The organism is Achromobacter sp. JD-1 (assembly GCF_038594925.1).
GTDB classification, from domain to species: Bacteria; Pseudomonadota; Gammaproteobacteria; order Burkholderiales; family Burkholderiaceae_B; genus Achromobacter; species Achromobacter spanius_C.
This window is the reverse complement of record NZ_JBCGCS010000002.1, coordinates 1-57,671: the sequence shown is the minus strand read 5'-3', so window position 1 is coordinate 57,671 and position 57,671 is coordinate 1. Positions and strand designations below refer to the sequence as shown.

The 57,671-nt window shown below is 64.7% G+C and carries 49 protein-coding genes (1 of these 49 running past the window's edge); 34 read left to right on the top strand and 15 right to left on the bottom strand.

From position 1 onward, the window contains the following. Positions 1-97, top strand: partial view of a DUF3579 domain-containing protein gene (locus WBR68_RS03350; RefSeq protein WP_013392635.1) — the 3' portion only. 194 nt of this gene lie to the left of the window's left edge; the window shows 97 of its 291 coding nt (coding positions 195-291); the start codon falls outside the window, past its left edge; it ends in the stop codon at positions 95-97. Between the two features lie 143 nt (positions 98-240). Here WBR68_RS03350 and WBR68_RS03345 read toward each other — a convergent pair whose 3' ends face one another. Further along, positions 241-960, bottom strand: coding sequence for a GntR family transcriptional regulator (locus WBR68_RS03345; RefSeq protein ID WP_050445922.1), 720 nt, complete (start codon positions 958-960; stop codon positions 241-243). A 248-nt stretch (positions 961-1,208) separates the two neighbouring features. Between WBR68_RS03345 and WBR68_RS03340 the strand changes: the two genes are divergently transcribed. The 8 genes from WBR68_RS03340 to WBR68_RS03305 all read left to right on the top strand — a co-directional run bounded on the left by WBR68_RS03340 (position 1,209) and on the right by WBR68_RS03305 (position 10,337). Next, a complete protein-coding gene (locus WBR68_RS03340; RefSeq protein WP_050445921.1) occupies positions 1,209-1,946 on the top strand; it encodes an aspartate/glutamate racemase family protein in 738 nt (245 codons plus the stop codon). Positions 1,947-2,041: 95 nt separating this feature from the next. After that, a complete protein-coding gene (locus tag WBR68_RS03335) occupies positions 2,042-3,619 on the top strand; it encodes an ABC transporter substrate-binding protein (protein WP_230693516.1) in 1,578 nt (525 codons plus the stop codon). 80 nt (positions 3,620-3,699) lie between these two features. Continuing rightward, complete coding sequence (locus WBR68_RS03330) at positions 3,700-4,692, top strand: ABC transporter permease (RefSeq protein ID WP_050445919.1); 993 nt, start codon at positions 3,700-3,702, stop codon at positions 4,690-4,692. Further along, the gene (locus tag WBR68_RS03325; protein WP_230693515.1) at positions 4,682-5,623 is read left to right on the top strand and encodes an ABC transporter permease; all 942 of its coding nucleotides are present in this window, start codon (positions 4,682-4,684) and stop codon (positions 5,621-5,623) included. Before WBR68_RS03330 ends, WBR68_RS03325 begins: the two co-directional genes overlap by 11 nt. A 26-nt stretch (positions 5,624-5,649) precedes the next feature. Then, positions 5,650-6,843, top strand: a complete 1,194-nt coding sequence (locus tag WBR68_RS03320; protein ID WP_230693514.1) for an amidohydrolase family protein — start codon at positions 5,650-5,652, stop codon at positions 6,841-6,843. Continuing rightward, positions 6,843-8,342, top strand: a complete 1,500-nt coding sequence (locus tag WBR68_RS03315; RefSeq protein ID WP_230693677.1) for an amidohydrolase family protein — start codon at positions 6,843-6,845, stop codon at positions 8,340-8,342. Before WBR68_RS03320 ends, WBR68_RS03315 begins: the two co-directional genes overlap by 1 nt. Then, positions 8,339-9,364: an ABC transporter ATP-binding protein gene (locus WBR68_RS03310; RefSeq protein WP_050445915.1), complete on the top strand. Its 1,026-nt coding sequence runs from the start codon at positions 8,339-8,341 to the stop codon at positions 9,362-9,364. The genes WBR68_RS03315 and WBR68_RS03310 overlap by 4 nt, the downstream gene beginning before the upstream one ends. Then, positions 9,354-10,337, top strand: a complete 984-nt coding sequence (locus tag WBR68_RS03305; protein WP_230693513.1) for an ABC transporter ATP-binding protein — start codon at positions 9,354-9,356, stop codon at positions 10,335-10,337. Before WBR68_RS03310 ends, WBR68_RS03305 begins: the two co-directional genes overlap by 11 nt. A gap of 45 nt (positions 10,338-10,382) precedes the next feature. Here the strand turns inward: WBR68_RS03305 and WBR68_RS03300 are convergent, their stop codons facing one another. The 3 genes from WBR68_RS03300 to WBR68_RS03290 form a co-directional block, all read right to left on the bottom strand. Continuing rightward, positions 10,383-11,660, bottom strand: a complete 1,278-nt coding sequence (locus tag WBR68_RS03300) for a TRAP transporter large permease (RefSeq protein WP_050445913.1) — start codon at positions 11,658-11,660, stop codon at positions 10,383-10,385. Between the two features lie 35 nt (positions 11,661-11,695). Next, a complete protein-coding gene (locus tag WBR68_RS03295; protein ID WP_230693512.1) occupies positions 11,696-12,196 on the bottom strand; it encodes a TRAP transporter small permease in 501 nt (166 codons plus the stop codon). Positions 12,197-12,298: 102 nt separating this feature from the next. Beyond that, positions 12,299-13,273 (bottom strand): TRAP transporter substrate-binding protein, encoded by a 975-nt coding sequence (locus WBR68_RS03290; RefSeq protein WP_050445912.1) that lies wholly within the window; start codon positions 13,271-13,273, stop codon positions 12,299-12,301. A 101-nt stretch (positions 13,274-13,374) separates the two neighbouring features. Between WBR68_RS03290 and WBR68_RS03285 the strand changes: the two genes are divergently transcribed. From WBR68_RS03285 to WBR68_RS03245, 9 genes are all read left to right on the top strand, one after another. Beyond that, positions 13,375-15,912 carry an ABC transporter permease gene (locus tag WBR68_RS03285; protein WP_230693511.1) on the top strand — a complete coding sequence of 846 codons (2,538 nt, stop codon included), beginning with the start codon at positions 13,375-13,377 and terminating at the stop codon, positions 15,910-15,912. Beyond that, positions 15,912-16,334 (top strand): group II truncated hemoglobin, encoded by a 423-nt coding sequence (locus tag WBR68_RS03280; protein WP_083447600.1) that lies wholly within the window; start codon positions 15,912-15,914, stop codon positions 16,332-16,334. Before WBR68_RS03285 ends, WBR68_RS03280 begins: the two co-directional genes overlap by 1 nt. Then, positions 16,324-17,058, top strand: coding sequence for a 3-deoxy-D-manno-octulosonic acid kinase (locus tag WBR68_RS03275; protein ID WP_230693510.1), 735 nt, complete (start codon positions 16,324-16,326; stop codon positions 17,056-17,058). Before WBR68_RS03280 ends, WBR68_RS03275 begins: the two co-directional genes overlap by 11 nt. A 142-nt stretch (positions 17,059-17,200) precedes the next feature. Next, positions 17,201-18,304: a polyamine ABC transporter substrate-binding protein gene (locus WBR68_RS03270; RefSeq protein WP_050450402.1), complete on the top strand. Its 1,104-nt coding sequence runs from the start codon at positions 17,201-17,203 to the stop codon at positions 18,302-18,304. 6 nt (positions 18,305-18,310) lie between these two features. After that, a complete protein-coding gene (locus tag WBR68_RS03265) occupies positions 18,311-19,438 on the top strand; it encodes an ABC transporter ATP-binding protein (protein WP_050450403.1) in 1,128 nt (375 codons plus the stop codon). Next, positions 19,435-20,355 (top strand): ABC transporter permease subunit, encoded by a 921-nt coding sequence (locus tag WBR68_RS03260; RefSeq protein WP_050450404.1) that lies wholly within the window; start codon positions 19,435-19,437, stop codon positions 20,353-20,355. Before WBR68_RS03265 ends, WBR68_RS03260 begins: the two co-directional genes overlap by 4 nt. Beyond that, the gene (locus WBR68_RS03255; RefSeq protein WP_127183936.1) at positions 20,352-21,161 is read left to right on the top strand and encodes an ABC transporter permease subunit; all 810 of its coding nucleotides are present in this window, start codon (positions 20,352-20,354) and stop codon (positions 21,159-21,161) included. Before WBR68_RS03260 ends, WBR68_RS03255 begins: the two co-directional genes overlap by 4 nt. Then, the gene (locus WBR68_RS03250) at positions 21,158-21,514 is read left to right on the top strand and encodes a Spx/MgsR family RNA polymerase-binding regulatory protein (protein WP_230693509.1); all 357 of its coding nucleotides are present in this window, start codon (positions 21,158-21,160) and stop codon (positions 21,512-21,514) included. The genes WBR68_RS03255 and WBR68_RS03250 overlap by 4 nt, the downstream gene beginning before the upstream one ends. 15 nt (positions 21,515-21,529) lie before the next feature. Beyond that, the gene (locus WBR68_RS03245; RefSeq protein WP_230693508.1) at positions 21,530-22,267 is read left to right on the top strand and encodes a DNA-3-methyladenine glycosylase; all 738 of its coding nucleotides are present in this window, start codon (positions 21,530-21,532) and stop codon (positions 22,265-22,267) included. Here WBR68_RS03245 and WBR68_RS03240 read toward each other — a convergent pair. After that, positions 22,264-22,965, bottom strand: coding sequence for a PhoP regulatory network YrbL family protein (locus WBR68_RS03240; protein ID WP_050450408.1), 702 nt, complete (start codon positions 22,963-22,965; stop codon positions 22,264-22,266). The genes WBR68_RS03245 and WBR68_RS03240 overlap by 4 nt on opposite strands. A 142-nt stretch (positions 22,966-23,107) precedes the next feature. Between WBR68_RS03240 and rmuC the strand changes: the two genes are divergently transcribed. The 5 genes from rmuC (at position 23,108) to phoU (ending at position 29,563) form a co-directional block, all read left to right on the top strand. Next, positions 23,108-24,535, top strand: a complete 1,428-nt coding sequence (gene rmuC / locus WBR68_RS03235) for a DNA recombination protein RmuC (protein ID WP_370641178.1) — start codon at positions 23,108-23,110, stop codon at positions 24,533-24,535. A gap of 97 nt (positions 24,536-24,632) precedes the next feature. Further along, the gene (locus tag WBR68_RS03230) at positions 24,633-26,159 is read left to right on the top strand and encodes an amidase (protein WP_050450416.1); all 1,527 of its coding nucleotides are present in this window, start codon (positions 24,633-24,635) and stop codon (positions 26,157-26,159) included. A gap of 52 nt (positions 26,160-26,211) precedes the next feature. Further along, positions 26,212-27,888: an isovaleryl-CoA dehydrogenase gene (locus WBR68_RS03225; protein ID WP_230693506.1), complete on the top strand. Its 1,677-nt coding sequence runs from the start codon at positions 26,212-26,214 to the stop codon at positions 27,886-27,888. Positions 27,889-27,927: 39 nt separating this feature from the next. Beyond that, positions 27,928-28,608, top strand: a complete 681-nt coding sequence (gene rpiA / locus WBR68_RS03220) for a ribose-5-phosphate isomerase RpiA (RefSeq protein ID WP_127183939.1) — start codon at positions 27,928-27,930, stop codon at positions 28,606-28,608. Between the two features lie 232 nt (positions 28,609-28,840). Next, positions 28,841-29,563, top strand: coding sequence for a phosphate signaling complex protein PhoU (gene phoU, locus WBR68_RS03215; RefSeq protein ID WP_050450413.1), 723 nt, complete (start codon positions 28,841-28,843; stop codon positions 29,561-29,563). Positions 29,564-29,635: 72 nt separating this feature from the next. Here the strand turns inward: phoU and WBR68_RS03210 are convergent, their stop codons facing one another. From WBR68_RS03210 to argA, 3 genes are all read right to left on the bottom strand, one after another. Further along, a complete protein-coding gene (locus WBR68_RS03210; RefSeq protein ID WP_230693505.1) occupies positions 29,636-31,585 on the bottom strand; it encodes a phosphocholine-specific phospholipase C in 1,950 nt (649 codons plus the stop codon). A gap of 146 nt (positions 31,586-31,731) precedes the next feature. Further along, positions 31,732-32,004, bottom strand: coding sequence for an oxidative damage protection protein (locus WBR68_RS03205; protein ID WP_006218476.1), 273 nt, complete (start codon positions 32,002-32,004; stop codon positions 31,732-31,734). A 170-nt stretch (positions 32,005-32,174) separates the two neighbouring features. Beyond that, complete coding sequence (gene argA / locus WBR68_RS03200) at positions 32,175-33,533, bottom strand: amino-acid N-acetyltransferase (protein WP_050450411.1); 1,359 nt, start codon at positions 33,531-33,533, stop codon at positions 32,175-32,177. Positions 33,534-33,750: 217 nt separating this feature from the next. Between argA and hrpA the strand changes: the two genes are divergently transcribed. Further along, entirely contained in the window at positions 33,751-37,800 is a 4,050-nt protein-coding gene (gene hrpA, locus WBR68_RS03195) for an ATP-dependent RNA helicase HrpA (RefSeq protein ID WP_230693504.1), read from the top strand. A 54-nt stretch (positions 37,801-37,854) separates the two neighbouring features. Here the strand turns inward: hrpA and lpxO are convergent, their stop codons facing one another. Next, positions 37,855-38,754, bottom strand: a complete 900-nt coding sequence (lpxO, locus tag WBR68_RS03190; protein ID WP_050450122.1) for a lipid A hydroxylase LpxO — start codon at positions 38,752-38,754, stop codon at positions 37,855-37,857. A gap of 128 nt (positions 38,755-38,882) precedes the next feature. On the opposite strand from lpxO, the gene dnaE reads away from it, so the two are divergent. The 7 genes from dnaE to WBR68_RS03155 are packed head-to-tail and all read left to right on the top strand — an operon-like array spanning position 38,883 to position 48,053. After that, the gene (dnaE, locus tag WBR68_RS03185; protein ID WP_050450123.1) at positions 38,883-42,374 is read left to right on the top strand and encodes a DNA polymerase III subunit alpha; all 3,492 of its coding nucleotides are present in this window, start codon (positions 38,883-38,885) and stop codon (positions 42,372-42,374) included. Next, the gene (locus WBR68_RS03180; protein WP_127183942.1) at positions 42,374-43,474 is read left to right on the top strand and encodes a glycosyltransferase family 4 protein; all 1,101 of its coding nucleotides are present in this window, start codon (positions 42,374-42,376) and stop codon (positions 43,472-43,474) included. The genes dnaE and WBR68_RS03180 overlap by 1 nt, the downstream gene beginning before the upstream one ends. Next, positions 43,471-44,319, top strand: a complete 849-nt coding sequence (locus tag WBR68_RS03175; RefSeq protein WP_230693503.1) for a polysaccharide deacetylase family protein — start codon at positions 43,471-43,473, stop codon at positions 44,317-44,319. Before WBR68_RS03180 ends, WBR68_RS03175 begins: the two co-directional genes overlap by 4 nt. Further along, a complete protein-coding gene (locus WBR68_RS03170; protein ID WP_230693502.1) occupies positions 44,316-45,068 on the top strand; it encodes a glycosyltransferase family 2 protein in 753 nt (250 codons plus the stop codon). The genes WBR68_RS03175 and WBR68_RS03170 overlap by 4 nt, the downstream gene beginning before the upstream one ends. Continuing rightward, a complete protein-coding gene (locus tag WBR68_RS03165; protein WP_230693501.1) occupies positions 45,065-46,189 on the top strand; it encodes a glycosyltransferase in 1,125 nt (374 codons plus the stop codon). Before WBR68_RS03170 ends, WBR68_RS03165 begins: the two co-directional genes overlap by 4 nt. Positions 46,190-46,198: 9 nt before the next feature. Beyond that, positions 46,199-46,924 (top strand): polysaccharide deacetylase family protein, encoded by a 726-nt coding sequence (locus WBR68_RS03160; RefSeq protein ID WP_157055537.1) that lies wholly within the window; start codon positions 46,199-46,201, stop codon positions 46,922-46,924. Next, positions 46,899-48,053 (top strand): glycosyltransferase family 4 protein, encoded by a 1,155-nt coding sequence (locus WBR68_RS03155; protein WP_230693500.1) that lies wholly within the window; start codon positions 46,899-46,901, stop codon positions 48,051-48,053. The genes WBR68_RS03160 and WBR68_RS03155 overlap by 26 nt, the downstream gene beginning before the upstream one ends. A 71-nt stretch (positions 48,054-48,124) precedes the next feature. On the opposite strand, the gene WBR68_RS03150 is transcribed toward WBR68_RS03155, so the two are convergent. Genes WBR68_RS03150 through WBR68_RS03140 form a run of 3 tightly spaced genes read right to left on the bottom strand, consistent with a single transcriptional unit; the run spans position 48,125 to position 50,155 of the window. Beyond that, positions 48,125-48,406, bottom strand: coding sequence for a YkgJ family cysteine cluster protein (locus tag WBR68_RS03150; protein WP_370641177.1), 282 nt, complete (start codon positions 48,404-48,406; stop codon positions 48,125-48,127). Further along, a complete protein-coding gene (locus WBR68_RS03145; RefSeq protein ID WP_050450131.1) occupies positions 48,403-49,167 on the bottom strand; it encodes a YdcF family protein in 765 nt (254 codons plus the stop codon). Before WBR68_RS03145 ends, WBR68_RS03150 begins: the two co-directional genes overlap by 4 nt. Positions 49,168-49,183: 16 nt before the next feature. Further along, on the bottom strand, positions 49,184-50,155 hold the full coding sequence (locus tag WBR68_RS03140; RefSeq protein WP_127183946.1) for a glycosyltransferase family 9 protein: 972 nt from the start codon (positions 50,153-50,155) through the stop codon (positions 49,184-49,186). A 107-nt stretch (positions 50,156-50,262) separates the two neighbouring features. On the opposite strand from WBR68_RS03140, the gene msbA reads away from it, so the two are divergent. The 3 genes from msbA to WBR68_RS03125 all read left to right on the top strand — a co-directional run bounded on the left by msbA (position 50,263) and on the right by WBR68_RS03125 (position 54,265). Beyond that, positions 50,263-52,038, top strand: a complete 1,776-nt coding sequence (gene msbA, locus WBR68_RS03135) for a lipid A export permease/ATP-binding protein MsbA (RefSeq protein ID WP_050450133.1) — start codon at positions 50,263-50,265, stop codon at positions 52,036-52,038. A gap of 66 nt (positions 52,039-52,104) precedes the next feature. Then, positions 52,105-53,913 carry a monovalent cation:proton antiporter-2 (CPA2) family protein gene (locus WBR68_RS03130; RefSeq protein ID WP_230693499.1) on the top strand — a complete coding sequence of 603 codons (1,809 nt, stop codon included), beginning with the start codon at positions 52,105-52,107 and terminating at the stop codon, positions 53,911-53,913. 121 nt (positions 53,914-54,034) lie between these two features. Beyond that, positions 54,035-54,265: a hypothetical protein gene (locus WBR68_RS03125; RefSeq protein ID WP_050450137.1), complete on the top strand. Its 231-nt coding sequence runs from the start codon at positions 54,035-54,037 to the stop codon at positions 54,263-54,265. 208 nt (positions 54,266-54,473) lie between these two features. Here WBR68_RS03125 and WBR68_RS03120 read toward each other — a convergent pair whose 3' ends face one another. The 3 genes from WBR68_RS03120 to WBR68_RS03110 all read right to left on the bottom strand — a co-directional run. Further along, positions 54,474-55,175: a DUF3053 domain-containing protein gene (locus WBR68_RS03120; RefSeq protein ID WP_050450135.1), complete on the bottom strand. Its 702-nt coding sequence runs from the start codon at positions 55,173-55,175 to the stop codon at positions 54,474-54,476. A gap of 187 nt (positions 55,176-55,362) precedes the next feature. Further along, complete coding sequence (gene rng, locus WBR68_RS03115; protein WP_050450136.1) at positions 55,363-56,844, bottom strand: ribonuclease G; 1,482 nt, start codon at positions 56,842-56,844, stop codon at positions 55,363-55,365. Between the two features lie 609 nt (positions 56,845-57,453). Then, on the bottom strand, positions 57,454-57,671 hold a 218-nt coding region (locus tag WBR68_RS03110; protein ID WP_230693498.1), incomplete at its 5' end, for a hypothetical protein.

Below are 57,671 nucleotides of genomic sequence, written 5' to 3'. Positions count from 1 at the left end.
CGACTTGCGTTTGCGCGACCTGGAACCGTTGGCGTACAAGTTCGTGGTGGATTTCGCTCGCGACAACAACCTCAAGACGGAAGAACGCGAAATCTAAGTCCCAGAACGAAAAAGCGCCCCAACCGGGCGCTTTTCTCTTTCGTGGGGAAAGTGGCGCGCCCATCGGGCGGGCTTGAGGCTACGCCGCGCCTTCGTCAGACCGGCATCACGCATCCGTGCCTTCGCGGCGCGCATGACGCGTCACGTGCCGTAGCGATCCAGGATCTTGCGGATATCGCGCACGCCCGTTCCGTCGGTGCTCAGCAGCGCCCGCGCGGTGACGGATTCCAGATGGTGTTCCAGCAGATGCAGCACGTGCTTTTCGTCACGCGCGCGCAGGCCTTCCACAATTTCCATATGTTCGCTGACCGCGCATTCGCTGGAGTGCGGCCGTCCGTAAAGCGCCAGGATCAGCGAGCAGCGCGAGACGATTTCGTTCACGTAGCGGGCATAGACCGCATTGCCCGATAGCTCGGCCATCAAGATGTGGAATTCGCCCGACAGCCGGATGGATTCATTCGTGCTGTTGCGTTTGCGAGCCGCTTCCTCTTCCTCCACATGCCGGGCCAGACGTGTCAGCCCGGTTTCGGTGATGTGTTGCACCAGCTTGCGGGCGACGTCGCGTTCCAGGCAGCGGCGCGCTTCGAAGATGTCGTGCGCTTCTTCCAGACTGGGGCGCGCCACCGCCGCGCCGCGATTGGGGCGCAGGTCTACCAAGCCTTCACTGAACAAACGGGTCAACACGCCGCGGACGATGGTGCGGCTGACGCCAAAGCGTTCACCGATGATGTCTTCGGGCAGCTTGTCGCCGGGCAGCAAGGCCTGTTCGATGATGGCGCGGCGCAAATTTATGTATACGATTTCGCTGCGATTTACGTCTTTCTTCGGGGGCTCGTTGGCCGGTGGCGCGAGAGTGTTCATCTTCTTCCTTGGCTCCTGGACCTGCGCGTATTTTTGTAATGCATAGGGGCCACGGTAGCCGCGGCACCGCGCTGCGCGGGGCGTAGGCAAGCATACTACAACGCCGCTAAGGGTTAGCGATAGCTTGAAGCCTGGCATCAGGCGCGTACATTGTCGGCATAAATCGTATACAAACATTTATACAAAAGCGTCATTTAAAAAGCACTTTGGTTATCTGTTTCGTATACAAACTTGCCGAGGTTTGTTCCATGCCAGCCATGCCCGACGCCGTGTCCCTGGACCGGCCCGCCTTCACGCCGTACCGCCTGCTGGTGGTCAACGGCAACACCACGTCCAGCCTGACGGACCGCCTTGCGGCGCAAGCGCAGAGCTTTCTTGGTGGCGCCGCGCACATACACGCCGTTACCGCCGTGTTCGGGCCGGCCTATATCGCCAGCCGTGTCGAGGCCGCGGTGGCCGCCCATGCCGTGCTGGAAACCGTGGAGCGCGAAGTGGCCCAGGCCGACGCGCCCTTTGACGCCTGCTTGCTGGCCTGTTTTGGCGAACCCGGTATCGGCGCGGTGCGCGAATGCCTGACCGTGCCCGTGGTCGGCATGGCCGAGGCGTCCATCATGGCCGCCATGCAGCGCGGCGACCGCTACGCCATCGTCACGGTCGGCCAGCGCTGGCCGGGCATGTTGCGTGAACAGATCCGCCAGCTTGGGCTGGACGCCCGCTGCGCCGCCATCATCGCCTTGCCCGGCAATGCGCTGGACTACGTGTCGCAAACGCCGGAGTCGGCAGCCCAGGTCAGCCTGGCGCTGGACGCCGCCGTGACGCAAGGCGCCGACGTCATCATCGTGGCGGGCGCCGCGCTGGCGGGGTACTTGCCGGTGCTGACGCGCCGGCCAGCCGTGCCGGTCATCGATTCCTACCGCGCCGCGCTGGCGCAGGTGCTGGCTCTGGCATCACTGGATAGGGTGCAACGCCAGTGCGCGTGGAGCTGATCCGCCTTCCAGACACAGCCGCCATGCCCATGGCGCCAGGGCAAGCCTGGATCAAACACAAACCACAAACCGATAGACAAGGGAGAGTTGCAGCCATGAAGACGTTGCTTAAGTGGACCGCCGGCGCCGTGATCGCGCTGTCGGCGATTACCGGGGCTTCGGCCGCCAACACGTTGAAGTGGGGCGCCGCGCGCGACCTGGATTCGCTGGACCCGTATTCCTACGGCAGCACCTTCAATCTGGCGTTTTTGAACCACGTATACGAAGCGCTGATCCGCTACGACGACAAGTTCAACATCACCCCGGCGCTGGCCGAATCCTGGGAGGCCACGTCGCCCACCGTGCTGCGCTTCAAGTTGCGCCAGGGCGTGAAGTTCCACAACGGCGCACCGTTCACGGCGGACGACGTCGTGGCCTCGATGACCCGCGTGTCCGACGATGCCTCGCCGCTGAAGGGCAACCTGCCGGCCTTCAAGGCCGTGACGAAGGTGGATGACTACACCGTCGACATCGAAATGACGCATCCGTACCCGCTGATGCTGAACGACCTGACCAACATCTTCATCTTCAACCGCCAGTGGCTGGTGGACAACAACAGCACCAAGCCGACCGACGCCGCCAAGAACATCGAAGGCTACGCCACGCACCACGCCAATGGCACCGGCCCCTTCAAGGTGGAGTCGTACCGGCCCGATACGCGCACCGTGCTGGTCGTCAACAAAGACTGGTGGGACAAGCCCCGCCACAACCTCGACCGCATTGAGTTCACGCCCATCGCGTCCGCGCCGACGCGCGTGGCGGCGCTGCTGTCGGGCGACATCAACTTCACCGAAAACGCGCCCTTGCAGGACCTGGACCGCCTGCGCGCCGCGTCCAACGTGAAGGTGCTGGCGGCGACCGAACTGCGCACCATTTACTTCGTCTTCAACCTGGGCGACAAGCTCGTCGGGTCGAACATTACCGACAAGAATCCGTTGAAAGACTTACGCGTGCGTCAGGCCCTGTACATGGCCTTGTCGCCCGACCTGCTGCAAAAGCGCGTGATGCGTGGCCTGTCGCGCACCACGGGCGCGCTGGTGGCGCCGTCCATACCCGGCTACGAGGCCAAGCAGGAAACGCGCCTGCCGTTTGACGCGGCCAAGGCAAAGGCGTTGCTGGCCGAAGCGGGCTATCCCAACGGCTTCACCTTGTCGCTGCTGTGTTCCAACGACATGTTCGTGAACGAAGAAGAACTGTGCCAGGCGGCGGCGTCGATGTGGGCGCGGATCGGTGTAAAGGCTTCCTTGGCCAGCGGGCCGCGTTCGTTGCAGAACCCCAAGCGCTCGCGTGGCGAGTTCGACATCACCATTCACGGCTGGGCCAACGAGCCGCAGATCGATGCGCTGTCGATCCTGCTGCAAGTAATGCACAGCCGCACCGGCCCCGCCGGCGTCTTCAACTGGGGGCAGTGGGGCGACGCCGCGCTGGACGCCAAGATTGACGCGGCCGCGGCCGAGATGGACCGCGCCAAGCGCATCCAGATGATGGCCGAGGTATTGCAGACCCTGCATGACGATGTGCGCTTCCTGCCGCTGCACCAGCAGCCCATGGCCTGGGCCGTGGGCGACAAGGTGGGCGACGTGCTGCAAATGCCTGACAACAAGGCGCGTCTGTGGACCGTGCGCATGCAGTAGCGCGCGTGCAGGGGGAACGCCGCGCGCCGCGATGGGCTTGGCGTTCCAGAGTCCGACATCAGGTCTGAAGGAGGCCGCACATGCTGGCATTCATTGTTAGACGGGTCTTCAACGCGGCTGGCGTGATGCTGGCGGTGGCGTTGCTGGCCTTCGTGATCTTCCGTTTTGTCGGCGACCCCGTCGACATGATGCTCAACGAGCAGGCCTCGCAGACGCAGCGCGACGAACTGCGCGAGCGCCTGGGGCTGAACGCCTCGATGGGCATGCAATACGTCAACTTCGTCACCAACGCGGTGCAGGGCGAATTCGGTATTTCGTACCGCAACCAGCAAGACGTGTTCGCGCTCGTGGCCGAACGTTTTCCCGCCACCTTCGAGCTGGTGATGATGGCCACGCTGCTGTCGCTCGTGATTGGCGTGCCGCTGGGCGTGCTCACCGCCATCTACCGCAAGTCGCGCCTGGCGCAGGCCTTGCAGTTCGTGTCCATCCTGGGCATTTCGCTGCCCAGCTTCGTGGTGGGCATCATGCTGATCCTGGTCTTCTCGGTGCAGTTGGGCTGGCTGCCTGGCTTTGGGCGGGGTGAAACGGTGAAGATCGGATGGTGGTCCACCGGCTTGTTGACGCCGTCGGGCCGCGCCGCGCTGGTGCTGCCGTCCATTACCCTGGCGCTGTTCCAGATCACGCTGATCATGCGGCTGGTGCGGGCCGAGATGCTGGAAACGCTGCGCACGGAATTCATCAAGTTCGCCCGCGCCCGTGGGCTGCCCGACCGCGTGGTGCACTTTCGGCTGGCGCTGCGCAATTGCCTGATGCCCGTCATCACGGTCACGGGCATGCAGATCGGCAACCTGATCGCCTTCGCGCTGATCACGGAAACCGTATTCCAGTGGCCCGGCATGGGGCTGCTGTTCATTCAATCGGTCATGTTCGTGGACATTCCCGTCATGGCCGCCTATCTGGTGATCGTGTCTTTCATCTTCGTGACCCTGAACACGCTGGTCGACATGATGTACGGCGTGGTTGACCCCCGCCTGCGCAGCCAGCACGTCAAAGGAGGCGGCAATGCTCACTAACCCCTTTTCGGGCGGCGCGCAAAGCCGGATGTCCCGCTTTCTGCAAAGCGACTTATGGTGGAGCCTGCGCAACGATTACGTGGCGATGGGCGCGGGCATCGTGCTGCTGGCCGTGGTGTTGCTGGCGGTATTCGCACCGTGGATCGCGCCGCAGAACCCCTACGACCTGGCGCAGCTTGACTTGTTGAACGCCGAACTGCCGCCGTTCTGGGTGGAGGGCGCCGACCCGCAATTCCTGCTGGGCACCGACACGCAGGGCCGCGACGTGTGGTCGGCCATTCTGTATGGCTCGCGCATGTCGCTTGCCATCGGGTTGGCCACGGTGGTGCTGTCCTTGGCGATCGGCCTGCTGGTGGGGCTGGCGGCCGGCTATTTCGGCGGCTGGATCGACAACGCGCTGATGCGGGTGGGCGACACGCTGCTCAGCATTCCCACCATTCTTGTCGCCATTCTGGTGACGGCGGTGTTCCGCCAATTGCTGCCGCCCGGCCTGCGCGAAACGCTGTCGGCGGTGATCCTTATCCTGGCCATCTCCATGACCAACTGGGTGCAGTACGCCCGCACGGTACGCGCGTCGGCCTTGGTGGAACGCGGCAAGGAATACGTGCAGGCGGCGCGGCTGATCCGGGTCAGCCCGTTGCGCATCATGCTGACGCACATCCTGCCCAACACGCTGACGCCGGTGATGGTGACGGCCACGCTGAACCTGGGGCTGGCGGTGCTGATCGAGGCCACGCTGAGCTTTCTGGGCGTGGGCATGCCGCCGACCGAACCGTCGCTGGGCACGCTGGTCCGCCTGGGCAATCAATTTCTTTTTTCGGGGCAGTGGTGGGTGGTGGTCTTCCCCGCGCTGTATCTAAGCCTGATCGTGCTGGTGGTGAACCTGCTGGGCGATTGGCTGCGCGATGCGCTCAACCCCCGTCTGCGCTGAAGGCGCATCTTCAATAGAGGTCAAGCATGGAAAATGCAACGCTGTACACCCAGGTCCGCCCCGCTGGCGGGGAACTCACCACGGTGCTGGTGCGCGATGGCCGCATCCAGGCGCTGGGAGGCACGGCGCCCGAGGGCGCGGCGGTGGTGGACGGGGGCGGTGCGCTGATGCTGCCGGGGCTGATCGACGCCCACGCGCATCTGGACAAAACGATGTACGGCATGCCCTGGTACCGCAACGACGTCGGCCCGAGGCTGATCGACAAGATCGAGAACGAACGCGCCGAGAAAAAGCGCCTGGGCATAGATCCCTACCGGCAATCGGCGCGGCAGATCGTGATGTCGATCGCGGATGGCACCAGCCACATCCGCAGCCATGTGGACGTGGATACCGACATCGGCCTGGCCGCCATTGAAGGCGTGATGCGTGCTCGCGAGCAATATCGCGACCAGATCGATGTGGAATTGGTGGCGTTTCCGCAAAGCGGCCTGCTGATCCGGCCGGGCACGCTGGAACTCATGGACGAAGCCCTGCGCATGGGGGCCGAGGTAGTGGGCGGGCTGGACCCGGCCGGCATGGACCGCGATCCCAAGGGCCATCTTGACGCCATCTTTGCGCTGGCCGACAAGCACGGCAAGCCCATTGACATCCACCTGCACGAAGCGGGCGAGCTGGGCGCGTTTTCGATGCAGATGACCATCGACCGCGTGCTGGCGCTGGGCATGCAGGGCAAGGTCACCTTGTCGCACTCGTTCTGCCTGGGCATGCCCGACACGCAGGCCGTCCAGGCGCTGACCGATGGGCTCTTGCACGCGGGCATACACATCATGACGACGGGTTCGGCCTCGCGTCCCGTGCCCAACGTGGCGCGGCTGCGCGCGGCCGGCGTCACTGTCTGTACCGGCAACGACGGCATGCGCGATACCTGGGGGCCCTACGGCAAGCCGGACATGCTGGAACGCACCATGCTGGTGGGCCTGCGCAACAACTTCCGCCGCGACGACGAACTGGCGATGGCGCTGGACGTGGCCACCTACGGCAACGCGCGCGTGATGAAGCTGGCCGACTACGGCCTGGCTCCGGGCTGCCACGCCGACTTCGTGCTGGTGGACGCCGAAACCGTGGCCGAGGCCATTGTGGCGCGGCCGGTGCGCAAGCTGGTCGTCAAGCGCGGCCGCGTCGTGGCGCGCGATGGACGCGCCTTGGTGAGCGCGCCGTGATGCCCGCCGCCGAAGGCCCCATCCTGCTTACCGCCCGCTGGGTGGTGGGCCACGAAAACGGGCGGCACTGCCTGTACGAAAACGGCGAGCTCGTCTTTGAAGGCGATCGCATCCTGTATGTGGGTCACCGGTATCCCGGGTTCGTCGCGCGCCGCCATGACTACGGCCGCGCGGTGATTGGCCCCGGCTTCGTGGACCTGGACGCCTTGTCGGACCTGGACACGACCATCCTGGGTTTCGACAATTCCCCCGCTTGGCAAAAGGGCCGCATCTGGCCCGAGACCTATATGAAGCAGGGGCCGTACGAGATGTACTCGGCCGCCGAGCTGGCGTTCCAGAAGCGCTATGCCTTCGCGCAGTTGATCCGCAACGGCATCACCACGGCCTTGCCCATTGCCTCGCTGTTCTATCGGGTCTGGGGCGAAACCCGCGACGAGTTCCTGTCGGCCGCCAACGCGGCGGGGGAACTGGGCCTGCGTGTCTACCTGGGGCCGGCTTACCGCAGCGGGCATACCTATGTGGATGCCCAGGGCAATATCCGCTGCCATTACGACGAAGCGCGCGGCATGGTGGGGCTGGCCGAAGCGCTGGCGTTCTGCGACGACATCGACAACCGCTACGACAGCCGCTACAACGGCCGCATCCGCGCGATGCTGGCGCCCGACCGCATCGAAACTTGTACGCCGGACCTGCTGCGTGCATCGGCCGCCGCCGCGCGCGAACGCGAAATTCCGATTCGGCTGCATTGCTGCCAGTCGCGCCTGGAATACGACCTGGTGTTGGAACAGCACGGCATGAGCCCGCCGGAATGGTTGCAAAGCCTGGGCTTTCTATCACCACGCGCCTTGCTGCCGCACGGCACCTATGTGTCCGGCTCGCGCCATATCTCGCGCCCGGGCCGCGACCTTGAAATCATCCGCGACGCGGGCGCCAGCATCGTGCATTGCCCGCTGGTATCCGCGCGCCATGGCGCCGCGCTGGCCTCGTTCGCAAGCTATCGCAAGCTGGGCGTCAACATCGGCATGGGCACCGACACCTGGCCGCCCGACATGGTGCAGAACATGCAGGTGGGCATGATGCTGTGCCGGGTGGCGGAAGGGGCCACCGAGGCGGTGCGCGCCGAAGACTATTACGACGCGGCCACGGTCGGCGGGGCCGATGCGCTGGGCCGCCCGGACCTGGGCCGCCTGGCCGTGGGCGCCAAGGCCGACATCGTCGTCTTTGATTTTTCGCACGATCGTAATGGCCAGATGATCGACCCGATACAGACCCTGATGATCAGCGGCAGCGGCCGCGACGTGTCGCAGGTCATCATCGATGGGCGCTTCGTCATGGTGGATGGCCGCATCCCCGGCTTTGACGCCCGCCTGGCGCAAGAGCAGGCGCAGTCGCAATTCGACGGCCTGGTGGCGCGCTACCCCGACCGCACCTGGGGGCATCCTCCGGTCGAACAGATTTTTTCTTCCAGCTATCCGCGTCCCGCAAGGAGCCCGTCATGATGGCAGTCGTACCCAATACCGCGCCGCCGCCCGCCGCCATTCCGACCTTGTCGGTGCGTGGCCTGTCGGTTGAATTTCCCACGCGCCACGGCACGTTGGTAGCCACGCGCGACATCAGTTTCGATATCCAGCCCGGCGAAATCCTGGGCATGGTGGGCGAGTCCGGCGCGGGCAAGTCCCTGACCGGCATGGCGGTGATTGGCCTGCTGGAGCCGCCCGGGCGCTTGGGCGCGGGTGAGATTCATCTGGCCGGCAAGCGCATCGACAACCTGCCGCCTAAGGCGCGCCAGCGTTTGCGCGGCAAAGAGATCGGCGCGATTTTTCAGGACCCCTTGACCAGCCTGCACCCGCTGTTCACCGTGGGCGACCAGTTGGTCGAAACCATCCGCCACCACGACAAGGGCTCCGCCACGGCCGCCCGCGCCCGCGCGCTTGAACTCTTGCAGGCCGTGGGCATCCCCGCGGCCGACAAGCGCATAGACCACTATCCGCATCAGTTTTCCGGCGGCATGCGGCAACGGGTGGTGATTGCCCTGGCCTTGGCGGCGCGTCCCGCGCTGATCATCGCCGACGAACCCACGACCGCGCTGGACGTCTCGGTGCAGGCGCAGATCACCGCGCTGCTGCGCCGGCTGTGCCGTGAGCAGGGCACGGCCGTGCTGCTGGTCACGCACGACATGGGCGTGATTGCTGAAACCGCGGATCGCGTGGCGGTGATGTACGCGGGCCGCATCGTAGAGATCGGCCCGGTGCTGGACGTGTTGCGCCGCCCGGGCCACCCGTACACGCAGGGTTTGATGAACGCCATTCCCGGCCTGCGCCACCGCGCGGCCCGCTTGAACCAGATCGACGGCGCCATGCCGCGCCTGCACGCCATGCCCGCAGGCTGCGCGTTCCACCCGCGTTGCGCGCAGGCGGGGCCGCGCTGCACGCAGACTCGCCCGCCACTGGCGGCTTCGCCCTCGGGCGCCACGGTCAGCGCTTGCTGGCTGCATCAGGAAGGAGTGGCTCATGCCGCGTAACGACGATGTGCTGCTGCGGGCCGACGACCTGGCCTGCTGGTTCGATGTGTCGCCGCCCTGGCTGGAACGCACGCTGTCGCGCCAACCCGAGCAAACGCTGAAGGCGGTGGACGGGGTGTCATTGGCCGTGCCAAGAGGCACCACCTTGAGCATCGTGGGCGAATCCGGCTGCGGTAAATCCACGTTGGCCAAGCTGTTGGTGGGCCTGGTCGCGCCCACGCGCGGCAAGCTGGAATATGGCCGCAACCGATCGGGCGGCGTGCTGCATCCGCAAATGATCTTCCAGGATCCCTATGCCAGCCTGAACCCGCGCTGGCGCGTCGGCAATATCGTGGCCGAGCCCATCATCACGCTGGGCTTGCGGCAAACACCCGCGGACACGCGCCGCCGCGTGGATGAATTGCTGGAACTGGTGGGCCTGTCCGCCAGCGACGCGAGCCGTTTTCCGCATGAGTTCTCGGGCGGGCAGCGGCAACGCATTTCGATTGCGCGGGCGCTTGCGACCGAGGCGGAATTCCTGGTCTGCGACGAGCCCACGTCCGCGCTGGACGTGTCGGTGCAGGCGCAGATTCTGAACCTGATGGGCGATCTGCAAAAGGAATTCGGGCTGACGTATGTCTTCATCAGCCACAACCTGTCGGTGGTGCGCCACGTGTCCGACAGCGTGGCGGTGATGTATCTGGGCAGGATCGTGGAGCAGGCCGCGGCGGATCAGTTGTTTGAATCCCCGCAGCATCCGTACACGCGCATGCTGCTGGACACGATTCCCGACCTGGAAGACCCCCGGCGCGACCGCGAGCCCATGGGCGGCGAAGTGCCCAACCCGATCCAGCCGCCTTCGGGGTGTACGTTTCACCCTCGCTGTCCCGAGGCCAGGCAGGAATGCCGGGTGGAGGTGCCCGAGGTCAGCCGGGTGGCGGGACGCCAACTGCGCTGCCACGCGGTGCGGTGGGAACGGGCGGTGGCGGCCTAGAAACGGGCATCGGGTGGCGCCAGGCCACCCGATACGCCATACCGACTATTTCGCGTAGACCATATCCCGCAGGCCCAACGACAGGCCGGGCCAATACGTGATCACCAGCAGGCAGACGATCACCACCCCCACAAACGGAATCAGCGGTTTGATCAAGCGTTCAAGCGGCAGCTTGGCCACCGCCGATGCCGCGAACAGGTTCACCCCGAACGGCGGCGTGATCATGCCCAACGCCAGGTTGACCACCATGATGATGCCGAAGTGCACCGGCTCCACGCCGAACGTCAAGGCCACCGGCAACAACAAGGGCGCCAGCACCACGATGGACGCGGACGTTTCGATGAACATCCCGATCAGGAACAGCGCCACGTTCATGCCCATCAGGAACGTGAACTTCGTTTCGAAGATGTGCGACAGCCACGTGCCCAGCGCATCGGGCACGCCCGCGCGGTTGAGCAGGAAGCTGAACACGCCGGCATTCGCGATCACGAACATGATCACGGCGGTGGACACCACCGACTTGTGCAGCGTCACCGACAGTTGCTTGAAGCTCAGGCGGCGGTAGATGAACTTGCCCACCACCACCGCATACACCACCGCCACCACCGAGGCTTCGGTGGGCGTGAACACGCCGCCGTAGATGCCGCCCAGGATGATGGCGGGCATCATCAGCGCCAGCCAGGCGTTTTTCAGTGCCGGCCACAGCGGCAGGCGGCCTTCGCCGTCGCGCTTGCCCAGATTGTTGCGCTTGGCGTAGAACCACACGTAGAACATCAGCGCCAGGCCGATCAAGATGCCCGGCATCACGCCGGCAATGAAGAGCTCGCCGGTCGACGTGTCGGTGGACACGGCGTACAGAATCATCGGAATCGACGGCGGAATGATCACGCCCAACTCCGCCGCGCTGGCCTGCAGCGACGCGGCGAACGGGGCAGGGTAGCCGTGGCGAACCATGGCCGGAATCAGGATCGCGCCCACGGCAAACGTGGTCGCCACGCTGGAGCCGGCCACCGCTGCGAAGATCATGCAGGTCAGCACGCAGGTGCAGGCCAGGCCGCCCTGGATGCCGCCCACCACGCTCTTGGCGAATTCCACCATGCGTTCGGAAATGCCGCCGGCTTCCATCAGGTTGCCGGCCAGGATGAAGAAGGGAATGGCCACCAGCGGGTACTTGTCCAGCGCGGCGTACAACTGCTGCGCGACAACCACCCAAGGCAGGCCGGAACTGCCAACCCCCGCCAGGCTGGCCAGGCCGATCGACACGGCGACCGGTACGGACAGCCCGAAGAAGATCAGCATCGAGACAATCATTAATTGGGACATGGCGATTTCTGCTGCGTAGGTTCGTTGGGGGCGGCTTAGCCTTGCGCGTCGTTGCGCACCGGCACGTCGTCTTCTTCGCCCGCGCACAAGCGGGCCAGCACGGCGATGGCGGCAAGCGTTGCGCCAACGGGGATCGCCAGATAGATCCAGGAAATCGAGATATCCAGGCTGGGCACGTTCTGAAAGCGCACCCGATAGGTCATGTTGCCGCCGATCCAGGCCAGAAAGCCCAGGAAGCTGGCGCAGATCAGCCCGATCACCGTTTCAAGCACGCGCCGCTTCTTTCCGCCCAACAGGTTGCGCAGCAACTCCACGCTGATCATCGCGCCGTGGCGAAAGGCCAGCGCCACGCCCAGCAGCACGGTCCAGATCAGGAGGGCGCGGGTCAGCACCTCGCTCCAGTCGGCCGGCGATTGCAGGATGAAGCGCGCAATGACCTGGTAGAAGGCGGCGGCCGCGGCGGCCACCATCAGAAGTTGGGCAAGGACCGAGACCAGCTTGAACAGGCCGCGGTCGAAAGCGCAAAGCAAACGCATGATGAATCCCGATAGCGATGGGCGCATAGGATGGAAAACGGCAAGCGGCGGGAACTGGGTCCCGCCGCTCAAGGCGGTATGCCCCGTGAGGGCAGCGCCGGCTTACTTGGTGTCGCGGATCGCGTCGATCAGCTTCTTGTCGAACTTCTTGTAGTACTCGGGGTAGGCGGGTTCGACGGCGGCGGCGAACGCGGCGCGATCCACCTCGGTCACCTGCATGCCTTCCTTCTTCAACTGCTCGACACCGGTCTTCTCGATGTTGTCCACGTAGGCGCGCATGGCCATGGCGGATTCCTTGCCGGCCTTGTCGAAGTTGGCCTTGTCGGCGGCCGACAGGCCTTCATAGACGTTGGCCGACATCAGCACCAGCGCCGGGCCGTACACGTGGCCGGTCAGGGACAGGTATTTCTGCAGTTGCGACAGCTTGGCCGACGTAATCACCGACAGCGGGTTTTCCTGGCCGTCGATGGTGCCTTGCTGCAAGGCGGTGGCCACTTCGGGCCAGGCCATGGGCGTGGGCAGAATGCCGATCTGGCGGAACGCCGTGATGTGGATGGGGTTTTCCGTGGTGCGGATCTTCAGGCCCTTGGCGTCGGCCGGGGTCTTGACCGGGCGCACGTTGTTGGTCAGGTGGCGAAAGCCTTGCTCGCCCCAGGCCAGGGCGATGATGCCGCGGCTGGGAAACTTGGCCAGCATGTCCTGGCCGATCTTGCTGTCCAGCACGGCGCGGGCGTGAGGCAGGTCGCGCAGCAGGAAGGGGATATCGAAAACCCCCGTCTCGGGAACAAAATTCAGGGTGGCCCCTGTCGAAACGATGGCCAGGTCGATCGTGCCGATCTGCAGGCCTTCGATCACTTCGCGTTCGCCGCCCAGCGCGCTGTTGGCGAATTGCTGTACTTTGTACTTCCCGCCCGAGGAGGCCTCGATGGACTTGGCCAAGGCGTCGGCACCAGCGCCATAGTGCGACGAGGTCGACAGGGCGTAGGCCATTTTCAAGGTGGTCTGGGCTGCCGAGGGCAGGGATGTGGCGGCCGCGCAGGCGGCCAGAATCGTGGCCGCAAGCCAGGATTTACGCATTGTCTTCTCCGGTATTAGGTATCTTTAGGGGCGGCGTTGCCTCCCGCCCCGGGATGATATCGGGATTCGGACGCCGTTTAGGCGGTTTTTAACATTGATGAATGATGGATTTCCCTGATATGTCACAGGCCAAGCGCCCTGGTTTCTGGTCCACCCTGCGCCTGGGCGCCAGGATGATGATGCGCGACGCCCGGGCGGGCGAGCTGCGTTTGTTGGTGCTGGCGCTGGTGGTGGCGGTGGCCGCGGTGACCAGCGTGGGCTTTCTGGCAGACCGCGTCAGCCGGGCGCTGGAACGCGACGCTGGCCAGATGCTGGGCGCTGATCTCGTGCTGGATGCCGACGAACCCGTGCCCGCGCAATTCCTGGATCAGGCCCGCGAACGTGGCCTGACCGTGTCCAGCACAATGCAATTCCCGTCCATGGTCGGCGCGGGCGACGGCGCGCAACTGGCGGCGTTGAAAGCGGTGGAGCCGGGCTACCCGCTGCGCGGCGCCCTGCGTGTGGCCGAGGCCCCGTTCGCCCCCGACGCCGTCACCCGCGACATCCCGCCCGAGGGCGCGGTCTGGGTGGATGCCCAACTGCTGTCGCTGCTGAACCGGAAAGTGGGCGATACCTTGAACGTGGGCGATGCCCACCTGCGCGTGGACCGCGTCATCACCTATGAGCCGGATCGCGGGATGCAATTCGTCAACGTGGCGCCGCGCGTGCTGCTGCGCGCCAGCGACCTGCCGGCCACCGGCCTGATCGCGCCCGGCAGCCGCATCGGCTACGCCATGCTGGTGGCCGGCCAGCCGGACGCCGTGGCGGGCTACGCGACCTGGCTGAATCAGAACCTGAAGCGCGGGCAGAAGGTGGCCACCCTGGAATCGGGCCGGCCGGAAGTGCGCCGCACGCTGGACCGCGCGCAGCGTTTCCTGTCGCTGGTCGCGTTGCTGGCGGTGCTGATATCCGCCGTGGCGGTGGCGTTGGCGGCGGGCCGCTACATGACCCGGCATCGCGACGGCATCGCCGTCATGCGTTGCTTGGGGGCGGTGCAATCCCAGATTTCGCGCATGCTGACGCTGGAGTTCGCCCTGGTGGGCCTGTTCTCGTCGGCCGCGGGCTGCCTGCTGGGTTTTGCCGTGCACCAGGTGCTGGTGATGCTGCTGGGCTCCTTGATAGACACCAGCCTGCCCGCGCCGTCCGCCATTCCCGCCTTGCAAGGCGTGTTGACCGGTTTGTTGCTGCTGCTGGGCTTTGCCTTGCCCGCGCTGGCGCAACTGCGCCATGTGCCGCCCGCGCGGGTGTTGCGGCGTGATGCCGACACGCTTAGCGCCCGCAGCGCGTTCGGCTACGTGGTGGGCGCCACGGGCTTTGCTCTGCTGATCTGGTGGTTCGCGGGCGACGCCAAGCTGGGCGCGGTCGTGGCGGGGGGCTTTCTGGGCGCCTTTGTCGTGTTCGCGCTGGTGGCGTGGTTGTGCATCCTGGGCCTGGCGCGCGTGCGCGGGCTGGCCGCGGGGCTGCCCGCGCTGCGTTTCGCGCTGGCGGGCGTGGTGCGCCGCCGCGCCGCCACCATCACCCAGGTCTGCGCGCTGGCCGTCGGGCTGATGGCGCTGCTGCTCTTGACCATGACGCGCACCGACCTGATCCAGGGCTGGCAGCGCACCATGCCGGCGGACGCGCCCAATCGATTCCTGATCAATGTGCAGCCCGACCAGCGCCAACCCGTCAGCGACGCGCTGGCCCGCGAGGGCTTGGGCGGCATCACGCTGTCGCCCATGGTGCGGGGGCGCTTGATCGCCATCAACGGCAAGCCGGTGGGCCCGGACGACTACGAAGAGCCGCGCGCCAAGCGCCTGGTGGACCGCGAATTCAACCTGTCCTATGACGACGAGATGCCCTCGTCCAACAAGATCGAGCAGGGCCGGTGGCTGTCCCCCGACGCAGCTGCCCCCGAGGTATCGCTGGAGTCGGGTCTAGCCAAGTCGCTGGGCCTGAACCTGGGCGACAAGATGACCTTCGACGTGGCGGGCCAGCAGGTGGAAGCCACCGTCACCAGCACCCGGCGGGTGGATTGGGATACGATGCGCGTCAACTTTTTTGCCATCCTGAGCCCCGCCGCGCTGGCCGACATGCCCCAAAGCTGGATCACTTCCTTCTACTTGCCGCCCGAAAAAGCGGCGGTGCTGCCCGCGCTGGTGCGCGAATTTCCGAACCTGACCGTGTTCGACGTCAGCGCCATCCTGCAGCAATTGCAGTCGGTGCTGAACGAAGTGGGCAAGGCGGTCCAGTTGCTGTTCCTGTTCACGCTGGCCGCCGGCGTCCTGGTGCTGTCGGCGGCGCTGACGGCTACGCGCGACGAACGCATGCGCGAAGCGGCGGTGCTGCGGGCGCTGGGCGCCACGCGCACGCAATTGGCGCGTTCGCAGCGCATTGAACTGTGGGCGGTGGGCGGCCTGGCCGGCCTGTTGGCGGCAGCCGGCGCCACCGCCATTGCCTGGGTGCTGTCAACCCAGGTGTTTGACTTCACCATTACCCTGAGCCTGTGGCCCTGGCTGACCGGCATCGGCGCGGGCATGCTGGGCGCCTGGGCCGGCGGCGCCCTGGCCCTGCGCGGCGTGTTGCGCACGCCGCCCCTGGTCACCCTTCGAGAAACCTGATGACGACCCGCGTCCATACCATTAGCGAACCCGTGGAAAATTCCAGCAGCATTTTTGACCTTCTTGGCGGCGAGCCCGGCGTGCGCGCGCTGGTCGACCGCTTCTATGACCTGATGGACATGGAGCCCGACCTGAAAGAACTGCGCGCCGCCCACGGCCCCAGCCTGGACGAGGCGCGCAACAAGCTGTTCTGGTTCCTGTGCGGCTATTTTGGCGGCCCGGATCACTACATCGAACGCTTCGGCCACCCCCGGCTGCGCGCGCGGCACCTGCCGTTTTCCATTGGCCAGGTCGAGCGCGACCAGTGGGTGATCTGCATCGGACGCGCCATGGAAGACCAGGGCGTAGCCCCTGCGCTCGCGGAGCGGCTGCTGGAATCGTTCTACGGCGTGGCCGATTGGATGCGCAATCGTGAAGGCTGAGGACGCCCGTTCCGGCGCGCAGCGCCAGTCCTGGGCGGGACCGCTTGCCGGCGCCATGCTGAGCGACGCGTCGCGCCTGACGGACGCTGGCCCCGACATTTTCAACCCGTCCCATTACGGCGACCGTGCCCGGCCAGTGGACGCCGGGGGCCGCCAAGCGGCCTGGTTCGTGCAGGGCGCGGGTTGGCAGGGCGTGTTGCGGCGCTATCGGCGCGGCGGAATGATCGCCCGCATCAGCCACGACGCCTATCTCTGGAACGGCGAGGACCGCACCCGCAGCTTCCGCGAATTCCGCTTGCTGGCCGAGATGCGCGCGCAGGGGCTGGACGTGCCGGCGCCCTTGGCCGCCGCCTACTGGCGCCAGGGCCCGATCTACCGCGCGGCCATCGTGGTGGAACGAATTCCCGGTGTGAAGCCCCTGGCCCACGCGCTGGCCGAGCCGCTGTGGGGGGTGGTGGCGCAGGCCATCGTCCGCATGCACCGCGCCGGCGTGTGGCACGCCGACTTGAACGCCTTCAATATCCTGATCGGCGGCGACGGCCGGGTCTGGCTGATCGATTTTGATCGCGGCACACTCGGTGCGCTGTCCGAACGCCAGCGCCAGGGCAACCTGGACCGGCTGCGCCGTTCGCTCGTCAAGGTGGCGGGTGACGACGGCGAGCGCTTCTGGATGAAGCTGCGCGACAGCTACTGGACCGCCTGGGGCGTGGGCGTCCAGCCTTGAGACGTCGCGAGGGCCGTCGCCGTGGCGATGCCTTCAATTGCGGTAACTCACCGGCAAAGTTGGGCAGACCATCGCTAAAAGGCTTTATCATTTCGCCTTTTGGTGGTCCTGACATACACGACATACGGCAAGGGGGCTTGTAATGGAACTAAGGGCGGGAATGCGCTGGGCGCTTGGCGCGGTGTTGGTCGCGGCATCGGCATCGTCGGCAGTCGCGCAGGACAAGGTCGTCAACGTCTACAACTGGGCCGAGTACACGGCGCCGGACACGATTCCGGGTTTCGAAAAAGAAACCGGTATCAAGGTCCGCTATGACGTCTACGACAGCAACGACACGCTGCAGGCCAAGCTGCTGGCCGGCAAGTCGGGATACGACGTCGTGGTGCCGTCCACCCATTACGCCTCGCGCCAGATCCAGGCCGGGCTGTTCCAGAAGCTGGACAAGTCCAAGATTCCCAACTGGAAGTACCTGGACCCGGAACTGATGGCGCTGGTTGCCTCGGTGGACCCGGGTAACGAGCACGCCATTCCCTGGGGCTACGGCACCAATGGCCTGGGCTACAACGTCACCAAGGTCAAGCAGATCATGGGCGACAACGTAGATCTCTCCAACTGGGACATGATCTTCAAGCCCGAGAATGCGGCCAAGCTGAAAGAGTGCGGCATTTCGATGCTGGACGAAGCCGCGCAGGTGTTCCCGGCCGTGCTGAAGTACCTGGGCAAGGATCCCAACAGCACCAACGCCGACGACTACAAGGCCGCGCTGGATGTCTTGAAGCAGATCCGCCCGTACATCCGCCAGTTCAGTTCGTCGGGCTATATCGATGAGCTCGCCGTGGGCGACCTGTGCATGGTCTACGGTTTTTCGGGCGACGTGATGATTGCCCGCAAGCGCGCGCAAGAAGCCAAGAAGTCGTATGAAGTGAACTACTTCATTCCGAAGGGCGGCGCGCCCGCATGGTTCGACCTGATGGTCATTCCGAAGGATGCGCCGCATCCCGAAGAAGCCCTGGCGTTCATCAACTACATTGAAACGCCGCAGGTGCACGCCGCCATCACCAACACCATGTTCTATCCCAACGCCAACAAAGAGGCGCGGAAATACGTGGTGAAGGACGTGGCCGAGAACCCCATGATCTATCCGCCGGCCGAGGTCTCCAAGACCTTGTATGTGATCAAGGCGCTGCCCTTGAACATTCAACGCCTGCAAAACCGGATGTGGTCCGAGCTGAAGTCTGGAAGATAAGTCATCATGAGCGATAGCCGTTACTCGGCGCCGCATACGGCCGACCCGGACGAATTCGTCCGGGTGTCCGATGTGGTCAAGATCTTTGGCGATGTGGTCGCCGTGCGTTCCGTCAACCTGTCCGTCAAGCGCAACGAGATCTTTGCGCTGCTGGGAAGCTCCGGCAGCGGCAAATCCACCTTGCTGCGCATGCTGGCGGGTTTCGAGGACGCGACGTCCGGGCAGATCCTGCTGGACGGTGAGGACATCACCGCCGTGCCGCCGTACCGTCGGCCCGTGAACATGATGTTCCAGTCCTACGCTTTGTTCCCGCACATGACGGTTGAGGCCAATGTGGCGTTCGGCCTGAAGCAGGAAGGCGTGGACCGCGCCGAAATCCACGACCGCGTGTTCGAAGCGCTGGACTTGGTCCAGATGGCCGGCTATTCGCGCCGCAAGCCCAACCAACTGTCGGGCGGCCAGCAACAGCGCGTGGCGCTGGCGCGCAGCCTGGTCAAGCGGCCCAAACTGCTGTTGCTGGACGAACCCATGTCCGCGCTGGACAAGCAGATTCGCCAGAAGACGCAGATTGAACTGGTGAAGATTCTTGAACAGGTCGGCGTGACCTGCATCATGGTGACGCACGATCAGGAAGAGGCCATGACCATGGCGCACCGCCTGGCCGTCATGACCGAAGGCCAGATCGTCCAGTGCGGCACGCCGCAAGACGTCTATGCCTTTCCGAATTCGCGCTTCGTGGCCAGCTTCATCGGGTCGACCAATATGTTCACCGGCACCATCGTGGTGGACGAGCCCGATCACGTCGCCATCGAATGCGCCGAGCTGACGCGGCCGCTCTTCGTGAACCATGGCGTGAGCGAACCCTTGGGCATGGAAGTGCACGTATCGATCCGGCCCGAGCGCTTGGTGGTCTCGCGCGACCAACCCGAAGGCGAATACAACTGGGCCCACGGCATGGTCAGCCACATGGCCTGGATGGGCAGCTACGCGCTGTATCAGATCCGCCTGGATTCCGGCAAGGCGGTCGAGGCCAGCGTGCCCAGCCTCTTGCTGGCCCAGATGGATGCGCCGGGCATCGACGAAGAAATCTTCGTCAGCTGGGACGCCGATAGCGCGACGGTGCTGGCGTCATGATCCGCTTTTCGCCCCGCGACTGGTTGCCTTCCGGCCGGGCGCTGGCGGTGGTGCCGCCGTTTGCCTGGCTGGTGCTGTTCCTGCTGCTGCCCTTCCTGCTGGTATTGAAGATCAGCTTTGCCGAAGTGGAGTTCGGCATTCCGCCGTATACGCCGCTGGCGCAATTCCAGGACGAAGCTGTGCAGTTCAGCCTGCATCTGCGCGGCTACATCCTGCTGTTCACCGACAGCCTGTACTTCAAGACCTACCTCAGTTCAGTGAAGATTGCCGGCATCACCACGCTGATCTGCGTGTTGATCGGTTATCCCATCGCGTACTACATCGCGCGCTCTTCGCCGCGGGTGCGCAACCTGCTGCTGCTGGGCGTGATTTTGCCGTTCTGGACGTCGCTGTTGCTACGCGTGTATGCCTGGGTGGGCATCCTGCGCAACGACGGCCTGTTGAACAATTTGCTGCAAAGCCTGGGCATCATTTCCAGCCCGCTGGAAATCTATCGCACCGACGTGGCCGTCTACATCGGCATGGTCTATGCGTACCTGCCGTTCTTCATCCTGCCGCTGTATGCCACGCTGGTGAAGATGGACCTGCGCCTGCTGGAAGCTGCCTACGACCTGGGCGCCAAGCCCTGGCAGGCGTTCTGGCAGATCACCGTGCCGCTGTCGCGCCAGGGCGTGATCGCGGGCGCCATGCTGGTGTTCATTCCGGCCGTGGGCGAATACGTCATCCCCGAAATGCTGGGCGGCGCCAACACGCTGATGATGGGTCGCGTCATGTGGAACGAGTTCTTCAATAACGCCGACTGGCCCATGGCGTCCGCGGTGACGTGCGTGATGGTGCTGTTGTTGCTCGTGCCCCTGGTTTACTTCCAGTACAACCAGGTCAAGCAGCAGGAACAAGCCGGCGGAGGCCGCAAATGAAAGGTCCCAACAAGACATTGCGCGCCGTGGTGCTGGGGCTGGGCTATTTCTTCCTGTACGTACCCATCATCAGCCTGATGGTGTTTTCGTTCAACGCGTCGCCCACCGTCACGTCGTGGACGGGCTTCTCGTTTCGCTGGTATCACGCGCTGGTCAATGACGACGCGCTGTTGCGGGCCGCGTGGCTGTCGTTTCGCATCGCGGCGCTGACGGCCACGGCGGCCGTCATCATCGGCACATGGGCTGGCTACGTGCTGGGCCGCATGGGACGCTTTCGCGGCTTTTCGCTGTACGTGGGCATGCTGAGCGCGCCGCTGGTCATACCGGAAGTGGTGTTGGGCATTTCCTTGCTGCTGATGTTTGTGGAACTGCGCGGCAGCCTGGGCTGGCCGGCTGAAAACGGCGTGTTCACCATCTGGGTGGGGCATGTGACGCTGTGCATGGCGTTCGTGGCCGTCGTCATCCAGACCCGCATCCGCGACCTGGACCGCTCGCTGGAAGAGGCCGCGCTGGACCTGGGCGCCACCCCCATCACCGTGTTCTTCAAGATCACGCTGCCGCTGATCGCACCGGCGCTGGCCTCGGCCTGGCTGCTGTCGTTCACGCTGTCGCTGGACGACGTCGTGCTGGCGTCGTTCCTGTCCGGCCCCAGCTCCAGCACGCTGCCGATGGAAGTGTTTTCGCGGGTGCGCCTGGGGCTGAAACCCGAGATCAACGCGCTGGCCACCTTGTTCATCCTGGCCGTAGGCACGTGCGTGATCCTGGCCAACCGCCTGCAATGGCGCAAGGAATCTGAATCCAAATGAAGCAAACCACCCTGTATGGCCTGACCAAGTGCAGCACCTGCGTCAAGGCGCGCGACTGGCTGTCCGAACACGGCGTCGACCATGTGTTCGTGGATTACCGTGATCACCCGGTTGAGGCGGCCACGCTGAAATCGTGGTCCGACCAAGTCGGCGGTTGGGAAAAGCTGGTGAACCGTTCGTCGATGACCTGGCGCAACCTGCCGGAAGACCGCAAGTCGGCCGCGACCGACAAGCAATGGAGCGACCTGATTGCCGAATACCCGGCCCTGGTGCGCCGTCCGGTCACCGTGACGCCGGATGGCGAAGTCACCGTGGGCTTCAGCGAAAAGCGCTACGGCGAACGCTTCGCCTGACGCCACCTGGCGGCGATGGCGTCCCCCATCCAGGCATCGCGCGGCGTCGGCCAGGCGCTGCCCGATGCCTTTTTTGACCGCGATGCCTGCACCCTGGCGCGCGACTTGTTGGGCAAGGTCATCCGCCATTGCGTGGACGGGCTGTGGCTGTCGGTGCGCATCATCGAAACCGAGGCCTACTACCTGGAAGAAAAGGGCAGCCACGCCTCGCTGGGCTACACCCACAAGCGCCGCGCGCTGTTCATGGACGGCGGCGTCATCTACATGTATTACGCGCGCGGCGGGGATTCGCTGAATTTCAGCGCCGCCGGGCCGGGTAATGCCGTGCTGATCAAGTCCGGGTATCCATGGACTGACGCGCTGTCCGGCCCCGATGCGCTGGCCCGCATGCAGCGGTTGAACCCGGATGCGCGCGGCCTTCCGCGCCCGCCGTCGCGCCTGTGCGCGGGGCAGACGCTGCTGTGCCGTGCGCTGGGGCTGAAGGTGCCACAGTGGGACGCGCGCCGCTTTGATCCCGGCGCGCTGTATGTGGAGGACGTGGGCGGCTCGCCGCAAGCCTTGGTCTGCACCACGCGCCTGGGTATACCGCCCGGGCGCGACGAGCATCTGCATTACCGTTTCGTGGATCCGGCCTACGCTGCCTTCTGCACACGCAACCCCTTGCGGCGCGGGCAACGTGCTGGTCATGACTACGTGTGGGTGGACCGCCAGGGTGTCGTGCTGCCCGAGGCGCCCGAACTTCCAACGCGCTAGGTTGCCTTGGCGGCGTCGATGCGTGCTTGCAGGGACTGGCGCATTTCCTGGTATTTACGCGCAATGCGCTTGCGGTTCAGGCGCTTGCTCCAGGCGTAGAGCGGAATCAGCGGCAAGACCCCGAACCCGTCGATCAGGTACATGCCCGGCTTGCCGTCCGCGTTCAGGCCGCAGGCGATATTGCTGGCGGAGATGTCGTGCAGCACGACATGCGCGTCGGCCAGGTCCTTGAAGAATTCGTCCAACTGCTCGAAGAACTGCGCGTCCACCTTGCCCTGCGCGGCCAGGTCGGCCACGGTGGGCGCGATGTTGCCGTCGGCGTCGGTGATCTTTTCCACCACCAGCCCCAGGCCCAGCGAGGTCTGCGCCACGCCCAGGATGCGCGCCATGGGCACCTGCCACACGCCAGAGGGGCGGGTAGTGGTGGTGACGTATTCCGATATCTCGTTCAGATAGACGCGGTAGGCGCTTTCACGCTGGTACTGCTTGTACCAACGCTTGAACGGCCGCGCCTCCAGGTAGATGGCGCGCGCCTGCATGTCCATGACCTTGACGAGCAAGGCGGGCACGTGCGGATGCTGGAAGATGTGGCGGTCGCCGCCGGTCGCAAGCGGGGATGCGCCGTCCAGGTCCAGCGGACCGAACACTGATTGGAAAGACAGGCTGGATCGATAGGACGAAAGATCAGCGGAATTCAAGTTGGGTCGAACGTTGTGTTCAAAGTTCGGGCAGTTTAATCCCGTTGCGCGGGCGCGACGGCTCCGCATGCATCAAGGGATGTCGTTTGCTTACAACGTGGCACTGATGCGCCCTACAATTCCGGCTTTGGAGATGCCACCTTTGAACGACATTCTGCTTTGGGTTGCCGCGGGCGGCGCGGTTCTGGCGTGTTTGGCGGCCGTACTGGCCTGTTTGCGTCCCGCCAAGGATGCGGGGCTGGATGCACGGTTGGACGCGCTGCTGGAAGGCCTGGAACGCACCGAGCGTGCATTGCGCGCCGATATCGCTGAAGGGCAACGCGGCCTGCGCAGCGAATTTTCGGAGTCCACGCGCGCGCTGCGGGTCGAACTCGCGCAGTCGCATGGCGACTTGCGTACCGGCCTGGCGCGCGATGCCCAGGCCGCGCGCGCCGAATCGGCCGAGTCGCTGGCCCGCTTCGCGGCCGGCTTTGGCGAGCAATTGCAGGGCCTGATCCAGATCAACGAGCGTCGCTTGATGGAAGTGCGCACCACCGTGGACCAGCGCCTGCAAGCATTGCAGGCGGATAACAGCGCCAAGCTGGATGACATGCGCCGCACCGTGGATGAAAAACTTCATGCCACGCTGGAACAGCGCCTGGGCGAATCGTTCAAGCTGGTGTCGGACCGCCTGGAGGCCGTGCACAAGGGCCTGGGCGAGATGCAGGCGCTGGCGGCGGGCGTGGGCGACCTGAAGCGCGTGTTGACCAACGTGAAGTCGCGCGGCACCTGGGGCGAGGTGCAGTTGGCCCGCCTGATTGAAGACAACATGACGCCCGACCAGTACGCCAGCAACATCAAGCCCGTGCCGGGCAGCGATGCGGTGGTCGAGTTCGCCATCCGGTTGCCGGGGCGGGCAGACGGCGGCGCGCCGGTCTGGCTGCCGATTGACGCCAAATTCCCCAAGGAAGAATACGAACGGCTGATGGACGCCCAGGACGCCGCCGACGTGGACGGCGTGAAAACCGCCGGCGCCGCGCTGGGCCGCGCGGTTGAGGTGCAGGCGCGGCTGATCGCCAGCAAATATGTGTCGCCACCGCACACGACCGACTTCGCCATCATGTTCCTGCCCACCGAAAGCCTGTACGCCGAAGTGCTGCGGCGTCCGGGTTTGCTGGACAAGCTGCACGATTTGCGCATCAACGTGGCCGGCCCCAGCAATCTGGCGGCCTTGCTGAACAGCTTGCAGATGGGCTTTCGCACCTTGGCGATCGAGCAGCGTTCGTCGGAAGTGTGGCAGGTGCTGCGGGCCGTCAAAACCGAATTCGGCAAGTTCGGCGATGCGCTGGCCAGCGTCAAGAAGTCGCTGGACACGGCCAGTAACAAGATCGGTCAGACCGAGGTCCGGACCCGCGCCATGCTGAAAAACCTGAAGAATGTGGAAGCCCTGCCCGACGCGGAAGCCTTAAGGCTATTGGGCGATGCCGACGCAGCCGGCGATGTGGATGAGGCCAACGGCGCTGACGATGACGCCGCCGCCACGCAACCCCTGGCTACGCCGCCCAACACGGCGTCTACCGGCTCGGCCTGACGCGGCCCGGCCTGACGTGCCGGCTTGTTGCCCGCGCGGACTGTCGATATCCTGGCATGTGCGGCATTTCGCCGTCGAACCCTGGAGCATCGTAAGCATGAGCACCGCTGACCGCCATGATTCCTCACCCCTCGACGCGACGGCGCTGGGCGCCGATATCGCCCAGGGCGTCACCACCGCGCTTGCCGCGATGCAGCAGGCGGTGGACCGGGTGGCGGCGCGCAATCCCGCCATCAACGCGGCTTGCGGCATACAGGCCGACGCCGGGCTGCGGCTGGCTCAGGCGCTGGACGAGGAACTGGCGGCGCTGTCGCCCGAACAACGGCTGGCGCAACTGGACACCCGGCCCTTCCTGGGCGTGCCCACCTTGCTGAAAGACCTGGGTACGGCGGCCTTGGGCCTGCCCAGCGCCATGGGCTCGGTGTTGTACGGGCATGTTGAATGGGATGTGGATGCCGAAATCGTCAAACGCTACCGCCGCGCTGGGCTGATTCCCTTCGGCCGCACCACCAGCGCCGAACTTGGCCTGAGCCCCACCACGGAATCGCCCGCCTACGGGCCGCCTACCCAAAACCCCTGGAAGGCCGGCCACAGCGCGGGCGGGTCCAGCGGTGGCGCGGGCGCGGCCCTGGCCAGCGGCATGGTGCGTATCGCGCACGGCAGCGACGGGGGCGGGTCCATCCGCATCCCGTCGTCGTGCTGCGGGGTGCTGGGGCTGAAGCCGTCACGCGGGCTGATGCCGCTGGGGCCGTTGAAGGGCGAAGGGTGGGGCGGACTGGCCACCGAACACATGATGACGCTGTCGGTGCGCGACTGCGCCGCGTCGCTGGACATCAGCGCGGGGGCGGATGTGGGCGCGCCCTACGCGGCGCCGGCTCAACCCGAGTCGTACCGGGAAGTGGTGGCGCGCGTAGCGGCCGACCCGCATGGCGCGCCGCGACGCCGCATTGCCTTCATCAACACCACCTATGAAGGCGGGGCAATTCACCCCGAAGTGGCCGCCACCGTGGATGAGGCGGCGCGCCTTTTCGCATCGCTCGGCCATGAAATGGTGCCGGCCCTGCCGCCCGTGGGGTCCGAGGAAGTACTGTCGCCCATGCTGCCGCTGATCGCCAGCGCCGCCGCCAATGCCATCGACAGCTTCGTCGCCGCGCGTGGCCGCCGCCTGGCTGCTGACGAGTTGCAGCCCACCACGCTGGGCGCGCGCGAATACGCACGGGCAATATCCGGTGCGCAATATGTAGCCTGCGTGGACACCTGCCACGAAATCACTCGGCGCATCGGCCGCTTCCTGCACCGCGATGGCGCCCACGGCCATGATCTTTTCCTTAGCCCCGTGCTGGCGCAACCGCCCGCGCCGCTGGGGCGTTACGCCATGGACAACGCCGATTACCTGGCCTACCGTCTGGGCAAGAAGGGCGTGATCGGCTATTCGCCCTTTGCCCCCCTGGCCAACCTGACCGGCATGCCGGCCATCTCCATCCCCTTCGGCATGTCGTCCGATGGGCTGCCGATCGGCATCCAGGTCATGGGGCCCTTGGGCAGTGAAGCGCTGCTGCTGGAACTGGCGGCGCAGGTCGAGGCCTTGCGGCCCTGGGCTTTGGTGGCGCCCATGGCCAGATAGCCGGCTTTAAAGAAGCGGGCTTTACCGCGAGCCGGCCTTACCAGGAGCAGCCATGTCGTCGTTTGTCACGCACACCGTGCAAAACCAGGTGCCTCCGCTGGAAGACTATTCGCTGTACGACACCGACCCCGCCTTGCGCGAGGCGGTGCAGCGCGAGGGCGCGCAGGCCTGGGAAGGCGACCTGGCCGCGCACGGCGCCTGGCTGGGCCGCGCGCAAACGCTCGCCGCCGGCGCCGAAGCCAACCGCTGTCCGCCCCGGTTGATGAGCTATGACCCCTCGGGGCACCGCATCGACCACGTGGAATTCCACCCGGCCTGGAATTTGCTGATGACCGGCATCATGGCGCGCGGGCTGCACAGCCGCGCGTGGGCGCAAGCGGTGCCTGGCGCACAAGTGGCGCGCGCCGCCTCCTATTTGATGCAGGGGCAGGTCGAGGCCGGCACGCTGTGCCCCACCACGATGACGTTTGCCGCCGTGCCGCTGTTGCAGCGCGAACCGTCCGGCGCCGTGGACTTCGCCGGACAATGGTTGCCCGCCCTGTATTCGCGCGAATTCGATGGCGCCGACGCGCCCCTGGCCGCCAAGCGCAGCGCGCTGGTAGGCATGGGGCTGACCGAAAAGCAGGGCGGCTCCGACCTGCGCGCCGTCAATACCCGCGCGGTGCCCTTGGGCGCGGCGGGCCGCGGCAACGCCTATCAGTTGGTGGGACATAAATGGTTCTTCTCGGTGCCGCAGGCGGACGCGCATCTGGTGTTGGCGCACACGGACGAGGGCCTTAGCTGCTTGTTCGTGCCGCGCTGGATTCCCGACGGCCCGCGCAACGCCATTCGCGTGCGCCGCTTGAAAGACAAGCTGGGCAACCGCAGCAACGCCAGCGCCGAAGTCGAATTCGAGGACGCCTGGGGCGTGATGGTGGGCGAACCGGGGCGCGGGCTGGCCGTGCTGCTGGAAATGGCGGCCACCACGCGGCTGGACTGCGTGCTGGGCAGCGCCGCGCTGCTGCGTCAGGCGCTGGTGCAGTCCCTGCATCACGCGCAGCATCGCCACGCCTTCGGCAAGCCATTGATCGCGCAGCCGCTGATGCGCAACGTGCTGGCAGACCTGGCGTTGGAAAGCGAAGCGGCGATGGTGCTGGCGCTGCGGCTGGCGCGCGCGGTCGATGCGTGTGCTGCGACCCGTGCAGACGCCCAGGCCCGTGCGCTGGTGCGCGTGGGCACGCCCGCCGCCAAGCTCTGGATCTGCAAGCGCGCCATCCATGCCGTCGCGGAGTGCATGGAGGTCTGGGGCGGTAACGGCTATGTGGAAGAAGGGCCGATGCCGCGCCTCTACCGAGAAACACCGGTCAATTCCATATGGGAAGGGTCGGGCAACGTGATGGCGCTGGACGTGCTGCGCGCCTTGCAACGCGAACCCGACGCCTTGCCCGCGCTGGAACAGGAATTCGCGCACGCGGCGGGCCAGTATCAGGCGTATGACACGGCGCTGGCGGCTTGGCGCGCGCTGCTGGCCGATCGCCCCCAAGCCGAATTCCAGGCACGTCGCATCGCCTGCGGCCTGGCGCGGCTGTGGCAGGCCGCCTTGCTGATCCAGCATGCGCCTGCCGCTGTGGCGCAAGCCTTTGTGGCCAGCCGCCTGCACGCCGATGGCGGCGTTTTTGGCGAGCTTGCGGCAGGCGCGGAGTCCGGGGCGATCCTGGCGCGTGCCTGGCCGTCTGCCGCCGCATGCTAAATTTCCCGGCTTGACCAACCTTTCCGCATTCTTCCCGCCATGCTCTCCCAGCAAGAACTCAAGCAACAAGCCGCCGACGCCGCCCTGGAATTCGTTGAACAGGTCGCCGGCCCGGACGTCATCATCGGGGTGGGCACGGGCTCCACGGCCGATTTGTTCATCGATGGCCTGGCGCGTTTCAAGGGTCGCATCGGCGGCACCGTCGCCAGTTCGGAGCGCAGCGCGGCCCGCTTGGCCGGCCACGGCCTGAAGGTGCTGGACCTGAACGATGTGTCGACCATGCCGATCTACGTGGACGGCGCCGACGAGATCGACGCGAACCTGTCCATGATCAAGGGCGGCGGCGGCGCGCTGACGCGCGAAAAAATCGTGGCCTCGGTGGCCGAACGCTTTATCTGCATTGCCGATGAATCCAAGCTGGTCCAAACGCTGGGCAAGTTCCCGCTGCCGCTGGAAGTGATTCCCATGGCGCGCGAATCCGTGGCGCGCGCCTTGGCGGCGCTGGGCGGCCAACCGCGTCTGCGCGAGGGCTTCGTGACCGACAACGGCAACATCATCCTGGATGTGTCGGGCCTGGCGATCTCGGACGCGCACGCGTTCGAAGCGCAGGTCAACAACCTGCCCGGCGTCGTCACCTGCGGCCTGTTCGCGCTGGCCGGCGCCGATGTGGCGCTGCTGGCCACGCAAAACGGCATCCGTCGGCTGGACCGCGCGGCATAAGCCCGCGCGATGCGTCGCGCAGCCCGGGGTGGCCAGAGTGTGGCCCGGGCGCCGCCTGAGTGCTGTCCGCGTGTTGCTCGTTTGTTGCTCCAACGCCCCGCCTTGCTCGCGGCGGGGCGCCGATTCATAATCCTGTCACACTTGGGTCATAACCTTGCCGGTTGTGCAGGCCCATCTTGTAATTCTCTTCTTTCGGGGCAATGCAATGAGACCAACCACGCAGGGAGCCCGGATGACGGAGCATACAAACAAGCAGTTCGACGCCGACCTGGAAAGCGTCCGTTCGCAATTCTTGCAAATGGGCGGCTTGGTGGAAGCCATGATCCAGGAAGCGATCGACGCGCTGGCCACGGGCGACCTGTCGCTGGTGGAGAAAGTCCGCGAGCGGGAAAAGGAAGTCAACCGCCACGAAGTCGAAATCGACGAGAGCATCAGCCGCATCCTGGCTCGCCACCAGCCCACCGCCATTGATTTGCGCATGCTGATGGCCGTGTCGAAGATGCTGACCGACATGGAGCGTTCCGGCGACGAGGCCGAAAAAATCGCCACCGTGGCTCGCCGCATCCATGAAGCCGAAATGCGCCACATCCCGGTGATCGAACTGCGCCACATGGCCGCCAATGTGCGCACCATGCTGCATCAGTCGCTGGACGCCTTCGCCCGCCTTGACCCCATCCAGGCCGCCGCCGTGGTGCGCAGCGACAAGGAAGTGGACAAGGAATGGAAGGGCGCGCTGCGCCACCTGATCACCTACATGATCGAAGACCCGCGCACCATCTCGCGCGCCATCGACATGATCTTCATCGCGCGCGCGCTGGAACGTATTGGCGATCATGCCAAGAACATGTCCGAACGTGTCATTTACATGGTCAAGGGCGCCGACGTGCGCCACACCGGCGTGAAGAACACCGAGCGCCTGGCGCGCGGCGAGGAAGAGTCGGAAGACGAAGCCTGATCTTGCCGGGTTTGTTGGCCAACAAAAAGCCCCGACACGCTTGCCGCGTCGGGGCTTTTGCTTAGGGCGGCGCTACAGCGGCAGCACCGCGCCTTGGCATAGCCGGGGATCCGGCACGCCGGGTTTGCCAGCGTCGATGCGCCCGGCAAGCCGGCGGCCGAAGGCCGGCAGGCCGGGCGCACTGACGTTCAGGTCGTACCAGCCTTCGCAACCCGTGTACTTGAGCTCCATCGCGCCGCCGGCGGGCACATGCGCCATGGCGCGCCAGTTGTCGCCCATGTGGGATTCCAGCTTCACCGGTTGCGGCGTATCGCTGTGGTTGATGAGCCGCACGCGCAACCCCGACGTGACGGGGACCAGTTGCGCCTCCAGCGTGCCGCCGTCCTGCGTATCGCCGCGGAAGTGACGATGAAAGCCGTCCGGGCCGAGCAGCCACAGGTCATAGGCGCCACCCTGGCTCAGACGCCAGCCATCGTCCAGCCGCGCGCCGGGGCCGATGGTGTAGCGCCGGGGCGCGCGCGCCAGGTCGTGGCGGTCATATACGTGCAGCACGGCGGCGGCGCTGCCCGGGTTGCGCAGCGTCAGCCGGTAGTGTTCGCCGTCGGCCGACATGCGGCCCACGGCCTCCAGCGCGTAGGGCAGCGCGCAGGCGTGGCGGTTGCTGTCGGGATGATGCGGGCCGCGATCGCCGCTGAAATCGAAAGCAGACGTCAGGTCGCCCGCCACCGCGCGCCGCCATGCGCTGATGTTCGGTTCGGCCACGCCGAAGCGGGCCTCGAGGAAACGGATCACCGAGGTGTGGTCGAACACCTGCGAATTGACCCAGCCCCCCCGACTCCAGGGCGATACCACCAACATCGGCACGCGCGGCCCCAGCCCGAAGGCGCGGCCGTGCAAATGGGCGGGGTCTTCATGCGCGGCGCTGGGGCCGAGCCGGGCGTCGTGGTATTCGCCATCCAGCTCAACGGTTGACAGCCCGCCCGAATGGCCATCGGCGTGGCGCGCGGGCGGGGCGGGCGGAGGCGCGTGGTCAAAGAAGCAGTCGTTCTCGTCATAGGTCACAAGAAAGACGCAGCGGCTCCAGGATTCGGGGTTGCTGGTCAGAATATCCAGCACGCGCTCGGTGTAGGCGCCGCCTTGGCGCGGTGACGAGACTTCGGGGTGTTCCGAGTCGGCAGTGGGGGCAATGATCCATGACACCGCCGGTAGCTGGTCCGTGGCAACGTCGCGTGCCAGATCGTCCAGCGTATGGGTGGATAGCCCACGGTCGCGCAAGGGGGCGGATTCGGCGGTGCTGGCGTGCGCCGCCCGGTACTGACGAAAGCCGGCCAGCGGGTTGTCGTGAAAGTTGTCGGCCATGTCCTGGTAGATGCGCCAGTCCACGCCGGCGTGCTGCAGGCGTTCGGGATAGGTGGTCCAGGCGTAGCCCTCGTTGGCCGGGCCGAGCCTGTCATAGTGATTCACCAGCGCCGGCCCGCCCGCCACTCCGGTGGGGTCGTTGGTGCCGGACCACAGGAACAGGCGGTTCGGATTGGTGCCGGCGTGCAAGGCACAGTGATAGGCGTCGCACACGGTGAACGCGTTGGCCAGGGCGGCCTGGAAGGGCACGTCGGCACAGGTGTAGGCGCCCAGCCCCAGGCGACCCTTGGCGGGCAGCCACCGGTCCATGCGCCCGTCGTTCCAGGCGAGTTGCGCATCCACCCAGGTGTGCGGGGTGATGATGCCAGCCGGTGTGTCGCTGGCCAGTTCGGCTTGCAGCGCATAGGGACGGCATTGTTCGGCGCCGTCCGTTTGCGTCAGTACGTTGCCGGCCAGGGTGGGCACAAGATGCGGATCGGCAAAACCGCGCACGCCGGGCATCGTGCCGAAATAGTGGTCGAATGACCGGTTTTCCTGCATCAGGATGACAACGTGCCGCACGTCGTGGATCGTGCCCGTCTGGCGGTCAGGCGGGATCGCCATGGCGCGCTGGATGGACGGCGGCGGATCGGCGGGGAGAGACAAGCGCGATTCTTCTTTCATGACAGCATTAATACGGCCTGCAAACTTCGATCTTAAGGGCAGTGCACGGCGCGCCGCCCCTGGCGCACCGACGCCGCAAATACGAAGCCCCTCGCGCGAGGAGGGGCTTCGTGGTGGGGCGCCGCCTGAATGACGGCGTGGCCGGGTCAGGCCGAAGGCGGAACGTAGCCGTGTGCTTCGACGGTGCCGTCTTCGAACAGGAAACGTTCCATCTGTTCCTTCAGATACTTGCGCGCCCGGGCATCGGCCAGGTTCAAGCGGTTTTCATTGACCAGGCGCGTCTGGATGGCTTTCCATTCTTCCCAGGCTTCCTTGGAAATGCTCTGCCAGATCTTGGTGCCAAGCTCGCCGGGGTAAGGGGGGAAGTCCAGCCCTTCGGCTTCACGCTTCAATTTCACACAGTTGACGATACGGGACATGGTTCGCTGCCGAAAATAGGAATAACGCAGTATTTTAGCGGGCTTGGCGCAGGGCAGGCGCCAAGCCCCTTCAGGTGCTGCGGTCAGCCGTCGCTGCGGTCAGCCGTCGCTGCGGTCAGCCGATGCTGCGGTCAGCCGTCGCTGCGGCCAGGCCCCGACGTTGGCCCGCCTTACAGCTTCTTGATGAACACCAGGCTGTTGCGCGACCGGTTGTAGTTGTTCTGCTTTTCGCGCGGCAGGTCGGTAACGCCGCCTTGTACGAAGCCGCGCTTGATGAACCAGTGCGACGTGCGCGTGGTCAGCACGAACAGTCGCTTGGCGCCGGTGGCGCGGGCACGTGATTCCATGTGGCGCAGCAGGATTTCGCCTTCGCCGGAACCCTGCCATTCGGGGTGGACGATCAGGCAGGCCATTTCGGCCATCTGCTCGTCGGCGAAGGTGTGCAGCGCGGCGCAGCCGTAGATCACGCCGTCGTGCTCCAGCACCGTGAAGTTTTCAACATCGCGTTCGATCACGCTGCGCGGGCGCGGCACCAGCGTGCCGTCAGCCTCGAGCGGTTCAATCAGGCTCAGGATGGCGCCCACGTCATCGATCGTGGCGGCGCGCAGGTCGTCCAGCGTGTCTTCCACCACCATGGTGCCCACGCCATCGTGGGTGAAAATTTCCAGCAGCACGCTGCCATCCAGCGCGAAGGGCAGCAGGTGGGCGCGGGCCACGCCGCGCTTGACCGCCAGCGAGGCGTATTGCAGGAAGGCGTGGGTTTCCTCATCCAGTTCACCGCCCGCCAGCAGCGCGTCGGCATCAATGCGGGCCAGTTCGGTGTCCAGCGTGCCGTCGTCGTTCAGCACGCCTTGCGAGCTGGACAGGAAAATCAGCTTTTCGGCGCGCAGCGCAACGGCCACGCTGGTGGCCAGGTCTTCCATGGCCAGATTGAAGGCGTCGCCGGTGGGCGAGAAGCCCAGCGGGGACAGCAGCACCACCGACGACCCTTTCTCGATGGCGAATTTCAGCGCTTCGACGTCGATCTTGCGCACCTGGCCGGTGTGCTTGTAGTCCACGCCTTCCAGCACCCCCGTGGGGCGGGCCGTGACGAAGTTGCCGGAAATCACGCGGATGTGTGCGTGAGACATCGGCGTGTTGGGCAAGCCCTGGCTGAACGCCGCTTCGATGTCCAGGCGGATTTCGCCCGCGGCTTCCTTGGCGCATTCCAGCGCGGCGGCGTCGGTGGGCGCCAGGCCGCGGTCGAACTGCTGGGTGTAGCCCTTCAAGCGCAGTTGCTCATTGACCTGCGGACGCGAGCCATGCACCAGCACCAGCCGGATGCCCAACGACGACAGCAGCGACAAGTCCTGCACCAGGGTGTTCAGCGCGCCGGCCTGCACCAGTTCGCCGCCGAACGCCACCACGAAGGTCTTGCCTCGGAACGCATGCACATAGGGCGCTACGTCGCGAAACCATCGGACGAACTGCGCGGCTGCGAATTCCGGGGCTTCAAGGGCGGAGACGGTGTCTGGTTCCAGGTCGGGCATGATGGGCGGAAGGATTCCTGAGAGTCGGTAAAAACGCGGCATCTTGCCGCGTCATAGCGCCGTCGCATGACGGCGTGGCGAAATTATATGGCCGACGGGCCGGTGTGCAGGCGGGAAATCAGCGCCAATTTCGTGCCTGATTTCAAGAGGTATGCGGGGACCTTCAGGCAGGGAAGCCATAGAAATTTATAATGCCCGGCTAACCGGACTATCGTACATGCCTGAATCATCCCGCCCGCGGGCGCCCAAAGCGGCTTCCCCGGGGGCCAACGACGCGTCGGCCGCCTCGGCCGAGGCCACCCGCGCGCCCCACCGGCCCGCGCGGCCGGCGTCCGCTGAACGCCCTGGCCGCCCGGAGCGGGGCGATGCTGATCGCCCCGAGCGCGCCGAGCGCCCGCCGCGTGCAGATCGACCCGAGCGCCCTGCGCGCCCCGAGCGCCCGATCCCCGTCGTGGCTTATCCCGAAGACCTGCCCGTCAGTGCGCGGCGGCAGGAGATCGCGCGCGCCATCGCCGGCCATCAGGTGGTGATCGTCAGCGGCGAAACGGGCTCGGGCAAGACCACGCAGTTGCCCAAGATCTGCCTGGAACTGGGCCGTGGCCGCCAGAAGATGATCGGCCACACCCAGCCGCGCCGCCTGGCCGCCACGTCGGTGGCCAAGCGCATCGCCGAAGAACTGAACACGCCGATGGGCGAAGTGGTGGGTTATCAGGTGCGCTTTAACGACCGCACCGGCCCCAACGCGTCCATCAAGCTGATGACCGACGGCATTCTGCTGGCCGAGTCGCAGCGCGACCCGCTCCTGCGCCGCTACGACACCATCATCATCGACGAGGCGCACGAGCGCAGCCTGAACATCGATTTCCTGCTGGGCTACCTGAAGCAACTGCTGCCGCGCCGCCCGGACCTGAAACTGATCATCACGTCGGCCACCATCGACGCGGACCGCTTCGCCAAGCACTTCGCGGCATCGGAAGACAAACCCGCGCCCGTCATCGAGGTGTCGGGCCGCCTGTACCCGGTGGAGGTGCGCTACCGCCCCGTGCGCGAAGAACTGGCCGAGGACGCCGCCGCGCCCGCCGCCAAGCCGGGCCGAGACCGCGAACGCATGTCGGGCGACGAAGAGCGCGACCTGATCGACGCCATCGTCGACGCCGTGGATGAGTGCGCCCGCCATGGCCCCGGCGACGTGCTGGTGTTCCTGCCCGGTGAACGCGAAATCCGCGAGTCCGCCGAAGCCTTGCGCAAGCGACACCCGGCCGGCACCGAAGTGCTGCCGCTGTACGCGCGCCTGTCGCAGGCCGAGCAGGAACAGATCTTCCACCCGCGCACCAATGCGCGGCGCATCGTGCTGGCCACCAACGTGGCCGAGACCTCGTTGACGGTGCCCGGCATCCGCTTCGTGGTCGATAGCGGGTTGGCGCGCATCAAGCGCTATTCATGGCGCAACAAGGTCGAGCAGTTGCGCATCGAGCCGATCAGCCGTGCGTCGGCCAATCAGCGCGCGGGCCGTTGCGGCCGCGTGGGCCCGGGCGTGTGCATCCGGCTCTATGACGAACTGGATTTCAATAACCGCGCGGCGTTCACCGACCCCGAAGTGCTGCGTTCGTCGCTGGCGTCCGTCATCCTGCGGATGAAGTCGCTGAAGCTGGACGACATCGAGCAGTTCCCCTTCGTCGAGGCCCCGCCGGGCCGCGCGGTGGCCGACGGTTATCACCTGCTGCAAGAGCTGGGCGCGATTGAACTCGCGTCCGCCTCCGAGGACGAGGCCGAAGCTTCGCGCACTGGCGCATCGTTCGTGCTGACCGAAACGGGCCACGAACTGGCCAAGCTGCCGGTGGACCCGCGCATCGGCCGCATGATCCTGGCCGCGCGCGAACATCAATGCCTGGCCGAGATGCTGATCATTGCGTCGGCCCTGTCGGTGCAGGACGCGCGCGACCGGCCCATGCAAGAGCGCGAAGCCGCCGAAGCCGCGCACGCCAAGTTTGCCGACGACAAATCGGAATTCATTTCCTTCCTGAAACTGTGGCGCTGGTATGGCGAACAGGTTCAGCACAAAGCGTCGCAGCGCAAGCTGGTGAACCTCTTGCGGCAGAATTTCCTGTCGCCCATCCGGCTGCGCGAATGGCACGACGTGCACACGCAACTGGCGGCGTTGGTGGGCGAGCAGGGCTGGCGTGTCAACCAGGCGGAAGCCACCTACGAGCAACTGCACCTGGCGCTGCTGTCGGGCTTGTTGGGCAATATCGGTTTCAAAAGCGATGAAGGTGGCCACTACCAGGGCGCGCGCGAAATCCGTTTCCATATCCATCCTGGCTCGCGCCTGGTCAAGAAAGCCGGGCGCTGGATCATGGCGGCCGAACTGGTCGACACCACGCGCCTGTATGCCCGCTGCGTGGCGCGCATTGATCCCGTGTGGCTGGAAAAGGTGGGCGCGCACCTGATCCGCAAGAACTGGTCGGACCCGCGTTGGGAAAAGAAGGCCGGGCAGGTGGTGGCCAACGAGCGCGCCACGCTGTATGGGCTGACCATCTACACCGGGCGGCGCATCCATTACGGCCGCGTCAACCCGACGCAGGCGCGCGAACTCTTCATCCGCCAGGCGCTGGTGCCGGGCGAGATCGACACGCGCCTGCCGTTTGTGGCGCACAACCGCAAGCTGATCGCCGGTATTGAAAAGCTGGAACACCAGACGCGCCGCCCGGACATCCTGGTGGACGACGAGCTGATCTTCGCCTTCTACGACCGCCAGCTTCCGGCCGATATATCGCAGACGACCTCGCTGGAAAAGTGGGTGTCCGGTCTGGACAAGGCCGCGGCCGCCAAGCTGATGCTGACGCGCGACGAGCTGATGCGGCACGAAGCCGCTGGCGTCACCACTGATGTCTTCCCCAAAAAGGTGGAATGGCAGGGCGTGACGATGGCGCTGGACTACCACTTCGAGCCCGGTTCCCCGCGCGACGGCGTGACCCTGTCGGTGCCGCTGTTTGCGCTGAACCAGATCGACCCGGACCGCTGCGAGTGGCTGGTGCCCGGCATGCTGAAGGAAAAGGTCCACCTGCTGCTGAAGTCGCTGCCGCAAAAGCTGCGCCGCCATTGCGTGCCGCTGCCTGACTACGCGGCCGGTTTCTATGAGCGCTGGTTTGAACGGCAGGCCGATCCGCAACAAGGCCTGGTTGACGCGATCATCGCCGATATGTGGGACCAGGTGCAGGTGCGCCCCGCCGTGGGCGACTTCAAGCTTGAAACCCTGCCCGCGCACTTGTTCATGAACTTTCGCGTGGTGGACGAGCACGGCCGCATGTTGGCGGCCGGACGCAACCTGGCGCAGTTGCGGGCCGAATTCGGCAAGCAGGCGCAGGCCACCTTCCAGCAACTGGCCGCCAGCGATACGCAGGTGGCTCAGGCGCTGGCGCACGAAAACCTGACGACGTGGTCGTTCGGCCCCTTGCCCGAAATCATGGAGATCAAGCGGCGCGGCCAGTCGGTCATCGGCTATCCGGCCTTGGTGGACCGTGGCGCGCATTGCGACCTGGACGTGTTCGACGACCCGGACGAAGCGCGCAAGCATCATCGGGCCGGCCTGTTGAAGCTGTTTCGCCTGGGGTTGCGCGAGCAGGTCAAGTTCCTGGAAAAGAACCTGACGGACCTGACCAAGATCAGCATGCTGTACATGACGCTGGGCACGCAGGAAGAACTGCGCGACCAGATCATCGACTGCGCGCTGGGGCAGGCGTGCCTGGCCGAGCCATGGCCGGTGAACGAGCAGCAGTTCGATGCCCGCCGCGCGGAAGGCAAGGGGCGGCTGGGGCTGTTGGCGCAGGAAGTGGCGCGGCTGGCCGGCGCGGTGCTGACCGAGTACGCGGCGGTGCAACGCAAGCTGCCGCAAGCCAAGCCGCATGCCTCGGCCTATGCCGACCTGCAACAGCAGCTAAGCGCCCTGATGCCCAAGTGGTTCATCCGCGACACGCCTTATGCGCAGTTGTCCCATTACCCGCGCTATCTGAAGGCGGCCATTGCCCGCATCGACAAACTGCGCGCCGACCCGGCGCGCGATGCCAAGCTGGTGGCCGAGATGGCGCCGCTGCTGACGCAGTACCAGCGCGCCAGATCGGCATTGAAGGGCGCACCGGACCCGCGCCTGGACGAATTCCGGTGGCTGCTGGAAGAACTGAGAGTGGCGTTGTTTGCGCAAGAACTGCGCACGTCGATGCCGGTTTCGGTGAAGCGGCTGATGAAAAGCTGGGAATCGATCAAGCGCTGATGCAGGTTTCACGGCTTGGACGGTGCGCGCCGTCCGAGCCGTGATGAGACCGGTCTACAGGGCGAGAAAGCCCACGATTACCAGCGCAATCAGGGCGAACTTGGTCGCCTTGTAGACCGTGCGGTTCCAGGTCTTGAAGGCCTTGCGCTTCTGGTCGATGACCCAGTGCGCGTGCGTCAGCCGGTTGATGGCGCCGGTTTGGTCGCCGCCGTCGTTGGGCGAGCTGGCCGCCGACATCACCACGCGCCCGAACCAGCGGTTGAACGCTTCGGCCCAGCGCCATTTCAGCGGACGTTCAACGTCGCAGAACAGGATGATGCGGTTCTGCTCCGAGTGGTTATAGGCTTCGTGCACGTAGGTTTCGTCGAACACCACGCTTTCGCCATCGCGCCAGCTATAGGATTCGCCATCGACGATGATGTGGCAGCGGTCATCGTTGGGCGTCACCAGGCCAAGATGGTAGCGCAGTGATCCGGCAAACGGGTCCCGGTGCGGATTCAACTGGCCGCCCGGAGGCAGTTCGGCAAACATCGCGGCCTTGACCTTGGGCAGCGTCTTCAGAATGGCGACCGTCTTGGGGCAGAGTTCTTCGGCGGAGGGGTGGCGGGCGTCATACCACTTCAGGTAGAACCGCTTCCAGCCGTACTTGAAGAAAGAATTGAAACCAATGTCGTTGTGAGCGTCGGCGGCTCTGATCCGCTGCATTTCCGCCATTTGCACCGCTTCTTCGCGGATCGTCTCCCAGTTGTCGTCCAGCACCTTGAGTTCGGCGATTTCGCTGGTCGTCAGGTAGGGCGTGGAGGGCACCCGCGAGGCCAACACCATGAAGGCGTTGATGGGGGCCAGCAATACCGAGTGGTCCAGCAGTTGCCGGCCTAGCGGCAGTTTGACTCGGCCTCGGAAGTGCGCAAACAGGATGGCGGCCAGCCATATCCCGGGTATTAACCATTTCATACGTAAACGTGGTCCTGCGACAGATGGGTCAGATCGACCTTGTATTGTTACACAACGGGCGCAATGCCCCGCTTCGGAAATCTTGGATGCAGGGGCTTGGACCGTGATCCCTGGGTACAATTCCCGCTATGTCCGAAGCCGTAACAAACCCGCCCCCCTTTGTGCATCTGCGTGTCCACTCCGAGTTCTCGGTGGTGGACGGTATTGTGCGCATTCCCGACCTGATCAAGCGCGTGGCCAAGCTGGGCCAGCCCGCCGTGGCGCTGACCGACCTGTCCAACCTTTTCGGTCTGATCAAATTCTATAAAGGCGCGCGCAACGCAGGGGTCAAGCCGATTGCTGGCTGTGACGTCTGGTTGAGCAATGATGACGACCCGGCCAAGCCGTTCCGGCTGCTGTTGCTGGTGCGCAACCATCAAGGCTACCTGAACCTGTGCGAACTGCTGTCCAAGGCCTTCCTGACGAACCAGGGCAAGGGCCGCGCTGAAATCCGCCGCGAATGGCTGCAAGGCCAGCAAGGCCTGATTGCGCTGTCGGGCGGTCGCATGGGCGACGTGGGCCAGGCTTTGGACGCTGGCAACGCGGTGTCGGCGCTAGCCTTGGCGCGCCAATGGGCGCATCTGTTTCCGGGCAGCTACTACATTGAATTGCAGCGCGCCGGCATGGATGGCGACGAAGCTTATACCCAGGCCGCCATGCGGCTGGCGGGCGAAGCCGGCTTGCCGGTGGTGGCCACGCACCCCGTGCAGTTTCTGGACGAATACGAATTCCAGGCGCACGAGGCCCGCGTCTGCATTGCCGAAGGCGAAATCCTGGCCAACCCGCGCCGCGTGCGCCGCTTCACCAAAGAGCAGTACCTGCTGAGTTCCGAGGAAATGGCGCGCCGCTTCGCCGACGTGCCCTCGGCGCTGGCCAACACGGTTGAAATCGCCAAGCGCTGCAACCTGAGCCTGGTGCTGGGCAAGCCGCGCCTGCCCAACTTCCCCACGCCCGACGGCGTGACGCTGGACGACTACCTGGTCCAGTTGTCGGAAGAGGGTCTGGAAAAGCGCATGGCGTTCCTGTTTCCGGACGAGGCCGAACGCGAATCCAAGCGCGAGCAATACTACGAGCGCCTGCGCTGGGAATGCAAGACCATCATCCAGATGGGCTTTCCGGGCTACTTCCTGATCGTTCAAGACTTCATCAACTGGGGCAAGAACAACGGCGTGCCCGTTGGCCCGGGCCGAGGCTCGGGCGCGGGTTCGCTGGTGGCCTACGCGCTGGGCATTACCGACCTGGACCCCATTCGCTATGACTTGCTGTTCGAGCGGTTCCTGAACCCGGAACGGGTCTCCATGCCCGACTTCGATATCGACTTCTGCCAGGACAACCGCGAACGGGTCATCGATTACGTCAAGGAAAAGTACGGCCGCGCCGCCGTGAGCCAGATCGCCACCTTCGGCACGCTGGGCGCCAAGGCCGTGGTGCGCGACGCCGGCCGCGTGCTGGACATGCCTTATATGTTCTGCGACGGCCTGTCCAAGCTGATCCCGTTCAACCCGATGGACCCGTGGACGCTGGAACGCACCCTGAAGGACGAACCCGCCTTCAAGGACCGCTACGAACAGGAAGAGGAAGTGCGCGCGCTGGTCGACCTGGCCAAACCGCTGGAAGGCCTGACCCGCAACATCGGCATGCACGCGGGCGGCGTGCTGATCGCGCCCGGCAAGCTCACCGACTTCTGCCCGCTGTATTGCCAGCCGGGCCAGGAAAACAGCGCGGTGTCGCAGTTCGACAAGGACGACGTCGAAGCCGCCGGCCTGGTCAAGTTCGACTTCCTGGGCCTGCGCAACCTGACCATCCTGGACTGGGCCGTGCGCTACGTGCGCCAGTTCAACGAGGACAAGCGCGACTTCGACGTCATGGCGCTTGAGCTGGACGACCCGGCCGCCTACAAGATCTTGTGCGACGCCAACACCACCGCCGTGTTCCAGCTGGAATCGCGCGGCATGAAAGAGCTGCTGAAGAAGCTGCGGCCGAACACGTTCGAAGACATCATCGCCATGCTGGCCCTGTATCGTCCGGGGCCGCTGGAATCAGGCATGGTGGACGACTTCGTCAACCGCAAGCACGGCCGCGCCGCGGTGGACTATTTCCACAACGACCTGGAAAGCACGCTGAAGAGCACCTACGGGGTCATCGTCTACCAAGAACAGGTGATGCTGATCTCGCAGATCATCGGGGGCTATTCGCTGGGCGGCGCTGACCTGCTGCGCCGCGCCATGGGCAAGAAAAAGCCCGAGGAAATGGCCAAGCACCGCGAACTGTTCGAACAGGGCGCCAAGGAAAAGGGCCACGACCCGGACCTGGCGGTCAAGCTGTTCGACCTGATGGAAAAGTTCGCGGGCTACGGCTTCAACAAGTCGCACTCGGCCGCCTACGCGCTGATTTCGTACCAGACCGCCTGGCTCAAGGCCTATCACCCCACCGAATTCCTGGCCGCCACCATGTCGTCCGACATGGACGACACGGACAAGGTGCAGATTTTCTGCCGCGACGCCCAGGACAACGGCGTCGAAGTGCTGCCGCCTGATGTCAATTTTTCGGGCTACCGCTTCGAACCCGTCAAGGACAAGTACACCGAAAAAGGCAAGCCGCCGCGCACCATGCGCTATGGCCTGGGCGCCGTCAAGGGCACGGGGCAGGGGGCGGTCGAAGACATCCTGCGCGCCCGCAAGGAAGGCGGCCCGTTTCTGAATCTGTTCGATTTCTGCCGCCGCGTGGGCAAGCAGGCGGTCAACCGCCGCACCATCGAAGCGCTGATCAAGGCCGGCGCGTTCGACACCATCGAACCCAACCGCGCCGCGATGCTGGCGTCGGTGCCCACCGCGATGGAAGCGGCGGAACAGGCGGCTCGCAGCGCCAATCAGGCGTCATTGTTCGGCGACGACAGCGGTGACGTGGTCGCGGGCGAACTGGCCAAGGTGGCGCCGTGGGACCTGCACAAGAAGCTGACCGAAGAAAAGTCCGCACTGGGCTACTACTACAGCGGCCACTTGTTTGACGCCTGGCGCGACGAAGTGCGCCGCATCGTGCCCATGCAACTGGCGCGCGTGGAACCGCAGCGCGATCTTCAGTGGATGTGCGGTGTGCTGGCCAGTGTGCGTGTCATGATGACGCGGCGCGGCAAGATGGTGTTTGCCGTGCTGGATGACGGCACCGCGCAGGTCGAGATCTCGGTGTTCAACGAGCTCTACGAAAAGCACCGCAACCGCTTGCGCGAAGATCAACTGGTCATCGTGCAGGGCAAGGTCAGCAACGACGACTACTCCGGCGGCATGCGTATCGTGGCCGAGCAACTGTACGACCTGCAACTGGCCCGCGAAGCGCGCGCCAAGTCGCTGCGCGTCAAGCTCAATGGCTCGGCCGATGCCGCCCGCTTGCGCCAGATGCTGAACCCGTTCCGGGCCGAACCCGAGAACGGCATCCCGGGTGTGCCGGTGGATATCGTCTACACCAAGAACAATTTCAATTGCACAGTGCGCTTGGGCGAAGAGTGGCGCGTACGCATGGCCGACACGCTGCTTGAGAACCTGAATGCCTGGACCAAACCCGATGGGGTTGAGGTGACCTATTGATGAGAAGCCTGCGCATCGTCCATTCCGAAGCGGCCACCAGTTTCGGCGGCCAAGAGGGGCGGATCTTCAAGGAAATGGCGGCCATGCGTGCGCGCGGCCACCATGTTGAAGCCATCTGCCAATCGCGTGCCATGTTGTTCGAACGCCTGGCGGATGCCGGCTTCACGGTGCACAAGGTCGACATGGACGGGCCGGTGAATTATTTCAAGGGCGTGGCCGCCGTCCGCCGAATTTTGCGGGACGGGCGCTTTGACGTGCTCAACACGCACAGTCGGCGCGACACGGTCATCGCGGGCATGAGCGGCCGGCTGGCCGGCACGCCGCTGATCGTGCGTACCCGGCATTTGTCGAACAAGGTCGGTTCGATGTGGTCCTACACCTGGCTGCCGCACCGCGTCACCGCCGTCAGCGACCACGTGCGCAAGCACCTGATCCAGCGGGGCGTGCCCGCCGACAAAGTGGCCACGGTCTACTCGCCTATCGTCTTGCCGGCGCCGGTCGAGCGGTCGACGCTGCGTGACGAACTCGGCCTGGCCGATGATGATGTCGTCGTGGGCTGTGTGGCCGTCATGCGCGCCACCAAGGGCCACAAGGACCTGATCGACGCGATGGTGCCGCTGATGGCAAGCCGTCCCAAAGTGCATCTGGTGTTTGTGGGCGGCGGCTCGCCGGTTTTCGAGCAAACGCAGGAATACGTGGCCCAGTTGGGCCTGCAGCATCGCATCCACCTGTTGGGCATGCGCCGCGATGTGCCCAATCTGCTGGCCGGGTTTGACGTGTTTGCGCTGGCCACGCAGCAAGAGGCATCCGGCACGGTGTATGTCGAAGCTCAGGCCAGCGGTTTGCCGGTGGTGGGCACCGACGTGGGTGGGGTATCCGAAATGTTCCGCGATGGCGACACGGGCATCCTGGTGCCGCCCAAGGATCCCCAGGCGCTGAGCGATGCGCTGCAACGCCTGATCGACGACCCGGCGCTGCGTCGCCGCATGGGTGAGGCCGGCCGCAAGATGGTCTGGGAAGAGGCCGTGTTTTCGCCAGCGCGGCTTGCCGAAACCACCGAAGCCATCTATCTGAAGTGGTTGGCGGAACGCGCCGCATGAACGCGCCCAACGTTCCCGTGCTGATGTACCACCATGTCACCCCCGCGGGCGGCATGATCGCGGCGACTCCCGATGTCTTCGAGGCACAGATTGCGCGGCTGGCGCGCGCGGGCTACCAATCGCTGACGGCCGCCGAGTTCGCCGGCTACCTGGCCGGCCAGCCCGTGCCCGCGCGTTCCGTGTTGATCACCTTCGACGATGGCTACCTGAACAACTGGGTACACGCGCATCCGGTTCTGGCGCGCCATGGCATGCGCGCCGTGCTGTTCACCATCACGGGCTGGATCGGCAATGGCCCGGTGCGGCCGCACGCGGGTCAGGGCGGCGTGCTGCCGGCCACGCCCGACCACAACGCCTGCAAGGAGTTGGTGGCGTCGGGCCGCAGCGACGAAGCCATGCTGCGCTGGAGCGAGATCGAAGCCATGCAGGCCGCGGGCACCTTTGAATTCCACTCGCACACGCACACCCACACCCGCTGGGATAAGGTCTGCGACAACGATGTGGACGCCAAGCGCGCCCGCATCGCACAGGAACTGCACGATTCCCGCCAGGTCCTTGTGCAGCGCCTGGGGTCGGTCAGCGACCATCTTTGCTGGCCGCAGGGCTACTTCGACGCTGACTACGTTGCGGCCGCGCGCCAGGCCGGTTTTGCTCACCTGTACACGACCGACCCCTTTGGCCAGAACACGCCCGGCGCGGACCCCGAACACATTTATCGTTTCGCCGTGCGCAATCAGGGCGGAAGCTGGCTCAACCGGCGTATCTGGTTGTCGCGCGACCCCTTTTGGGGGCCCCGCTACCACGCCTGGAAAGCCTGGAAAAAGCGTCTTAGGAATCGCGCATGAAGTTATCGGTCATCATCATCACCAAGAACGAAGCGGCGAACATTGCCGCCTGCCTGAAGTCCGTGTCCTTCGCCGATGAATTCATCGTGGTCGATTCCGGCAGTACCGACGGCACCGTGGAATTGGCGCAGGCCTTGGGCGCGCGCGTCGAGGTCACGGCCGACTGGCCCGGTTTCGGCCCGCAAAAAAATCGTGCGTTGGACCTGGCCACGGGCGACTGGGTGTTGTCCATCGACGCCGACGAGCGTGTCACGCCCGAACTGGCGCACGAAATCCAGGACGTCTTGGCCAACCCGCGCGCCGATGCGTACGAGATCGCCCGCCTGTCGAACTTCTGCGGCAAGGATATTCGCCACAGCGGCTGGTGGCCCGACTACGTGCTGCGCCTGTTCAAGCGCGGCACGGCGCGTTTTACGGACGCCGCCGTGCATGAGCGCGTGGTGCCCGCCCAAGGCCAGCCGCTGAAATTGCAGGGCTATTTCAATCACTATCCCTACGACAACCTGGACGCGCTGATCAACAAGGTCAACCGCTATTCCTCGGACGCTGCGGCCATGATGTATGCCAAGGGACGCCGCACGTCGGTGTTTGGCGCGCTGGGCCATGGGTTCTGGACCTTTGTGCGCATCTATCTGATCCGGCGCGGGTTTCTCGATGGCAGGCATGGGCTGGTGTTGGCCGTGACCGCGGCCGCGGGCAGCTTTTTCCGCTATTCCAAGCTGATGTTCCTGGCCGAGAAGCAGAAGTGAAGATCCTCTATACGAACTTCCACGGTGGCAATGGCGGGGGCCACGTTACCTACATCATCAACCTGGCCCGCGCCTTGTCGCCCAACCACGACATCACCGTTGCCGCGCCTGCCACCAGCCGGCTGTACCGCTATGCGCGCACGATCCCGGGCGTGACGGTGGTAGACATGCGCTACACCACGCGCCCGTCATCCTGGTTCAAGGACCGCGCCAAATTAAACCGCCTGATCAAGACCGGCGGTTTCGACATCATCCACGCCAACGGCTCGGCCGACCACAAGCAGGTGATGCTGGCCACGCTGGGCATGGCGCGGCGCCCGTGCATCGTGTTCACCAAGCACAACGATCACCCGCTTTCCAGCTTTGGCCACAAGCTTCGGGTGGCGTTGGCGACCGACCACGGCATCGCGGTCAGCGATTACATCCATGGCCTGATGCAGCGTTCGCCGTACCGCAAGCGCCCCATCACCACCATCCGGCATGGCATCGACACCGTCTTTTTTGCGCCGCCGCCGCCGGAAAGTCTGGACAAGCTGCGCGCGCTGATCTTCGGCGCGGATTGGCAAGGCAAGCTGCTGCTGGGCAGCGCGGGCGGCACCGACTTCGACAAGGGCTGGCTGGATCTGGTTGCGGCGGTGGCGGCTCTGCCGCCCGCCGACAGGACCCGCGTGCTGCTGATGGTGGCGGGCGACCCGCCATCCGAAGCCAAGCTGGCGCGCGTGCGCGAACTGGGCATGATCGATCAGGTTCGCTTTCCGGGGCTGCTCGATGATGTGCGTGCCTCGCTTGCGTCCTGTCACGCGGGCTTCGTGCTGTCGTACCGTGAAGCCCTGTCGTTCGCCTGCCGCGAGATCATGGCGCTGGGCTTGCCGGCCTTGGTCACCAACGCTGGCGGCCTGCCCGAAAATGTGACGGATGGCGTGGACGGCTGGATCGTGCCGGTGCGCGACGTGGCCGCCATGACGGACAAGCTGCGTTTCATGCTGGACCATCCCGACGCGGTTCGCGAGATGGGCGCGCGTGCGCGTGAAACCAGCCTGCGCGACTTCAATCTGGAGCGTTTCGCCGCCGCCACACTGGATGTCTACCAGCGTACGCTGGATGGACGCCGGACTCTATAATCCCGCCTTATGTCTATTCCAATTCTCATGTACCACCAAATCGGCGAACCCAACCCCAAGGGCACGCCGTTTCGTGGGTTGACCGTACATCCCGACAGCTTTGCCCGACAGATGCGCTGGATGCGTCGGCTGGGGTATCGGGGCCTGTCGATGCGCGACGTCATGCCGTATGTGCGCGGCGAACGGCAAGGCAAGGTGTTCGGCCTGACTTTCGACGACGGCTATCGCAACGTGCATCACAATGCGATGCCCGTGCTGAGCGAACTGGGATTCACCGCCACCAATTACTTCGTGGCGCGCCAGTTCGACGGCGGCAACGTCTGGGACTTGCAGAAAGGCATTCCGTTTTCCGCCTTGATGTCGGTGGGCGAAATGCGCGAATGGGCGCAGGCTGGCAACGAAGTCGGCTCGCATACGCTGGACCACGTCCATTTGCCGGAGATGCCCCTCGACGAAGCGCGCCGCCAGATCGTGGAATCCAAGAACGAACTGGAACAGGCGCTGGGCGCACCGGTGACTGCTTTTTGTTATCCCTACGGCGATCACGGCCCCGAGCATCGCGCCATGGCGCGCGAAGCTGGCTATGACAACGCCACGCTGACGCAGCGCGGCCTGGCAGCTGCGTCCGACGATCCTTTCGGCCTGCCTCGGGTGACGGTGGCGCGTTCCACCAATATCATCCGATTCCTGCAGAAGTGCCTGACCCGGTATGAAGACACCCGCCGGCGCCGTTGAGCAGCGGCTCCGCATCGCGTTGCTGGTGGACCGTTTCGGTAACCGCTTCGGCGGCGCGGAGGCCTACGGGGTGGAGCTGATGCGGGTGCTGGGCCAGCGGCACGACGTGTCGGTGGTTGCGCGGGACTTCGACAGCGACCTGCCGTTTCGCTTCCTGCCCGTGCGCTTTCCCACCTGGCTGCCGAGCTGGATGCGCGTGCTGTATTTCGCCTGGCGCGCCGATCGGCTGACACGCGGCCGCTTCGACATCGTGCATTCGCACATGAACGGCTGGGCGGGTGAAATCCAGGTCATGCACGTAACGCCGGTGCGCTACAACCGCGTCGCGCGGGTCAACCTGCTACAGCGTATCAATGCGTGGCTGAGTCCGCGCCTGGCAACCTATCTGCTGTTGGAAAAATTGCGAGTGCGGCGTGCGCCCGCCCGACGCGTCGTAGCCGTGTCGGGCTTGATTATGGAGCAGTTGCATCGTAGCTATGGCCCGCAGTTGCAGGTGGATATCATCGCGCCAGGGGTCAAGCTGCCTTCAGCCGACGTGGCCACAAGGCGCAATGCGATCCGTGCGCGCCTGGGCTGGAACGCCGACACGATCGGCTGCCTGCTGGTGGCTCGCAACCCGTTGCGCAAAGGGTTGCCGGCGTTGCTGGACGCCCTGGCGCAACTGCCCGCCCATTACAAGTTGCTGGTTGTGGGGGCCGATGAACCCACGCGCGACCGGGTCCGTACGGCGGATGGCGTGGCGCACCGCGTCACGCTGGTCGACCCGACGCCTGATGTTGCCCAGTATTTCAGCGCGGCGGATATTTACGCGCATCCCACGCTGAATGACAGCTACGGCATGGCGCCGCTGGAAGCGATGTCGCATGGCCTGCCGGTGGTGGTCAGTTCGCCCGCCTACTGCGGCTTTGCGCAATACCTGTCGGCGGGCAAAGACGCGCTGATCCTGCAAGACCCGCGCGATGGCGCCCAACTGGCGCAGGCGCTCGAGCGACTGGGATCCGAACCGGAGTTGCGGGCCACGCTGATCCGGCGCGGGCTGGAGATCGCCCGCGACCAAAGCTGGGAAACGGTGGCTTCCCGTTATGAAGCGCTATATGAAAAGGTGCTTCAAGCGCGGCAGGGCGGGTAAGTGGTTGAGTGGGTAAGCGGGTGAGTGGGGAAGTGGTTGAGCGGGTAAGGGCGCCACCAGCCGCGTCAGCCTCAATGCGCCGGCGCCGTCGCGCGCTCTAATTCGTCCAGCCACCGGATTGCATGTTCCCGGTTTGGGCCGCACATCTCTGGCTGGGGTTGCAGCCCGCCGCAGAACGCCGGGCGGGAAGGCTGGCCGAAGATGGCGCAGCGCATGTCGGGCAGCAGTTGAATACAGGGCACGCCGGCGGGCTTGCCTTGCGGCATGCCCGGAATAGGCTGGGTGATGGACGGGGCGATGCAGCAGGCGCCGCAACCCGCCCGGCAATCCAGCGCCACGGCGGTCAGGCTCATACCCATCCGCGCAGCCAGTACACGAACAGGCCAGCGTATTCCTTGATGATGGAGCGGCTGGCGTCAAACGTACGCTGGTCAGGCAACCAAAGCGGTAACGATTCGTCTGCCGGCACCACGATCTGCGGCGGAGCCGGCGCGGCGATCGCTTCCACCCCCTGCTTGGAAAAGGCGGCCATGGCGCGCGGCATGTGCAGCGCGGACGTCACCAGCAGCACTTTGCCGATGCCGCGTGCCTTGAGCTTGTCCTCGGTCAAGGCTGCGTTTTCATAGGTGGTGCGGCTGGAGTTTTCCAGTATCAACGCGCTTTCGGGCACCCCCTGCTGACGGATGGCGTGCGCCATGCCACGGGCCTCCGACACATCGCCTTCCAATGCGCCGCCCGACAGCACTACCTTGGGCGCGCGTCCAGCCAAATAGAGTTGGGCCGCGGTGTCTATGCGGACCACCGCGGTCTCTTTGTCATAAGGCAGGAACCAGTTGGCGCGCCCGTTGGCGGTATTGCCGCCCAGCACCACGATGGCGTCGGCCGTGGGCGAGTCCGCCGGGGGCAGATGCGGATAGCGGGTTTCCAGCGCACCGCCCAACCACAGAGACGTCACCGGCAGCGACCACGCCAAGGCCCACAGCAGGCCAGCGGCAATGAGGGCGCCGCCCGTCTTGCGTAACCTGAACAGGCCCAGTACCAGGCCGACAACGACCAAAGTCACGCACAAGTTGAAAGGAATGATCAGATTTGCGAGATAGCTGGAAAAGGTCATGTGAAAACAGTCCTGATTACTTCGTCCCGTCCAGCAGGGTCAACGCCTGCTGTTCAACTTCATCGACGGTCGGCCATGCGTGCTCGGATCCTACGCATACCGCGCGAGGCGACCACGGGCCGGTCCGGCCCGGCCGGGTCACGCCAAACAACGCCAGTTCGCGGGCGGACGCCGCCGCGGCAACGTGGGATACCCCGGAATCGTTGCACACCACCAGTGCCGCCCGCGCCGTCAGTGCGGCAAACGCGCCCAGCGGCAAGGGGGGCAGCAATTGCGCCGTGGGTGCATTGCGCCGCGCCTCGTCGGTTTCGGCCGGAGGGGGGCACATTACCACGGTATGGCCACGGGCCTGCAAGGCGCGAGTCAGTGTATCGAATCCTGGCCAGACCTTGATCTTGCCCTTGTGCAGCCCGGTGGCGGTGGGGGCGATCAGCACAAAACGCTGGGCGCTGAGCCCTGCCGCCCGCAGCGCCTGGTCGGCGGCGTCCTGGTGCGCCGCCGTCAACGGCAGGTCGAGCGTGGGGCCGGGTTGAGCCGGGCCGCTGGGCAGGCCCCAGCGGGTCAGGGCCTGGCGGGTCAGATGGTGCCAGGACTGCACGGCGTGCAAGGTCTCTTCGGGTTTGGCCACGGGCCAGCGCAGCAGGAAGCTGCGGCCGTCGTCCCGATAACCGGCGCAGGGCAGGCCCGCCAGCCGGAAAACCAGCGCGCTGGACAGCGAGTCCGGCAGCAACAAGCCCCGGGCGCGGCGGCCCAGCGCACCCAGGCCGCGGCGGTGGGCACTGACGGCGGCCCGGTCCGGGCCGACCTTGCCGCGCATGGGAATGAAATCGTGCTTGGGTACGCCGTCCAGCAGGTCGCGGGCCCAGGGCCTTGCGCAGATCACCAGGGGCAGGCCGCTGGCTTCCAACGCCCGCAGGCTGGGCAGACTCATGCAAACATCGCCCACCCAATTGGGTAACCGGACGTATATACAGCGGATATCGGACATGGGTGGGGGGTGAGGCAAATTAGTCTTATTAGGGGTAGGGCGACTCAGCGCGGCGGCGCGTAGCCGGTACAATCCTGGGCACAATTGTATAAAAGCGAGTGCTCCCTTTGAATTCTGCCGCACGCAACACACCCGCGGATTCCACTCCCGTCAAGTCCGAACTCTGGAACCGGATCTACAGCCGGGTGGGCGCCTATTGGAAGGGCTTGTTGCTGGCCGTCCTGCTGATGGCGGGCGCGGCGGCAACGCAACCCGTCCTGGCCGTCATTATGAAGCCCTTGCTGGACGGTGGCTTTTCGGGGGCCAAACCCTATTATGTCTGGGCCTTGCCGTTGGCGGTGGTCGGCCTGATCCTGCTGCGCGGCATCTGCAACTTCTTCAGCGACTACCTGCTGGCCTGGGTGGCCAACAATGTGCTGCTGGGCATGCGCCGCGACATGTTCGAGCGCCTGCTGGGCTTGCCCGACGAGGACTTCAAGCGCGGTGACACCGGCCGCCTGCTCAACCGCTTCACCATCGACGCCGGCAACGTCACGGGCTACGCCACCGACGTCATCACGGTGCTGGTGCGCGAAACCCTGGTCGTCATCGCCCTGATCTGCGTGCTGCTCTACATGTCGTGGGTGCTGACGCTGATCATCCTGATCATGCTGCCGGTGTCGGTGCTGATTTCCCGCTTTTTCATCAAGCGCCTGCGCCGCATCAACCGCGACACCGTCAACATGAACGCCGAACTGACCCGCGTGGTCGGCGAAGGCATCGACGGCCAGCGCGTCATCAAGCTGTTCGACGGCTATGAAGTCGAACGCGGTCGCTTCGATTTCGTCAGCCGCCGCCTGCGCCGGTTCGCCATGCGTACCGCCACGGCGGACGCGGCCCTGACGCCGTTGACCCAGGTCTGCATCTCGATTTCGGTGGGCGCGGTTATTGCCGTCGCCCTCAGCCAAGCCAATAATGGCTCGCTGACCGTGGGCAGCTTCGCCTCGTTCATGGCCGCGCTGGCGCAGATTTTCGACCCCATCAAGCGCCTGACCAACGTGGCCGCCCGCATGCAGAAAATGCTGGTGTCCGCCGAAAGCGTCTTCGCGCTGATCGACCAGACGCCTGAAATCGATACCGGCACCAAGGAACTGGCCGAACCCGTGCGCGGCAAGGTGGAGTTCCGCAACGTCAAACATCGCTTTCCCGACGCGGACCGCGATACCGTCAACGACATTTCCTTCACGGTAGAGCCGGGCCAGACGGTCGCCCTGGTGGGCCGATCAGGCAGCGGCAAGACCACGCTGGTCAATATGCTGCCACGCTTTGTGCTGGCCGATAGCGGAACCATCCTGGTGGACGACACGCCAGTCAACGACCTCACGCTGCGCAGCCTGCGTTCGCATTTGTCCCTGGTCAGCCAGGACGTCGTGCTGTTTGACGACACCATCGCGGCCAACGTGGGCTACGGCGCGTTGGGCAAGTCCAGTGAACAAAAGGTGCGCGACGCCCTGGCGGCGGCCAACCTGCTGGAATTCGTGGAAGGCTTGCCGCAAGGCATCAACACCCCGGTGGGCGAGAATGCCGCCCGCCTGTCAGGGGGGCAACGCCAACGGTTGGCGATCGCGCGCGCGCTGATCAAGAACGCGCCCATCCTGATTCTGGACGAAGCTACCTCCGCCCTGGACAACGAGTCCGAGCGCCAGGTGCAGGCCTCGCTGGAACGCCTGATGAAGGGCCGCACCACGCTGGTCATCGCCCACCGCCTGTCCACGGTCCAGAACGCCGACCGCATCATCGTGCTGGACGCCGGCAAAATCGTCGAACAAGGCCCCCACTCCGAGCTGCTGGCGGCCAATGGCCTGTATGCCTCCTTGTACAAAATGCAGTTCCGCGACGACTGATCCAGGACGCTATCGGCTTTTGCCGCATCCAGGGCGCCAGGCCCGCCGTGTAACCAGGAACGCCCTATGGCTCTGCCTATGGAAGGCAATCAACTCGTCAACGTTGTCGTCTTGTTGGGGGCGGCCGTTATTGCCGTGCCCCTGTTCAAGCGCCTGGGCCTGGGCTCGGTGTTGGGCTATCTGGCGGCGGGCCTGGCGATCGGCCCATTCGGCATCGGCTTCTTTTCCGATCCCAAATCCATCCTCCACGTCGCCGAGCTAGGCGTCGTCATGTTCCTCTTCATCATCGGGCTGGAAATGCAGCCCTCGCGCCTGTGGAAGCTGCGGGGTGAAATCTTCGGGCTGGGTCTGGCGCAGGTGGTGGTGTGCGGCGCCTTGTTGACGGTCGTCGGCCTGTTGGCCGGCTTGTCGGGACCCGCGGCTTTCATGGCGGCGATGGGATTCGTGCTGTCGTCCACGGCCATCGTGATGCAGATTCTGGGCGAGCGCGACGAAAGCACCAGCGCGCAGGGCCAGCGGATCGTCTCCATCCTGCTGCTGGAAGACCTGGCCATCGTGCCCTTGCTTGCCCTGGTCGCCTTGCTGGCGCCTGCGGGGAGCGGCGCGGAACCTGGCAATCCGTGGATGCAGTCCGCTATTGCTGTCGGATGCATCCTGGCGTTGCTGGCGGCCGGGCGCTGGTTGCTGAATCCCTTGTTCCGCCTGCTGGCCGCCGCACGCGCCCGCGAGGTCATGACCGCCGCCGCGCTGCTGGTGGTGCTGGGGGCGGCCTTGCTGATGGAACTGGGCGGCCTGTCCATGGCCATGGGGGCGTTCCTGGCTGGCGTGCTGCTGTCCGAGTCCACCTTCCGCCATCAATTGGAAGCCGAAGTCGAGCCGTTTCGCGGGATATTGCTGGGCCTGTTTTTCCTGGGCGTGGGCATGTCGCTGGACCTGTCGGCAGTGATTCGCGAATGGCCCTTGATCCTGGCGGCCGTGGTGGCGTTCATGCTGGTGAAATCCGTGGGGGTGTATGCGGTGGCGCGCTTGCTGCGAGCCTCGCATGCGGAAGCGGTGACGCGGGCCGCCTTGCTGGCGCAGGGCGGGGAATTTGCCTTTGTGCTTTTTGGCGCGGCAGCCACGGCGGGTATTTTCGACGCGCATACGGGCGCCGTTCTCACTGCCGTCGTCATTATTTCCATGGCGCTCACTCCGTTGTGCGTGCTGTCGCTGCGCTGGCTCTTGCCCAAATCCGAGCAATCAATGGATGGGGTGGATGTCGCCCAAGATCTGGACGGATGCGCCCTGATCGTCGGATTCGGCCGTTTTGGCCAGATCGTCAGTCAGGCGATGCTGGCCCGGGGCTTGACGGTGTCCATCCTGGATACCGATACCGACGCCATTCGGGCGGCCGCCAAATGGGGCGTGAAGGTGTACTACGGCGACGGCACTCGCATCGACATGCTTCGCACGGCTGGCGCCGAACATGCTTGCGCCATCCTGATTTGTATCGACAACCCCCAGGCCGTGAATCACATGGTCAAGCTGATTAAGTCTGAATTCCCGCTGGTCCGGGTGGTCGTGCGGGCCTATGACCGGATCCACTCGCTGGCACTCGCCAAGGAAGGGGTCGATTATCAAATACGCGAAACCTTGGAGTCCGCCCTGTTGTTCGGCGGGGCTGCGCTGCGCGCCATTGGTGTGCCGGCGGACGAGGCCGACGAGGTGGTGGAGGATGTGCGCAGGCGCGACGCCGAGCGTTTCGACCTGGAAGTCGCCGGTGGGCTGTTTGCTGGCCGATCGCTCATGTACGGCAATATGACGGGCCCGGCCGACGGTAAAAATGACAAACCCGACCGCGAGACTGCTCCAGTCGATCCGACCCCGCTCGTGTAACGCTGTATATCTCTATTTTTTCATTACTTTACGTATCATTTCACGCGCGGAATCAACGGACTGCGGTAGATTGGATCGCACTGACCCTTCGTCCATGAAGGGCTTTTGCCAGGGGGCTGCCATGCTGCATTCCGACCGGAGTTTCACGACGCCGCACGCTGTAGGCGTTGAGCTTGCCCGACGCCAGGCTGTGGCGTTGCGCTGTGGTTTTTCCGCTGACGTCATGCGTCAGTTGCTGTCTCAGGCTGGCAGCGCGGCGCCTGCCTGGGCAATCAATGCTCAGCGGGAAACGGACAAGGTCCGCGGGGTGCGGGCCTTTCCTTTCCGCATCGGCGCCACGGCAGCCCCTTAGCTGCCTGCCCGCCTTGCCGAGCCGGCGCGCCCGGCATGCCAACAGACCGTCTACGCTTTGAATTCCCGGTATCTTCCCGAGCACGCGCGCAACCTTGCGCTGCGGCAAAAGGCGCGCCGTCCGCGCGATCTGGCGGGCCAAGCAGCCCGGCCGCAACCAGGTCGCCGCGGCTTGCAGGGGCTGATGGGGGGCTGTTGGAGCTGATGGCCTATCGGCCCAGCATCAAGGCTTGTATGCGCGTCTGCGCCTGCTGCAAATTTTTGGCCTGATCATTCAGTGCTTGCAGCAGTTGATTCAGTTCGGCCTGCACCGCGGGATCTTGCACCCGAACGATCGCGCCCGAGATCTCAATCTGCGTCTTGTTGGCCTCGACGTAGTCCCCGATCTTCAGAGCGCTTTCAAAAGTGGCATTCAATTCGGGTAGCACGTCGCGGAAGGTGTCGGCGGGCAGGCTCACGGTCTTTTCATAAGCCTTGTCGTATACCGCCTTCAGGTCTTCGGGCTGCTTGAGCTGCGCGTGCGCGGCGTCCGCCTTGGCTTGTTGTTCTTTCAAGGCCGCGCCCATTTCATTCAGCGACTGTTGAGCGGTCTTCAGGTCCTCGCGGCGCGTCACGATGTCGTTCAGCGAACGCACGGTGCCTTTTTGCGCGATACCCGCCAAGGGCTTGATCGATGCATCCATGCCGGCGTTGAAGTCGGTAATCACGGCGTAGTGCGACGCATAATCGCCAAAGGATTTCTTTTCATCATCCGTCAGCTTCGGCACGCGCACGCCGGGCTTGTCGACGATGCGGGTCTGCAAGTACTGCGTGAATGCGGCACGTTGCTCGGGTTCCTTGTCGCCGCAAGCGGCCAGCACCAGCGGCAGCGCCGCAACCAGCAGCAAGAACGGACGAAATAGGGACTTCATTGCATTGACCTCCGAAAGCATGAAAAAGGCGCTTGTACAGGGTTTACCCTGGAAGCGCCCGCGAGCTTATCGGCTATGTTTTTGCAATGCCATTCGTTTCAAACTTGTTTTCAAACGAATCGTTAAGACACACAATCCGCGCATAATGAAGTGAATGTTCGCGGATTATCTGTTAAACGCGCGCGTATTAAACAAGGATGATGTCGTATTTCTCTTGCGAATAGGTGCTTTCGACTTCCAACGACACGCGCTTGCCCACAAAATCGCCCAGCATGGCCAGGTGTTGGCTTTCCTCTTCCAGAAATAAATCCACCACGTCTTGCGAGGCCAGGATGCGGAATTCCTTCGGATTGAATTGCCGCGCCTCTCGCAGAATTTCGCGCAGAATCTCATAGCACACGGTGCGCGGCGTGCGCACATTGCCACGTGATTCGCACATGGGGCAGGGCTCGCACAGTTGGTGGGCAAGCGAATCGCGCGTGCGTTTGCGCGTCATTTCCACCAAACCCAGTTGCGTGAAGCCATTGACCGTCATACGCGTGCGGTCACGCGACAACGCCTTTTTGAGTTCTGCCAGCACGGTGTCGCGGTGTTCCTGCTCTTCCATGTCAATGAAGTCAAGGATCACGATGCCGCCCAGGTTGCGCAGGCGCAGTTGTCGCGCAATGGCCTGTGCCGCTTCCAGGTTGGTCTTGAATATGGTGTCGTCGAAATTGCGGCCGCCCACGAAGCCGCCGGTGTTCACGTCCACCGTGGTCAAGGCTTCGGTTTGGTCGATGATCAGGTAGCCGCCCGATTTCAGGTCCACCCGGCGCGATAAGGCGCGGGCGATCTCGTCGTCCACGTTAGCCGTGTCAAACAGGGGGCGCTCGCCGCTGTAATGCTGGATGCGGTCCATCACGGATGGCGTGTAGGTCCGCGCCCATTCCAGCATCGCCGCGCTTGTCGTACGCGAATCCACCAGAATCGTCCCGGTGTGAGGGCCCACCATGTCGCGCAAGACTCGTTGCGCGAGCGTCAAATCCTGATGCAGAAGGGCAGGCGCTGGCTGGGTGCGCGCAGCCGCCTGGACGCTGGTCCACAGCTTGCGCAGGTACTCCAGGTCTGCAGTCAACTCTTCATCGTTGGCGCCTTCAGCCTGGGTTCGTACGATGAAGCCGCCTTTTTCTTCAGGCGGCATCAGCGCCTGCAGCCGTTCACGCAACTGGATCCGTTCGGATTCCGCGTCGATTTTCTGCGAAATGCCGATGTGCGGGTCGTGCGGCAGATAAACCAGCATGCGGCCGGCCATGCTGATCTGCGTCGACAGTCGCGCGCCCTTGGTGCCCAGGGGATCCTTGACCACCTGCACCATTAGGGTCTGTCCCTCGAAAAGCAGCTTTTCGATCGGCGTGGGCGTCAGTCCCTGGCTGCGTTCGCCCCGATTTTCACGCAGATCCGCAATATGGATGAATGCGGCGCGCTCCAGGCCAATATCAATGAAGGCGCTTTGCATGCCCGGCAGCACCCGCACCACTCGCCCTAGATAGATATTGCCAACATGGCCCCGCTGGATGCTGCGTTCCACGTGCAGTTCCTGTACTGATCCCTGTTCCACCAGCGCGACGCGGGTTTCAAATGGGGTCACATTGATCAGGATGTCTTCGCTCTGGGCGATGGCTGGGGGCATAGGGTGCTCGTCTCCAAGTAGGTGCGGCGTACAGGCGAATAGTAAACGTACCCTAACGCTAGGCAAGTCCGATGGCACGACAGGGTCTACCCATATATGTCCAGCTATATATATAGATAGGTTCCGAAGTGGAAGGCCGGAGCGCGGTGGCGGTATCGTGCCTCTTTAGGTTTCTCTCAACTTTCTTGCCAGGCAGGCAGGGCTGTCTAAAAACTTGTGCTATAGTCTCGCTCCTTCGCAGTTCAGGCAGTTTTTGAACCGCGAAGCCAGGAGTAGCGCAACAGGCCAACCAGCAGGCGATCCGCAAGGAAACCTACCCGGCCTGCCGCAAAGCCACCAGTAGATAGATGTCTGGCAGCCAAGCGGTAATTGCAAGTATTGCAGCAAATCAGGCAAAAGCCAGTTGCGCAAATTGCAAAAATCGTGCTAAAGTCTTGGGCTTGGCTGGTGATAGCGATTCAGGGTTTACCCTAATCAATATTGCAAGCCACCTGAAGTGATGACCGACCTCTGGTTTCCAGAGCCAAAGCAAAGCGGAAGCGAGCGGCGGGGTTGCAAGATGGGATGCAAATTAGGCAAGAGCCGGTTGCATAATCTGCAAAAGTCGTGTTATAGTTTCAGGCTTGGCAGTTGCCGAAAACTTAGGGTTAACCCGGATGGGTGTTCTGATGTTTCGATAGCTGCTAAGAGAGGGTGATCTGAAGAGGTCGCAAGCAAGAAGGCGGTGACGCGAAAGCGAACGAAGCTGACTTGACAAGCGATAAAAACTTCTTCATAATCTCGCCTCTCTGCTGCTGAAAACAGCGAGCGACGCAAGGCGAAAGCCG

Bases quoted from the DNA above. Each gene is read 5' to 3' on its own strand.
- WBR68_RS03345 (WP_050445922.1), bottom strand. From the start codon at position 960: ATGAACACTCTCGCGCCACCGGCCAACGAGCCCCCGAAGAAAGACGTA.
- WBR68_RS03340 (WP_050445921.1), top strand. From the start codon at position 1,209: ATGCCAGCCATGCCCGACGCCGTGTCCCTGGACCGGCCCGCCTTCACG.
- WBR68_RS03335 (WP_230693516.1), top strand. From the start codon at position 2,042: ATGAAGACGTTGCTTAAGTGGACCGCCGGCGCCGTGATCGCGCTGTCG.
- WBR68_RS03330 (WP_050445919.1), top strand. From the start codon at position 3,700: ATGCTGGCATTCATTGTTAGACGGGTCTTCAACGCGGCTGGCGTGATG.
- WBR68_RS03325 (WP_230693515.1), top strand. From the start codon at position 4,682: ATGCTCACTAACCCCTTTTCGGGCGGCGCGCAAAGCCGGATGTCCCGC.
- WBR68_RS03320 (WP_230693514.1), top strand. From the start codon at position 5,650: ATGGAAAATGCAACGCTGTACACCCAGGTCCGCCCCGCTGGCGGGGAA.
- WBR68_RS03315 (WP_230693677.1), top strand. From the start codon at position 6,843: ATGCCCGCCGCCGAAGGCCCCATCCTGCTTACCGCCCGCTGGGTGGTG.
- WBR68_RS03310 (WP_050445915.1), top strand. From the start codon at position 8,339: ATGATGGCAGTCGTACCCAATACCGCGCCGCCGCCCGCCGCCATTCCG.
- WBR68_RS03305 (WP_230693513.1), top strand. From the start codon at position 9,354: ATGCCGCGTAACGACGATGTGCTGCTGCGGGCCGACGACCTGGCCTGC.
- WBR68_RS03300 (WP_050445913.1), bottom strand. From the start codon at position 11,660: ATGTCCCAATTAATGATTGTCTCGATGCTGATCTTCTTCGGGCTGTCC.
- WBR68_RS03295 (WP_230693512.1), bottom strand. From the start codon at position 12,196: ATGCGTTTGCTTTGCGCTTTCGACCGCGGCCTGTTCAAGCTGGTCTCG.
- WBR68_RS03290 (WP_050445912.1), bottom strand. From the start codon at position 13,273: ATGCGTAAATCCTGGCTTGCGGCCACGATTCTGGCCGCCTGCGCGGCC.
- WBR68_RS03285 (WP_230693511.1), top strand. From the start codon at position 13,375: ATGATGGATTTCCCTGATATGTCACAGGCCAAGCGCCCTGGTTTCTGG.
- WBR68_RS03280 (WP_083447600.1), top strand. From the start codon at position 15,912: ATGACGACCCGCGTCCATACCATTAGCGAACCCGTGGAAAATTCCAGC.
- WBR68_RS03270 (WP_050450402.1), top strand. From the start codon at position 17,201: ATGGAACTAAGGGCGGGAATGCGCTGGGCGCTTGGCGCGGTGTTGGTC.
- WBR68_RS03265 (WP_050450403.1), top strand. From the start codon at position 18,311: ATGAGCGATAGCCGTTACTCGGCGCCGCATACGGCCGACCCGGACGAA.
- WBR68_RS03260 (WP_050450404.1), top strand. From the start codon at position 19,435: ATGATCCGCTTTTCGCCCCGCGACTGGTTGCCTTCCGGCCGGGCGCTG.
- WBR68_RS03255 (WP_127183936.1), top strand. From the start codon at position 20,352: ATGAAAGGTCCCAACAAGACATTGCGCGCCGTGGTGCTGGGGCTGGGC.
- WBR68_RS03250 (WP_230693509.1), top strand. From the start codon at position 21,158: ATGAAGCAAACCACCCTGTATGGCCTGACCAAGTGCAGCACCTGCGTC.
- WBR68_RS03245 (WP_230693508.1), top strand. From the start codon at position 21,530: ATGGCGTCCCCCATCCAGGCATCGCGCGGCGTCGGCCAGGCGCTGCCC.
- WBR68_RS03230 (WP_050450416.1), top strand. From the start codon at position 24,633: ATGAGCACCGCTGACCGCCATGATTCCTCACCCCTCGACGCGACGGCG.
- WBR68_RS03225 (WP_230693506.1), top strand. From the start codon at position 26,212: ATGTCGTCGTTTGTCACGCACACCGTGCAAAACCAGGTGCCTCCGCTG.
- rpiA (WP_127183939.1), top strand. From the start codon at position 27,928: ATGCTCTCCCAGCAAGAACTCAAGCAACAAGCCGCCGACGCCGCCCTG.
- phoU (WP_050450413.1), top strand. From the start codon at position 28,841: ATGACGGAGCATACAAACAAGCAGTTCGACGCCGACCTGGAAAGCGTC.
- WBR68_RS03210 (WP_230693505.1), bottom strand. From the start codon at position 31,585: ATGAAAGAAGAATCGCGCTTGTCTCTCCCCGCCGATCCGCCGCCGTCC.
- WBR68_RS03205 (WP_006218476.1), bottom strand. From the start codon at position 32,004: ATGTCCCGTATCGTCAACTGTGTGAAATTGAAGCGTGAAGCCGAAGGG.
- argA (WP_050450411.1), bottom strand. From the start codon at position 33,533: ATGCCCGACCTGGAACCAGACACCGTCTCCGCCCTTGAAGCCCCGGAA.
- hrpA (WP_230693504.1), top strand. From the start codon at position 33,751: ATGCCTGAATCATCCCGCCCGCGGGCGCCCAAAGCGGCTTCCCCGGGG.
- lpxO (WP_050450122.1), bottom strand. From the start codon at position 38,754: ATGAAATGGTTAATACCCGGGATATGGCTGGCCGCCATCCTGTTTGCG.
- dnaE (WP_050450123.1), top strand. From the start codon at position 38,883: ATGTCCGAAGCCGTAACAAACCCGCCCCCCTTTGTGCATCTGCGTGTC.
- WBR68_RS03180 (WP_127183942.1), top strand. From the start codon at position 42,374: ATGAGAAGCCTGCGCATCGTCCATTCCGAAGCGGCCACCAGTTTCGGC.
- WBR68_RS03175 (WP_230693503.1), top strand. From the start codon at position 43,471: ATGAACGCGCCCAACGTTCCCGTGCTGATGTACCACCATGTCACCCCC.
- WBR68_RS03170 (WP_230693502.1), top strand. From the start codon at position 44,316: ATGAAGTTATCGGTCATCATCATCACCAAGAACGAAGCGGCGAACATT.
- WBR68_RS03160 (WP_157055537.1), top strand. From the start codon at position 46,199: ATGTCTATTCCAATTCTCATGTACCACCAAATCGGCGAACCCAACCCC.
- WBR68_RS03155 (WP_230693500.1), top strand. From the start codon at position 46,899: ATGAAGACACCCGCCGGCGCCGTTGAGCAGCGGCTCCGCATCGCGTTG.
- WBR68_RS03150 (WP_370641177.1), bottom strand. From the start codon at position 48,406: ATGAGCCTGACCGCCGTGGCGCTGGATTGCCGGGCGGGTTGCGGCGCC.
- WBR68_RS03145 (WP_050450131.1), bottom strand. From the start codon at position 49,167: ATGACCTTTTCCAGCTATCTCGCAAATCTGATCATTCCTTTCAACTTG.
- WBR68_RS03140 (WP_127183946.1), bottom strand. From the start codon at position 50,155: ATGTCCGATATCCGCTGTATATACGTCCGGTTACCCAATTGGGTGGGC.
- WBR68_RS03130 (WP_230693499.1), top strand. From the start codon at position 52,105: ATGGCTCTGCCTATGGAAGGCAATCAACTCGTCAACGTTGTCGTCTTG.
- WBR68_RS03125 (WP_050450137.1), top strand. From the start codon at position 54,035: ATGCTGCATTCCGACCGGAGTTTCACGACGCCGCACGCTGTAGGCGTT.
- WBR68_RS03120 (WP_050450135.1), bottom strand. From the start codon at position 55,175: ATGAAGTCCCTATTTCGTCCGTTCTTGCTGCTGGTTGCGGCGCTGCCG.
- rng (WP_050450136.1), bottom strand. From the start codon at position 56,844: ATGCCCCCAGCCATCGCCCAGAGCGAAGACATCCTGATCAATGTGACC.